The sequence below is a fragment of the Caballeronia sp. GAWG2-1 genome (assembly GCF_023631405.1).
GTDB lineage: Bacteria > Pseudomonadota > Gammaproteobacteria > Burkholderiales > Burkholderiaceae > Caballeronia.
This window is the reverse complement of record NZ_JALQDD010000040.1, coordinates 461,374-507,669: the sequence shown is the minus strand read 5'-3', so window position 1 is coordinate 507,669 and position 46,296 is coordinate 461,374. Positions and strand designations below refer to the sequence as shown.

44 protein-coding genes, 1 pseudogene and 1 riboswitch (1 of these 46 only partly in view) are annotated in these 46,296 nt (G+C 62.8%); of the genes and pseudogenes, 24 read left to right on the top strand and 21 right to left on the bottom strand.

Features of this window, described 5'->3' with window-relative positions:
* Positions 1 to 121: 121 nt before the first annotated feature.
* Both NCR98_RS29280 and NCR98_RS29275 read right to left on the bottom strand, forming a co-directional pair.
* Positions 122 to 403, bottom strand: a pseudogene (locus NCR98_RS29280) (alpha-hydroxy acid oxidase); the annotation flags it as partial.
* Between the two features lie 12 nt (positions 404 to 415).
* Positions 416 to 1,681, bottom strand: coding sequence for an MFS transporter (locus tag NCR98_RS29275; RefSeq protein ID WP_250469185.1), 1,266 nt, complete (start codon positions 1,679 to 1,681; stop codon positions 416 to 418).
* 263 nt (positions 1,682 to 1,944) lie between these two features.
* Here NCR98_RS29275 and NCR98_RS29270 point away from each other — a divergent pair, with 263 nt between their 5' ends.
* From NCR98_RS29270 to NCR98_RS29260, 3 genes are all read left to right on the top strand, one after another.
* Entirely contained in the window at positions 1,945 to 3,135 is a 1,191-nt protein-coding gene (locus tag NCR98_RS29270) for a GGDEF domain-containing protein (RefSeq protein ID WP_250469184.1), read from the top strand.
* A 421-nt stretch (positions 3,136 to 3,556) separates the two neighbouring features.
* Positions 3,557 to 6,016 carry a hybrid sensor histidine kinase/response regulator gene (locus NCR98_RS29265; RefSeq protein ID WP_250469183.1) on the top strand — a complete coding sequence of 820 codons (2,460 nt, stop codon included), beginning with the start codon at positions 3,557 to 3,559 and terminating at the stop codon, positions 6,014 to 6,016.
* Between the two features lie 197 nt (positions 6,017 to 6,213).
* Positions 6,214 to 7,590 (top strand): CoA transferase, encoded by a 1,377-nt coding sequence (locus NCR98_RS29260; protein WP_250528104.1) that lies wholly within the window; start codon positions 6,214 to 6,216, stop codon positions 7,588 to 7,590.
* A gap of 48 nt (positions 7,591 to 7,638) precedes the next feature.
* Here NCR98_RS29260 and mntP read toward each other — a convergent pair whose 3' ends face one another.
* Positions 7,639 to 8,208 carry a manganese efflux pump MntP gene (gene mntP / locus NCR98_RS29255; RefSeq protein ID WP_250528103.1) on the bottom strand — a complete coding sequence of 190 codons (570 nt, stop codon included), beginning with the start codon at positions 8,206 to 8,208 and terminating at the stop codon, positions 7,639 to 7,641.
* Between the two features lie 14 nt (positions 8,209 to 8,222).
* A riboswitch (yybP-ykoY riboswitch) is annotated at positions 8,223 to 8,390 on the bottom strand.
* Between the two features lie 85 nt (positions 8,391 to 8,475).
* Between mntP and NCR98_RS29250 the strand changes: the two genes are divergently transcribed.
* Both NCR98_RS29250 and NCR98_RS29245 read left to right on the top strand, forming a co-directional pair.
* Positions 8,476 to 8,922 carry an ester cyclase gene (locus NCR98_RS29250; RefSeq protein ID WP_250528102.1) on the top strand — a complete coding sequence of 149 codons (447 nt, stop codon included), beginning with the start codon at positions 8,476 to 8,478 and terminating at the stop codon, positions 8,920 to 8,922.
* A gap of 665 nt (positions 8,923 to 9,587) precedes the next feature.
* Positions 9,588 to 10,487 (top strand): glycoside hydrolase family protein, encoded by a 900-nt coding sequence (locus NCR98_RS29245; protein ID WP_250494453.1) that lies wholly within the window; start codon positions 9,588 to 9,590, stop codon positions 10,485 to 10,487.
* A gap of 6 nt (positions 10,488 to 10,493) precedes the next feature.
* Here NCR98_RS29245 and NCR98_RS29240 read toward each other — a convergent pair whose 3' ends face one another.
* Complete coding sequence (locus NCR98_RS29240) at positions 10,494 to 11,996, bottom strand: PQQ-binding-like beta-propeller repeat protein (protein WP_250510936.1); 1,503 nt, start codon at positions 11,994 to 11,996, stop codon at positions 10,494 to 10,496.
* Positions 11,997 to 12,532: 536 nt separating this feature from the next.
* On the opposite strand from NCR98_RS29240, the gene NCR98_RS29235 reads away from it, so the two are divergent.
* Positions 12,533 to 12,670 (top strand): hypothetical protein, encoded by a 138-nt coding sequence (locus NCR98_RS29235; RefSeq protein WP_244830975.1) that lies wholly within the window; start codon positions 12,533 to 12,535, stop codon positions 12,668 to 12,670.
* Positions 12,671 to 12,767: 97 nt separating this feature from the next.
* Here NCR98_RS29235 and NCR98_RS29230 read toward each other — a convergent pair whose 3' ends face one another.
* The 3 genes from NCR98_RS29230 to NCR98_RS29220 form a co-directional block, all read right to left on the bottom strand.
* A complete protein-coding gene (locus tag NCR98_RS29230; protein ID WP_250528101.1) occupies positions 12,768 to 15,341 on the bottom strand; it encodes a glucose/quinate/shikimate family membrane-bound PQQ-dependent dehydrogenase in 2,574 nt (857 codons plus the stop codon).
* A 117-nt stretch (positions 15,342 to 15,458) separates the two neighbouring features.
* On the bottom strand, positions 15,459 to 15,785 hold the full coding sequence (locus NCR98_RS29225) for a hypothetical protein (RefSeq protein ID WP_250528100.1): 327 nt from the start codon (positions 15,783 to 15,785) through the stop codon (positions 15,459 to 15,461).
* A gap of 50 nt (positions 15,786 to 15,835) precedes the next feature.
* Positions 15,836 to 16,084: a hypothetical protein gene (locus NCR98_RS29220; protein WP_244830978.1), complete on the bottom strand. Its 249-nt coding sequence runs from the start codon at positions 16,082 to 16,084 to the stop codon at positions 15,836 to 15,838.
* 117 nt (positions 16,085 to 16,201) lie between these two features.
* Here NCR98_RS29220 and NCR98_RS29215 point away from each other — a divergent pair, with 117 nt between their 5' ends.
* Positions 16,202 to 16,570 carry a hypothetical protein gene (locus tag NCR98_RS29215; protein ID WP_250528099.1) on the top strand — a complete coding sequence of 123 codons (369 nt, stop codon included), beginning with the start codon at positions 16,202 to 16,204 and terminating at the stop codon, positions 16,568 to 16,570.
* On the opposite strand, the gene NCR98_RS29210 is transcribed toward NCR98_RS29215, so the two are convergent.
* Both NCR98_RS29210 and NCR98_RS29205 read right to left on the bottom strand, forming a co-directional pair.
* Positions 16,571 to 17,767: an amino acid aminotransferase gene (locus NCR98_RS29210; RefSeq protein WP_250469171.1), complete on the bottom strand. Its 1,197-nt coding sequence runs from the start codon at positions 17,765 to 17,767 to the stop codon at positions 16,571 to 16,573.
* Between the two features lie 31 nt (positions 17,768 to 17,798).
* Positions 17,799 to 19,211 (bottom strand): amino acid permease, encoded by a 1,413-nt coding sequence (locus tag NCR98_RS29205; protein WP_250469169.1) that lies wholly within the window; start codon positions 19,209 to 19,211, stop codon positions 17,799 to 17,801.
* A gap of 308 nt (positions 19,212 to 19,519) precedes the next feature.
* Between NCR98_RS29205 and NCR98_RS29200 the strand changes: the two genes are divergently transcribed.
* Complete coding sequence (locus NCR98_RS29200; RefSeq protein WP_250469167.1) at positions 19,520 to 19,759, top strand: hypothetical protein; 240 nt, start codon at positions 19,520 to 19,522, stop codon at positions 19,757 to 19,759.
* An 88-nt stretch (positions 19,760 to 19,847) separates the two neighbouring features.
* Positions 19,848 to 20,009: a hypothetical protein gene (locus NCR98_RS29195; protein WP_250469165.1), complete on the top strand. Its 162-nt coding sequence runs from the start codon at positions 19,848 to 19,850 to the stop codon at positions 20,007 to 20,009.
* 75 nt (positions 20,010 to 20,084) lie between these two features.
* On the opposite strand, the gene aroQ is transcribed toward NCR98_RS29195, so the two are convergent.
* Positions 20,085 to 20,522 carry a type II 3-dehydroquinate dehydratase gene (aroQ, locus tag NCR98_RS29190; protein WP_244830984.1) on the bottom strand — a complete coding sequence of 146 codons (438 nt, stop codon included), beginning with the start codon at positions 20,520 to 20,522 and terminating at the stop codon, positions 20,085 to 20,087.
* 216 nt (positions 20,523 to 20,738) lie between these two features.
* On the opposite strand from aroQ, the gene NCR98_RS29185 reads away from it, so the two are divergent.
* Entirely contained in the window at positions 20,739 to 22,298 is a 1,560-nt protein-coding gene (locus NCR98_RS29185; RefSeq protein WP_244830985.1) for a sensor domain-containing diguanylate cyclase, read from the top strand.
* Positions 22,299 to 22,391: 93 nt separating this feature from the next.
* The gene (locus tag NCR98_RS29180) at positions 22,392 to 23,606 is read left to right on the top strand and encodes an MFS transporter (protein WP_250528098.1); all 1,215 of its coding nucleotides are present in this window, start codon (positions 22,392 to 22,394) and stop codon (positions 23,604 to 23,606) included.
* Positions 23,607 to 23,620: 14 nt separating this feature from the next.
* On the opposite strand, the gene pssA is transcribed toward NCR98_RS29180, so the two are convergent.
* Positions 23,621 to 24,250: a CDP-diacylglycerol--serine O-phosphatidyltransferase gene (gene pssA / locus NCR98_RS29175; protein WP_244830987.1), complete on the bottom strand. Its 630-nt coding sequence runs from the start codon at positions 24,248 to 24,250 to the stop codon at positions 23,621 to 23,623.
* A 278-nt stretch (positions 24,251 to 24,528) separates the two neighbouring features.
* On the opposite strand from pssA, the gene NCR98_RS29170 reads away from it, so the two are divergent.
* Both NCR98_RS29170 and NCR98_RS29165 read left to right on the top strand, forming a co-directional pair.
* Complete coding sequence (locus NCR98_RS29170; RefSeq protein WP_250469153.1) at positions 24,529 to 25,044, top strand: MerR family transcriptional regulator; 516 nt, start codon at positions 24,529 to 24,531, stop codon at positions 25,042 to 25,044.
* Positions 25,041 to 26,606 (top strand): MFS transporter, encoded by a 1,566-nt coding sequence (locus NCR98_RS29165; RefSeq protein WP_350029532.1) that lies wholly within the window; start codon positions 25,041 to 25,043, stop codon positions 26,604 to 26,606. Before NCR98_RS29170 ends, NCR98_RS29165 begins: the two co-directional genes overlap by 4 nt.
* 40 nt (positions 26,607 to 26,646) lie before the next feature.
* Here NCR98_RS29165 and NCR98_RS29160 read toward each other — a convergent pair whose 3' ends face one another.
* The 3 genes from NCR98_RS29160 to NCR98_RS29150 all read right to left on the bottom strand — a co-directional run bounded on the left by NCR98_RS29160 (position 26,647) and on the right by NCR98_RS29150 (position 29,631).
* Entirely contained in the window at positions 26,647 to 27,744 is a 1,098-nt protein-coding gene (locus NCR98_RS29160) for a catalase family protein (RefSeq protein ID WP_250528097.1), read from the bottom strand.
* 63 nt (positions 27,745 to 27,807) lie between these two features.
* Positions 27,808 to 28,251 carry a type II 3-dehydroquinate dehydratase gene (locus NCR98_RS29155; protein ID WP_244830991.1) on the bottom strand — a complete coding sequence of 148 codons (444 nt, stop codon included), beginning with the start codon at positions 28,249 to 28,251 and terminating at the stop codon, positions 27,808 to 27,810.
* A gap of 12 nt (positions 28,252 to 28,263) precedes the next feature.
* A complete protein-coding gene (locus NCR98_RS29150; RefSeq protein WP_250528096.1) occupies positions 28,264 to 29,631 on the bottom strand; it encodes an MFS transporter in 1,368 nt (455 codons plus the stop codon).
* A gap of 184 nt (positions 29,632 to 29,815) precedes the next feature.
* On the opposite strand from NCR98_RS29150, the gene NCR98_RS29145 reads away from it, so the two are divergent.
* From NCR98_RS29145 to NCR98_RS29130, 4 genes are all read left to right on the top strand, one after another.
* Entirely contained in the window at positions 29,816 to 30,598 is a 783-nt protein-coding gene (locus NCR98_RS29145; protein ID WP_250469139.1) for an IclR family transcriptional regulator, read from the top strand.
* Positions 30,599 to 30,658: 60 nt separating this feature from the next.
* Positions 30,659 to 31,396 (top strand): GntR family transcriptional regulator, encoded by a 738-nt coding sequence (locus tag NCR98_RS29140; RefSeq protein ID WP_250528095.1) that lies wholly within the window; start codon positions 30,659 to 30,661, stop codon positions 31,394 to 31,396.
* Between the two features lie 63 nt (positions 31,397 to 31,459).
* The gene (locus NCR98_RS29135; protein WP_250494440.1) at positions 31,460 to 32,851 is read left to right on the top strand and encodes an MFS transporter; all 1,392 of its coding nucleotides are present in this window, start codon (positions 31,460 to 31,462) and stop codon (positions 32,849 to 32,851) included.
* 34 nt (positions 32,852 to 32,885) lie between these two features.
* Positions 32,886 to 33,764, top strand: coding sequence for an isocitrate lyase/PEP mutase family protein (locus NCR98_RS29130; RefSeq protein ID WP_250469133.1), 879 nt, complete (start codon positions 32,886 to 32,888; stop codon positions 33,762 to 33,764).
* A 31-nt stretch (positions 33,765 to 33,795) separates the two neighbouring features.
* Here NCR98_RS29130 and NCR98_RS29125 read toward each other — a convergent pair whose 3' ends face one another.
* Both NCR98_RS29125 and NCR98_RS29120 read right to left on the bottom strand, forming a co-directional pair.
* Complete coding sequence (locus NCR98_RS29125) at positions 33,796 to 34,620, bottom strand: isocitrate lyase/PEP mutase family protein (RefSeq protein ID WP_250528094.1); 825 nt, start codon at positions 34,618 to 34,620, stop codon at positions 33,796 to 33,798.
* Positions 34,621 to 34,715: 95 nt separating this feature from the next.
* Positions 34,716 to 35,783, bottom strand: coding sequence for an AraC family transcriptional regulator (locus tag NCR98_RS29120; protein ID WP_250469503.1), 1,068 nt, complete (start codon positions 35,781 to 35,783; stop codon positions 34,716 to 34,718).
* Between the two features lie 161 nt (positions 35,784 to 35,944).
* Here NCR98_RS29120 and NCR98_RS29115 point away from each other — a divergent pair, with 161 nt between their 5' ends.
* The 3 genes from NCR98_RS29115 (at position 35,945) to NCR98_RS29105 (ending at position 38,152) form a co-directional block, all read left to right on the top strand.
* The gene (locus NCR98_RS29115) at positions 35,945 to 36,379 is read left to right on the top strand and encodes a GFA family protein (protein ID WP_250469130.1); all 435 of its coding nucleotides are present in this window, start codon (positions 35,945 to 35,947) and stop codon (positions 36,377 to 36,379) included.
* A gap of 115 nt (positions 36,380 to 36,494) precedes the next feature.
* Complete coding sequence (locus NCR98_RS29110; protein ID WP_250528093.1) at positions 36,495 to 37,328, top strand: class I SAM-dependent methyltransferase; 834 nt, start codon at positions 36,495 to 36,497, stop codon at positions 37,326 to 37,328.
* A gap of 275 nt (positions 37,329 to 37,603) precedes the next feature.
* The gene (locus NCR98_RS29105; protein ID WP_250528092.1) at positions 37,604 to 38,152 is read left to right on the top strand and encodes a DUF4142 domain-containing protein; all 549 of its coding nucleotides are present in this window, start codon (positions 37,604 to 37,606) and stop codon (positions 38,150 to 38,152) included.
* 60 nt (positions 38,153 to 38,212) lie between these two features.
* Here the strand turns inward: NCR98_RS29105 and katG are convergent, their stop codons facing one another.
* Positions 38,213 to 40,474, bottom strand: a complete 2,262-nt coding sequence (gene katG / locus NCR98_RS29100) for a catalase/peroxidase HPI (protein ID WP_250469126.1) — start codon at positions 40,472 to 40,474, stop codon at positions 38,213 to 38,215.
* Between the two features lie 414 nt (positions 40,475 to 40,888).
* Here katG and NCR98_RS29095 point away from each other — a divergent pair, with 414 nt between their 5' ends.
* The gene (locus tag NCR98_RS29095; RefSeq protein ID WP_250528091.1) at positions 40,889 to 41,191 is read left to right on the top strand and encodes a toxin-antitoxin system TumE family protein; all 303 of its coding nucleotides are present in this window, start codon (positions 40,889 to 40,891) and stop codon (positions 41,189 to 41,191) included.
* A complete protein-coding gene (locus tag NCR98_RS29090; RefSeq protein WP_250528090.1) occupies positions 41,188 to 41,697 on the top strand; it encodes an HVO_A0114 family putative DNA-binding protein in 510 nt (169 codons plus the stop codon). Before NCR98_RS29095 ends, NCR98_RS29090 begins: the two co-directional genes overlap by 4 nt.
* Positions 41,698 to 41,701: 4 nt before the next feature.
* Here NCR98_RS29090 and fae read toward each other — a convergent pair whose 3' ends face one another.
* The 3 genes from fae to NCR98_RS29075 form a co-directional block, all read right to left on the bottom strand.
* The gene (gene fae, locus NCR98_RS29085) at positions 41,702 to 42,235 is read right to left on the bottom strand and encodes a formaldehyde-activating enzyme (RefSeq protein ID WP_244829773.1); all 534 of its coding nucleotides are present in this window, start codon (positions 42,233 to 42,235) and stop codon (positions 41,702 to 41,704) included.
* 174 nt (positions 42,236 to 42,409) lie between these two features.
* Complete coding sequence (locus NCR98_RS29080) at positions 42,410 to 42,790, bottom strand: BON domain-containing protein (RefSeq protein ID WP_244829774.1); 381 nt, start codon at positions 42,788 to 42,790, stop codon at positions 42,410 to 42,412.
* A 31-nt stretch (positions 42,791 to 42,821) separates the two neighbouring features.
* Complete coding sequence (locus tag NCR98_RS29075) at positions 42,822 to 43,937, bottom strand: porin (RefSeq protein WP_250469118.1); 1,116 nt, start codon at positions 43,935 to 43,937, stop codon at positions 42,822 to 42,824.
* A gap of 251 nt (positions 43,938 to 44,188) precedes the next feature.
* Between NCR98_RS29075 and NCR98_RS29070 the strand changes: the two genes are divergently transcribed.
* Positions 44,189 to 45,442 carry an aconitase X gene (locus tag NCR98_RS29070; protein WP_250528089.1) on the top strand — a complete coding sequence of 418 codons (1,254 nt, stop codon included), beginning with the start codon at positions 44,189 to 44,191 and terminating at the stop codon, positions 45,440 to 45,442.
* The gene (locus NCR98_RS29065; protein ID WP_250528088.1) at positions 45,429 to 45,881 is read left to right on the top strand and encodes an aconitase X swivel domain-containing protein; all 453 of its coding nucleotides are present in this window, start codon (positions 45,429 to 45,431) and stop codon (positions 45,879 to 45,881) included. The genes NCR98_RS29070 and NCR98_RS29065 overlap by 14 nt, the downstream gene beginning before the upstream one ends.
* Here the strand turns inward: NCR98_RS29065 and NCR98_RS29060 are convergent.
* Positions 45,868 to 46,296, bottom strand: partial view of a GntR family transcriptional regulator gene (locus tag NCR98_RS29060; RefSeq protein ID WP_244831019.1) — the 3' portion only. 270 nt of this gene lie beyond the right edge of the window; only the last 429 of its 699 coding nucleotides appear in the window; the start codon falls outside the window, past its right edge; the stop codon is at positions 45,868 to 45,870. The genes NCR98_RS29065 and NCR98_RS29060 overlap by 14 nt on opposite strands.

Sequence of the window (46,296 nt, the reverse complement as noted above, 5' to 3'; positions counted from 1 at the left end):
CCCGCCCCCCCCCCCCCCCCCCCCCCCCCCCCCCCCCCCCCCCCCCCCCCCCCCCCCCCCCCCACCCCCCCCCCCCCCCCCCCCCCCCCCCCCCCCCCCCCCCCCCCCCCCCCCCCCCCCCCGCCGCGAGAATCTCGCCATCCGCGCGTTGCATGCCGGCGATGCCGGTCGGTGCAATGGCGACCGGCATCGAAACGGGGATACCAGCCATCGTCGTCGTGAGATTGCGCTCGCTGAAATCCACGGCGACACGCTGCCGGAACTGCAGTTGCGCGAAGTCGTCACTGTTCGCGCGATACGTCGATTCGGTCCACGAACCGGCATCGACATAGTCGTAGAACATGCGCGGCACGCGCTTCCTGGCGGCGATGCGCAGTTCGTCGATAGTCGCATAATGTCGCATGATTTTTCGCCGTTACGCGAGTTCGGGTTGAAGCTGCAATTGAGGCTTGGGCGGTCTTACGAACACCGCGACGAAGATCGCGCCGAGCGCGGCGATCGCGCCGGTCAGCAAGAACGCGCTCTTGAAGTTGCCGGACCATTGCACGAGAAAACCCGTCAAGGCCGGCGCGACGATCCCCGCCAGATTGGCGATGAAGTGCACGAAACCGCCGACCGCGCCGACGCGCCGCTTTTCCACGGTATCGAGCACGATCGCGAAGTAGGTGTTGTACGACGCGTACATGAAGAAGACGGCGATGGCCATCAACGTGACCGCGCTCGTCAGGTCCGTCACCGTGCCTGTCACGCCGATGCACACCGCGCCCGCGCCCAGGCTCGTGATCAGCACGATCTTGCGCGCGAAGATGGCGCGGCCGGTCTTCTTGTAGATCCAGTCGCAGACCAGGCCGCCGACCACGAGGCCCGTCGCGCCGACCGCCCACGGAATCACGCTCACCACGGCCATCTTCTGAATGCTGAGGTGATGCGCCATCGTCAGATAGCTCGGGAACCACGACAGGAAGAAGTACAGGATGTAGGCGTAGCCGAAGAAGGCGAACGCTGTCGAAAGGATCGCTGGGCGCAGCAGGTAAGTGGACAGCGGCGCGGGGGAGCCATCGGCGGCGAGGGCCGCGTCGTCTTGCGCGAGGGCTTCGGCGGATTCCTCGATGGGCGTCGACGGCTTGTCCTTCGCCAGCAGCAACCACGCGAGCACCCAGAGCGTGCCGACCGCGCCGATGATCACGAACGACGTGCGCCAGCTCGTCGCCAGCGCGAGAAAGCCGACCACGGGCCCCGCGATCGCCGCGCCGACCGACTGTCCGGAATTCGCGATACCGATCATGCTCGCCTGCTGCCTGCGCGGAAACCAGTTCGACACGAGCTTGTTGATGTTGGCGCAGAGCGGCCCTTCACCCATGCCAAAGACAATGCGCACGAGCAACAGACTGACGATGCCGACCGCCGTTGCCGTCAATCCGCAAAAGAGCGACCAGACGAGCATGGAGACGGCGAGCACGGCTTTCGGTCCCCATCGATCCGCCGAATAGCCGCCGACGAAACAGAAGATCGCGTAGCCCACAAAAAAGCTGGAGAACACGATGCCGAGTTGCGCGGGATCGAGGTTGAGCTCGCGGGAAATGAGCGGCGCGGTGATCGATAACGCCGCCCGGTCGAGATAACTGATCGCTCCACCTACGAACAACAGACTTACGAGAGTCCAGCGCGCACGCGTCTCCATCGATGTCTCCTGGTGAGGGCCTCGGTTTGCGCTGAAAACGTTCAGTGCATCCAATGTACATTCAGCGTAGTTGAGACAAGCGGGGCGTGTCAATGAAGGAGTTGCAGGGGTAAACCTTTACGGCTTCGATCGGTGGAGGCGGAACGCTTCGCGTCGAACGGCCATCATCGGCGCCCTAAAGCTCCCCGCGCCCCCGCCGTTAACCGTTGTGATGGATGGCTTTTCGCCACTCCGGCCTTTGCCGATCCGCGCATCGCACCGACATGGACCAACTGACTGAGGTGTACACGCTGCCCCGCTTGCGGGCAGCCAAGTGGTTACTGCACGCGGGGCCGGACATCCCCCGCGCGATTCGCGTCGCCCTGGTCGGCAGTCTGTTCGGCACGCTGCCCATTTTCGCGGGCGGCGTGCTCAACACGATTCTCGTCGCCTGGGTGCTCACGCGCCGTCATCCGACCATCGCGTTTCATGTGTGGCTCGCGCTCGAAATCGCCGTGTGTTTCGTGCGGCTCGTCGTGCTCGTCCTTGCACGCCGCCGCGCGCGCGAACGGCGCGCCACGTTCACCGATCTCTACGTGCTGCTCGCGCCCATGTGGGGCGCGACGGTCGGCTACGGCGCCCTCGTGAGCGTGCTCTCCGGCGACTGGGTCGCGGCCACGCTCTCGTTTTTGTCGGCGGCCGCGATGGTCGGCGGCATCTGTTTTCGCAACTTCGGCGCGCCGCGTCTGGTCGCCGTGATGATCTTCCTGTCGCTCGGGCCGTGCTGCGTGGGCGCACTCCTGTCGGGCGAGCCGACGCTCTGGGTCACGTGCCTGCAGATTCCGTTTTATCTCTTCGCGATGAGCGCCGCCGCGTACCGCCTGAACGGAATGCTCGTCACGACGATGAAGGCCGAGCAGGAAAACGACCGCCGCGCGCGATACGACGAGCTCACCGGCCTGCTCAATCGCGCCGGTCTGTTCCGGGCGTTGCGCTCGCGCGTGCCAGGCAAGCGTTATCAGAACGATGAAAGCGCGTTGCTCTATCTCGATCTCGACGGCTTCAAGGCGATCAACGACGATCACGGCCACGAAATTGGCGACACGCTGCTCTCGCTCGTCGCAAAACGCTTGCGCCTGGTATCGGGCGAAGGCGCGCTGGTCGCGCGCCTGGGCGGCGACGAATTCGTGATCGTGACGCCTCCCGAAGCCGACCCGCCGGCACTCGCCGACACGCTCGTGCGCGAACTGTCGAAGCCATTCATGGCGAACGACGGGATGGCGCTTGGGATCGGCGTGAGTATCGGCATTGCGAAGTTCAGCGACGACGACCGCGAACTCGACGGTGTGTTGCGCGACGCCGACAACGCGCTCTACGAAGCCAAGCGCGCGGGCAAGAATCGTTGGGTGGCGGCAGAACGCTGGTTCAAGGCGGCGCGGCCATCCGGCATTCGTCCGGCGGCGCGGACTGCATGAGCCCGAAGCCGGAAGCCGGAAGCCGGAAGCCGGAAGCCGGAAGCCGGAAGCCGGAAGCCGGAAGCCGGAAGCCAAAATTTACCGGCTTCTGACGAAGGCAAGTAAATCGGTATTCGAAGTTCGCTGTTTTTACCGCTGAAGCTACAAAGAATATTGTTTTTCAATCGGTCCGGCGTTTAAAAGGCATGCATGACTCGCATCCGAAAGGCGGGTTTCGCCGTATCGACTCCTAATCGATTCAGCTTCGCCTTACAAACGAAGTCAAAATTTCCTCTCCTCGCAAACGTTTGCGCAGGATTTTGTGTTTCAATACCAAAATAAAATATCGGCTGCGCTTTTCGATATTTCCGCGATTACAATTCGCGATCCGTCGATTGGAACAAGAGCTATGCACTCGCAATTCGAGGCTTCGACTCCGAACATGAAATCAAAGGCGGAACATAACCGTCAGGCGCACTTTCAGCGCTGGTTCGCTATTTTTGCAAGTCTCGCCCATTCCCGGCTGCCGCTTCCCGCTTATCTGCAAAGAGTCACGGATACCTTGAGGGAAGTTGCCGGCGTGGCGTCTGCGGTTGTCGAGTGGATCGAAGGCGATCAGCTCGTCTATTGCGCGGCGAGCGGAGTCGCCGCGAAAAGCGTCGGCACGCGTCTGCCGACCGCGGGCAGTCTTTCGGGCTTGTGCATCACGCGGCAGCAAGCGCTCATCAGCCGCAATACGGCGAATGATCATCGCGTGGATCGTGCTGCATGCGAAGCCGTCGGCGCTGTCTCCATGGTGGTCGCGCCGGTCATTTACGAAGGCCGGTCGGTCGCGGTGCTGAAACTCATTTCAAGCGAACCCGATTACTTCAGCCAAAGCGATATCTCCATTCTCAACGCGTTTTGCGCGTGCATTGCGGAAACCTTTGCACGCGAGGAAATCGCGCAGGAGAACCGCAAACTCCTGCAAGAGAATCAAAGCGTAAATGCGGACCTGACGGTCGAATTGTCGTTACGTATCGAATACGAAAAAAAGCTTGCCGATGCCATGCGTCGTCGCCGCACCGTGCTCGACAACGCGCATATTGCGTTCGTCGCCATGGACGAAGCCGGCATGGTCGTGGACTGGAACGAGGCCGCAACCAGCCTCTTCGGCTGGCGCGCGCAAGAGGCGCTCGACCGCGAACTCGCGCAGCTCATCGTGCCGGAGCGTTATCGCGATGCGCATCGCGCCGGTCTCACGCGCTATCTCGCCACCGGCGAGGCGCGCATGATGAACACGCGCGTGGAACTGCATGCGCTGCGCCGCGACGGCAGCGAATTCGCCGCCGAGCTGACCATCAGCGAAGTGTGGTTCGACGGGCAGCGGCAGTTCGCGTGCTTCATCCACGACATCACGGATCGCCGCCGCGCGACGGAAGCGGACGAACGCCTGCGGCTCCTCATCCATTCGGTGAGCGACTACGCCATCTGCATGCTCGACCACGACGGCATCATCCGTTCGTGGAACGACGGCGCGCGCGCGCTCTACGGCTTCACCGCGCAAGAAGCGATCGGCCGGCATTTCGCGCTCTTCTATCTGTCGGACGAACAGGGCCGCGACCGTCCTGGCGACGACTTGCGTCTCGCGGCGGAACGCGGCCGCACGGAACACGAGGACTGGCGCACGCGCAAGGATGGCTCGGAGTTCTGGGCGCACGTCATTCTGAGCGCGCTGCCCGCCGCCGATGGCCGCGAAAAAGGCTTCGTCGCCATCACGCGCGACATGACCGCGCGCAGGCGTTTGGAAGAACTCGAGGCGTCGAGCCGCCGCATGAACGAGTTTCTCGCGTTGCTCGGCCATGAACTGCGCAATCCGCTCGCGCCCATCCGCAACGCGGTGAGCATTCTCAAGCTAAAGGCTTCCGACGATGCCGATGTCATTCGCAGCCGCCATATCGTCGACCGGCAGCTCGCGCATCTGACCAAGCTGGTGGACGATCTGCTCGAAGCGGGCCGCGTGAGTTCCGGCAAGATCCGGCTCGCGACCGAGACCGTGGATATCGCCGATGTCGTGCACCTGAGTGTCGAAGCGAGTCAACCGCTTTTCGAGGCGCGCGGGCAGCGGCTCGACGTGGACGACAGCGGCCAGCGCCTCTTCGTCAATGGCGACCCGACGCGGCTCGTGCAAGCGCTCAATAACCTGCTCAACAACGCGGCGAAATTCAGTCCGCCCGAGTCGACCATCCGGCTGGAAATCGGTCCACGCGGCGGCGCGGCGCTTCTGCGCGTGACGGATCAGGGTCGCGGCATTTCCGCCGATGCGCTCGCCTCCGTGTTCGATCTTTTCGTGCAGGAGCATGCGCCGGGCGCGCATCCGGATGAAGGCGGGCTTGGCATCGGCCTCACGCTGGTTCGAGCGATCGCCGAATTGCATGGCGGCCACGTCGAGGCGAAGAGCGGCGGCACTGGCAAGGGCAGTGCGTTCAGTTTGTGGCTGCCGCTCGCGCAACCGCCCACGCAGGGCATCATGCCGCCTTCCGCGCCGAATGCGGTGGCGAGCCGTCAGCTCGACGTGCTCGTTGTCGACGACAATCGCGACTCAGCCGACAGCATGACCTTGCTCGTCGATATGCTCGGTCACGCGGCGCGCGCGGCGTATGACGGCCCGGAAGCGCTAGCATCGTTCGGGACGACGCGTCCGCAAGTCGTGCTGCTCGATCTATCGATGCCGGGCATGACGGGCTTCGACGTCATTCGTCAGATGCGCGATGAAGGCAAGCGTGTGATCGTCGCCGCAATGACGGGTCTTGGTTCCGACGAAGACATGGCGCGCACGCGGGCGGCCGGGTTCGACGCACATTTGGTCAAGCCGGTGGATTTGCCTGAGCTGGAGCGCGTGTTGGCGATGGCGGGGAAGTGAAGGTGTGCGGGCGGTTGGCGTTGGGCATCCTGCGGGCCTATGCCAAGCGTTGAGCCGTCGGCGTCAAGTCGCGACCGCCTGCGCCGCCTCGCGGACCACTTTTTCCGCTGATCCACGCGCTTTAGACAAGCGCAACGTGCGCGCTCAATCAATCGGCGCGACAATGCGTCATCGCTGACCCGCGCGCACTCATCGCCATGACTTCTTTCGCAACGCTTACGAATCTCTGGCAACTCGCCGGCCTTCCCGACGATGCCCTCCACCTCGTCGATCTACCCGGACACGACCCGGTGTTTCCGTCATCGTTCGCCGTGGGCGAAGCGGCGCAATCGACCATCGCGGCGGCAGCGCTCGCGGCCTCCGAGCTGGCTCATGCGCGCGGCGTCGACCGCCAGCGCGTGAGCGTCGACATGACGCACGCGGCCGTCGAATGCACCGACTGGTTCACGGTCGATGGCGCCGAACCCGAGACCTGGGGCGAGTTCTCGGGCCTCTACCGCACGGCCGATGGCTACGTGCGCATACACGCAAACTTCGAGCATCATCAGGATGGCGCGTTGCGCGTGCTGGGTCTCGACCCGCACAGCGCCACGCGCGCCGATGCCGAACGCGCGCTGCTCGAATGGCGCGCGAACGATTACGAAACCGCGTGCGCCGAACGCGGCCTCGTCGTGACGATGCTGCGCAGCTTCGAAGAATGGGATGCGACGCCGCAAGCCAAAGCCATCGCCGCGCAGCCGTTGCTGAAAATCACGCGTATCGGCGACGCCGCGCCTCTCGCGCTGCCCGCGCTCGACAATGACGCGCGCCCGCTGACCGATATCCGCGTGCTGGACGTCACGCGCATCCTTGCCGGTCCCACGGGCGGTCGAGCGCTCGCCTCGTTCGGCGCGGACGTGATGCTCGTGAATTCGCCGCATCTGCCGAACATTCCCGCTATCGCCGAGACGAGTCGCGGCAAGCGCTCCGCGCATCTCGACCTGCACACGGAGGACGGTCGCGCGACGCTGTGGCGGCTGATCGATGACGCGCATGTCTTCTCGCAAGGCTATCGGCCGGGCGGGATCGCCGAGCTTGGCTTCGGGCCCGAGGCGCTGGTGGCGCGGCGGCCGGGCATCGTGTACGTGTCCTTGTCGGCTTATGGCACGGAAGGTCCGTGGGCGGATCGGCGTGGCTTCGATTCGCTCGTGCAGACCGCGATAGGCTTCAACGCCGCCGAAGGCGAAGCGCAGGGCGATGGCAAACCGCGAGCGCTGCCCATGCAGATGCTCGACATGGCGAGCGGCTTTCTGATGGCATTCGGCGCGGCCGCCGCGCTATGGAAGCAACAAACGGAAGGCGGTAGCTGGCACGTGGAGGTTTCGCTCGCACAGACGGGACACTGGCTGCGCGGGCTTGGACGTATCGACGGAGGGTTGAAGACGGCGCGGCCGGACATCGCCGCATACACCGAGGAAAGCAAATCGGGTTTCGGCATGCTGCGCGCGGTCACGCCGAGCGCGCGCTTCGAGCGCACGCCGGCGGGTTACGCGAGGCCATCGGTGCCGCCGGGAACGGATGAGGCGAAGTGGTGAGTTCGTGGCTTGGGCGGCGCTTTCTAACGCGACACGCAGAACTTCGCATCAACTCAAGTAACCCAGATGCTCCGCAAGGATCACGCTGCCCACGCCGATGAGAATCAGCCCGCCCAAGATCTCCGCGCGCTTGCCGATAGTCGCGCCGACCAGCCGTCCGACCATCACGCCGATGGTCACCATGAGCATGGTTGCGAAGCCGATGGTCGCGGCGGTCGAGAAGATATCGACGTCGATGAACGCGAGGCCCGCGCCGACCGCCATCGCGTCGATGCTGGTGGCAAAGCCCGTGACGGCGAGCACCCAGAAGGAATGTGAATTGGGCTTCTCTTCTTCGTGAGCCGATTTGCTTAAGCCTTCGCGGATCATGCGCGCGCCGAGCACGAAAAGCAGGCCGAAAGCGATCCAGTGGTCCCACGCGGTGACGTATTGCGCGGCGGCGCGGCCGAGCGCCCAGCCGGCGAGCGGTGTGAGCGCCTCGATTACGCCGAAGATGACTCCCGCCTTGAGCGCCTCGCCGATGCGCGGTTTATGCAGGCTCGCGCCTTTGCCCACGGCGGCGGCGAAGGCGTCGGTGGACATGGCGAAAGCAAGGAATACGGTGGAAGCGAGGTTCATCGAGTAGCGCTCTGGTCTGGTCGGGCAAGCACAAGGACAGAAGGCGCGCCCGACCGGAAGCGCATTCTGTCGATGGTCTTGCCAACCTGTGACGGCTGCCCATGCCACGGTCGAAAGACCGAGCGTGTTGACATGGACGCTTTCCCGGGCGGGAAAGCCGGCTACTCCCCAACGAAGAAATGCGAGCTTAACACGACAGATCACCCGATCCGGACCATTGGGTTAAAGTGGGTTGCAACGCCGCATCCCTAACGCTCAGGAGGCACCATGGAGGCAGAACACATCACCCAGTCAGAAGCCCGCGCGGCCGTCGAGCGTCTTTACGCCGCCTTCGCGCAAAAGGACGTGAACCTGCTGCGCCAAGCCGTGACGTCGGACTGGGAATATCTGCCTGAGCCGGCCGGCTTCAAAGCCGGTCCCGACCAGATGATTCCCATCTTCGCGGAGATGGCGGCTGCGCTGCCTGACATGCGCATCGAGATTCTAGACATGCTCACGCAGGACAATCGCGTCGGCGTGCGCGCGGAAGTGAGCGGTACGCAGTCCGGTCCGTTGATGGGCATCGCGGCGACATCGAAGCCGGTTCGATTTGCCATTCACTCGTTCCATGAGATACGCGATGACCGTGTGTCGAAGACGTGGCATCTGGAAGACTGGTTGAGCGTGTTTCGGCAAATTGGCGAAGTGCCGCGCGGTATTGGATCGGATGCGTAATTCGAGAACGCGCGAAGTCGATTGAAACGAGAAAAGTCTGAAGCGTACGTCGTTTATCTTTCTTTCCAACACGTCGTGGGCGGCGCGTCGCGAATTTTCAATTTTCAAATGCGCCGCGCATTGCCCGCTGACTATTCAGCTTTAATTTTTCCGACCAAATAAATCTCGCAACACGCTTCCTTCTGAAGCCTGAATCGCTGTCGCCATTAAGATTACATCCTCCGCTCTTCGATTATCTCGCAAAGATAAGCGCGGCTCGTGAAAGTGACGCGATTAAGTCTTGATTATCCCGTCTGTCACCGTCTATATTTCTCGACGCACCGCGCCATTTCCATCGGCAAAAGACGCGGCCCCGCTTGCGCTTCGCGTTATCAGCATCGCGCTATTCACCTGTCTTCGCGTCCGCGAATGAATTTAATTTTCCGCGACATAAGCGAGCACACGTCATCGGCTTGTTTTGGATTATGCAAATCGCTCATCGCTTAATTAGTTTTTGCAGAAACACAAAACCGGTTTTGCCTGCGATCTTTTCAGCAAGTCTGTTATTAACCGCTTGCGGTGGTTCGGACAGCGCTAACGTGCCATCGAGCGTCGATAATTCACGCTATCGTCATCACGCCGCGTCCGCCGCCATAAATCCCGTCGCCAGCGATTTATTCTACGGAATGAACGGTCACAACAGTTATGGCGATGTCTATTATCTCGCTGGCGCCGCTAGACAATTAGCGCAGCTTCAGGATCTCGGCATCAAACTGTATCGCAACGAGGTGTATAGCAAATCAACCGCCATGCGTCTCGCCAATGTAGCCAACGCGCTGGCCGCCGGTGGGGTGACGGTGTACCCGGTGATCTTGATGGGCATCGATTTTGCCGATGAAGACTCCGCGTATCAATCGGCCTATGCGCTCGCGCGCGACGTCGTGAGTGTGCAGCGTTACGCCTACTACGAAGTGACCAACGAACTCGGCTCGGCAACGGTCGCCGGATGGGTGGACGGCGTGCGGCCCACGGACTTCGACAACCAAAAGTTCCAGATTGCGCGTGGCGTCATCCGAGGCATGATCGCCGGCATCAAGTCGATGGACCCGTCGGGCAAGATCGTCATGGGCGGCAATGCGTGGATGCAGTACGGCTTCGTGACGATGCTCGCGAACGGCACACAGCCGGACGGTTCGGGCGGGCATCCCATCGTGACGTGGGACATCACGGCATGGCACTGGTACTCCGACCAGGGCAACATCGAGCACGCGTGCGGCGGCACGGGTTGCTACAACGTCATCGGCGCGCTTGCCCGGTTCGGCAAGCCGGTATGGATCAATGAAATGGGCGTGCGGCCCGACTTCGGCACCGATCAGCAAGCGGCCGCCTTCCTTGCCAACGACATGCTCGGCGGCCTGAGAGCGATCGCGGTGCGCTACGACATCGAATCCTTGCAGATCTACCAGCTCTACGACGATCCGCCTGGCGGCGAAGGACCTTACGGTGTGATCCTCGACGACGGCCAGACGCCCAAGCCCGCCTACGCCGCCGTGAAGCAATTCATCGCCACCAATCCGCGTCCATGACAAGCATCACCGCAAACCGAACACGCCCACGCCGTTGCGCGTCCCCACATAGACCTTGCCGTTCGCGATCATCGGCGTAATGAACTTGTTGCCCTGCCCGAACTGATCGCGCGCGCCCGCCGCCTGATTGCTGTTGTAAAGCTCGCGCGCGAGATTGCTGGCGTCGTAGGCGTGCAGCACGGCGATGGTGCCATTCTCCACCGCCCACACGATGCCGTTCGCCGCGCCGTTCGCAGACACGCTCGGCGTGGCGCCCGGCGAGCCGAAACTGTTCGCGGTCTGGCTCGTCGGCGTCGTGGACAAGGCGGCGTTCGCGATGCCGAACGCCTTGATGCTGTCGCCAATCGAGCCGAAATAAACGGTGTTGTTGAAGTACGCGGGCATGGCGAACATCGGGCCGCGAATCTGCCCGACGATCTCCTGATAGATGTGATCCGCATTCGAATCGAACTTACCCATCGCGTCGCGATTGACCACGTAGATCGTCGATGTCTTGCCCGCGCCGAGCGCGAGATGATGCGTCGTGCCGCCCGCATCGACGAGATCGGGCAATACGAGCGCGCCGCCCGAACCCAGATCTTCATCGGCTGCCGATTCGTTCACCGTGTTCGACGGCTGGAAATAATCGGTGACGGCGAGGGCGGGCGAAGTCCCGAGTTTCAGAAAGCCGTTGCCGAAATTGCCATGAATCGGCATGCCGTTGCCGTCGAGCGTGGCGTCGAAAGTGCCGTTGGCATCGAGGAAATAGATTGACGTGCCGTCCGACGCGAGGCCCGCGCCGCTCATCCAGATCGCGCCCATCTGGCCGTTCGGCGTGAGATTGAGCACGTTTGCCTGCTGCAGCGTGCTGGCGTTATAGCCGATCACCCAACCGGTGTACGGCATGATGTCGCAATGCGATGTCCACGCGGTATAGACCACGCCGTTTTGCAGCAACAGCGAAGCGCGCTCGGCGTACTGGCCGGGATCGAAGCTCACGCGGCCATTCGCGCTGCCCGCGCCCGTGCCGGGATACGACGCGGCAATTTCGGTCGGACCGTTGAAAAGTTCCGCACCTGTCGTGATGTCGAGCGCGTGAATGCGCTGGTGATACTTGCCCGACGTGTCTTTCGACATGCCGACCACGTAGATCGCGCCATTCGGGCCGCGCGTGCGGTCGATGACCGGCGTCGCCGTAATGCCGATAGTCGGCGTGATCTGGCCGCAGCCATGGTCGTCGCTCGGTGTTTCGCCTGCGCCTAACGTCGACGATTTCCACAGGATCGCGCCGGTGTCGGCGTCGAACGCGTAGACACTGGCGTTTTCGGTGGCGACGTAGAGCACGTTGTGCGTGCCGCCCGCGATTGCCACGCTCGTCAGGAAGAGCGGTTCCGCGTCCACGGGTCCGTCCGCCGCAAGCACGTTGAGCTTGCCGAAGGTCGTCGAATTGACGTTCGCGGGCGTGAGCTTCGTTTCCGCGAGTTGCTGGCCCGTGCGGCCGATGTCGTTGTGATAGGTCGCAACGTCCATCGGATGGGCGACAGGGGCAACGACGGTGCCCCCGCCCGCTCCGCCCGAAGACCCCGAAGACCCCGAAGCGCCGGATGCGTCCGATGCGCCTGAAGGGCTCGAAGCGCCCGCGGGACTCGACGCGCCTGACGGAGTCGACGCCGCTGACGGACTTGAAGCCGTCGAAGGATTCGACGCCGGCGCGCTGCTGCCTGCCGCCGGAGTCGAACTGGAACCGCCTCCCCCGCTGCATCCGCCAATGATGGCCGACACGATTACTGCGCTACACAGCCACGGCAACGCGCCGGCACGGCTCGAGCGATCCCCTTTCATACATCCTCCCTTCTGGAAGAACGGCGTAATCAGTCGGTTTTGCCCTGCATTGGAGCAATTTGGATTCCACTTCCATCACATGCGGCCTATGCCCTTCAGCTTGCACGCAAACCACACTTTTGGAAATATCGAAAGCAACTTGTTGCACTGCGTCATAACATGCTAATATAGGGTTATTACCTAGTTAGTTACCCTAGGTCGTTCATTTTCAAGGGAGTTTAGTCATGGCCGTCATCGCCGTTACCTCAAGTTCGTTTGTTTTCGCCATTGCCAAGACCGTGCGCGCCGCTTTTCTGGACGCGCTCAAGACACGCGCGAAAGTCAGCAAGCTCATGGCCGATGCCTATCGGCGCGCGGCTTGAGTCGCTCTACTCGCGGCGGCGATCATGCTGTCGCGCAGGTTGAAAAAGGAACGGCGGGCAATTGCCCGCCGTTCCTTTTTTTCGCTTACCGTTTGCGTTACTGCAGCGTGTAGGCAATCACGTAGTCGCCGGCTTTCGTGCCGAGCGAACCGTGGCCGCCAGCCGTGACCAGCACGTATTGCTTGCCGCTGGCATCGGCGTAACTCATCGGCGTCGCCTGGCCGCCCGCGGGCAGACGCGCTTCCCACAGTTTGTGGCCATCGCGCACGTCGTAGGCGCGCACGTACTGGTCGAGCGTACCGGTGAGGAACGCCACGCCGCCTGCCGTGACCATCGTTCCGCCGAGGCTTGGCACGCCGAGCGGCATCGGAATGGGCAGCGGCGCGCTATCGCGGATCGTGCCGTTCTTGTGCTGCCACGCAATCCCGCCCGTGCGCAGATCCACGCCCGCCACGTAACCCCACGGCGGCGCCTGACACGGAATGCCGAGCGGCGAAAGAAACGCGCTGATTTCATAAGCGAACGGCGTGCCGCGCGCCTGCTTGATACCGCTCGTCTCGCTGCCCTTCTTTTCCCCTTGCTGCGCGTCGAGCTTCTCGCGCGGAATCAGTTTCGACACGAACGCCATGTAGTCCGGATTCGCGATGAGGATCTGCCGCACCGGATCGACCGACACGCCGCCCCAGTCGAACACGCCGAAGTTACCCGGAAACACGAGCGTGCCCTGCTCGGACGGCGGCGTGAACGGGCCTTCGTAACGCAGACTCTTGAACTTGATACGGCACCAGAGCTGATCGAACGGCGTCGTGCCCCACATGTCGGCCTCGCGCACGCGCGGCGGATTGAAGTTGAGCGCGGAAACCGCCTGCGTCGGCGCGGTGTGGTCGCCACGCGCAGCGCCTTGCGGCACCGGCGTCTCGGTAATGGGCACGATCGGCTTGCCGGTCTCGCGGTTCAGCACGTAAATGCTGCCCTGTTTCGTCGATGCAATCACCGCCGGTTGCGTGCCCTCCGCCGTCTGCAAATCGACGAGCGTCGGTTGACCGCCCACATCCATGTCCCACAGATCGTGGTGCGTGAACTGGTAGTTCCAGCGCAGCTTGCCCGTGAACGCATCCAGCGCGACCAGGCCTGCCGCGAAGCGCTCGGCTTGCGGCGTGCGCTGTCCGCCCCACTGATCGGGCGTTTGGTTGCCCATCGGCAGATAGATGAGCCCGCGCTTTTCGTCGACGCTGAACATCGACCACATGTTGGGCGAGTTGCGCACGTAGGTGCCGCCCGGCGCGATGGGTTCGGTGGCGTCCGGATTACCCGAGTCCCAGTTCCAGACCAGATGGCCGTCGTTCACGTCGAACGCGCGGATCACGCCAGAAGGTTCGTTGTTCGATTCGTTGTCCGTCACGTGACCGCCGACGATTACCAGATTGCGCACCACAGCGGGTGGCGAGGTGGAGTAATAGCCGCCGGGCGTGAACGGTCCGATGTTCAAACGCAGATCGATCGCGCCGTTCTTGCCGAAGTTCGTGCAGGGCTTGCCGGTATCGGCGTCGAGCGCAAAGAGCCGGGCGTCGGCGGTCGGCAGAAAGAGACGGCGCGAGCACTCTCCGGTGGCGGCGGTTTGAGCAACGGCTACGGGTGCGGCCGGTGCGCCGGGCGCGGATGCTTCGGCGGGCGCGGAGGCGCTGGCCGAAGCGGTGGCGTCGGAAGCCGTCGTATCCGTCGAAGCCGCGGGCGCGGATGCGCTCGCGTCGAGCGCTGGCGCGGAAGCGGAAGCGGAAGCAGCCGCATCGGCGGCGGAGGGCGGACCCACGTGCATTGCCGCATCGTAATAAGCGACGCCCCGGCAAGTCATGTGCTCCCAGTGTTTGAAGCCGATGGGACTTTGAATCTGCGGATCGAAGCGCCAGCGTTCCGCACCCGTCGCGGCATCGAGCGCGATCACCTTGCTATGCGGCGTGCACAGAAAAATGGTGTTGCCGACCTTGATCGGCGTGTTCTCGTCCGTCGTCTCCGTGGGATCGTCGGGGCCGGGCATGTCGCCGGTACGAAACGTCCACGCCACTTTCAGCTGATGCGCGTTCTCGGGCGTGATCTGCGCGATCGGCACATACCGTTGCGCCAGCGGCGAGCCGCCGTAATCGGTCCAGTCGCTTGCCGCGCGTCCGGTGCCGGCGTTCAGATCGGCCTGATTCGGATCGGCGGCTACGTTGACATCGATACGTCCCGGACGGTCATGGAAGTCCTGAAAGTACGTGCCTGCACCGAGCAACAGCGTGAGGATGACGGCAGCGGCCAGCGGCACGCGGGCGGCGCGTGCAGTCGAAGGCGGCCCGAACAGCGCGCCGCGATGCACGAACGGAATTAGCAGCCACAGTGCGAGCAGCAGCCAAATCCAGAGACGCGGCATGAGTTGCCAGAAATCGAACTTGACTTCGAAGACGGCCCAGATCGTCGAGGCAAACAGGAAAATTGCAAACAGCAAGAGCGCGGAGCGCCGCCGTATCAACAGCAAAAGGCCGGTCAGTACGATGGCCGCGCCCGCGATTACGTAGTACCACGATCCTTGCAAGGTCACGAGGTAAGCACCACCGGCCGCAAGCACCGCGCCGATGATGATGAACCCGACGGCCGTGACGAACGTGAGCGGATGAAGTCTTCCGGTGCCAGCCATACTGCTACCCTCCGTGATGATGAATGGCGGAACACAGCCGTCCTGCGGCCGTGGTTCGGACATGGTGAACCGGGGGAGGGTAGCAATTCGCGTGCCGTGACGACACCTTGCAACGGCTCAAGCCAGAGCGCGCGGCCAGCGTCCGAGAAGAACGTTGGCCATGGGGAGATCGGCGAGTAATGCAGCTTTCAGATCGCTTCGTTCGGAGAAGCGCGGCGCGTCGAGCCACGCGAGGAACTCGTCGCACCACACGCCCCACGCGTTCTCGTCGAAATCGAAGTCTTCGTCGATACGCCCGTTATCGCGCAGGTACGCGCCCATCACTTGCTTGCCGTTCCAGTAAGCCACGGCCACGTCGTTGAAATCAGCGGTCATGCCGCGCGGCAGGTCGCGCAACAACATGGCGACATGCGCTTTGAACGAGGCAAAATCGGTCGGTCTCATCGCGTGCTCCGCTTCAAGGATGTCATCGTGCCCGATATCGCGTGCCCGCCTCAGCCGAACACGCGCTTGTTCAGATCCTTCTCGAAGGCAACGGTCCAGTGGGAGCCATGCCCGATGCGATATTCGCGTTCCTTCGAAGTGGATCGCCGCACGATCGTTACATAGCCCTGCAATGGATAGACGTCGTCGACGACATCCGACGCGCCTGCTTCGGTCACGAGGAAATCGCCCTCGGTGAAACGGTGGCGCGCGAGAATCGCAAGAAACTCCGCTTTCTCGTCCGGTGCGATCACTGACATGGCGGCCCTCCGGGACTGAACGCTGCTTCATTCAAGGTAGCACACGCGCGCGGGAACGTCGGGCAAAACGCGCGCGGAGTGTGGGGCGCAGCCCTTTATCGAACGAGGCCGATACTAATGAACATTCGTGTGATTTCGCTATGCGCGATGGCGTTGATGCTTCGCGCTGTCGCGGCTAGCAGCGCCGAAGCCGCGCCATGCGGCACACTCGAAGGCGCGGCGGGCAGCTCATTCGCGCTGCGCGAAGGCGAAAGCGGGAATCTGAAACGCGGCGACGAGACGATACACGGCGCGCTGCACGTCTATCGAGACGATGCGGTGTATCGCGTGTACTGGCAGCCCGATGGACGTCCCGAGCAGTACGTGCTCTCGAATGCGGGAGAGAACAGCGTGCGGCTCGTTGCGACGCCGCCGCGCGGTTCGAAGGTGGATGCGGGACCGGGCACGCTGCCTTCGCAGAGCGTGCTCTCGTGTCCCGCTTTATGACTAGCGCGCCAGCACCTTGCCGATGGAGTCCGCCACCACCTGCACGTTGCTGTCGTTCAGGCCCGCGACGCACATGCGGCCGGAGCGCAAGATATATACGCCGAACTCCTCGCGCAGACGGTCCACTTGCTCCGCCTGCAAGCCGGTGTACGTGAACATGCCGCGTTGCTTGATATAACGCGCAAGCGCCTCGCCGCGTACATGCTCGCGCAGGCCGTCGTGAATCGCGTGCCGCATACGCGCGATGCGCTGACACATCGCCGCCAGTTCCTCGCGCCACGATTGCGCGAGTTCCGGCGTGTTCAGCACCTTGGTCACGATCTTCGCGCCGTGCGTCGGCGGATTACTGTAGTTCGCGCGCACCGCGCTCGTCAATTGACCGAGCACGCGATCGGCTTCGGCGGCATCGTCGCACACGACATGCAGACCGCCACAGCGCTCGCCGTACAGCGAGAAATTCTTCGAGAACGAGTTGGCGACGAACGCCGGCACGCCGCGCCGCGCAATCTCGCGCACCGCGAAGGCATCGGCGTCGAGCCCTGCGCCGAAGCCCTGATACGCCATGTCGACGAAGGGCAGCAAGTCGCGCTTTTGCAGTACGTCGATGACCTTCACCCACTGCGCTTCGTCTAGATCGACGCCTGTCGGGTTATGACAGCACGCATGCAGCAGCACGACGCTCTTTGCAGGCAGCTTGTCGATGGCGTCCAGCATGGCATCGAACAACAGCCCGCCGGTTGCTTCGTCGTAGTAGGGATATGTGTTCACTTCGAAGCCCGCGCGCTCGAAGATGAAACGGTGGTTCTCCCACGTCGGATCGCTTACCCACACCTTCGTGTCCGGAAAGTAACGACGGATGAAATCCGCGCCCACTTTCAACGCGCCCGAACCACCGAGCGTCTGCACGCTCGCAATGCGTCCGTCGGCACGCGGTGCGCTCTCGGCGCCAAAAACGAGCGTCTGCACGGCATCGCGATAATGCGCGAAACCGGCCATCGGCAGATACGGCTTCGGGCCGAGTTCCTGCAAGAGCGAAAGCTCGGCTTCGCGCACGGCTTGCATCACGGGAAGGCGGCCGGCATCGTCGAAATAGATGCCGATACTCAGATTGACCTTGTCGGTGCGCGGGTCCTTCTGAAAGTTTTCGTTCAGCGTGAGAATCGGGTCGCCGGGGTAGGCATCGATATGTTCGAACATGGTGGTGGTTTCAGGACTTCGGGACGGGAGTTCAGCGAGTCGGCGCGCGGCGCGATTGGCCCGCGCTGCCGTTCCTTTTTCCGAGATAGTAGCCGATTCCGAGAACGGCCAGCCAGATCGGGATCAGCCAGACGGAGAGCCGCAAGCCCGGCGTCTCGAACATCACCCAGACTATGCCCGCGACGAATGCAAGACACAGATAGTTCGTGAGCGGATAGCCGAGGCTCGGGAACGCCGTCACCGAGCCGCTCGCGCGCTTCCTAGCGCGGAACTTCAGATGGATGATGCTGATCATCGCCCAGTTGATGACGAGCGCGGATACCGCGAGACCCATCAGCAATTCGAAGGCGCGTCCCGGAATGAAGTAATTGATGAGCACGCAAGCCGCCGTGACGAGCGCCGACACGCCGAGCGCAACGAGCGGAATGCCGCGCGCGCTCACCCGCAACAGGGCGCGCGGCGCATTGCCTTGCTGCGCGAGACCGTAAAGCATGCGGCTGTTGGCATAGACGCCGCTGTTATAGACCGAGAGCGCGGCCGTCAGCACGATCACATTGAGCACGTTCGCGACGAGGCCGCTGTTCATCTCGCGGAAGATCAACACGAACGGACTGCCGCCCGTCACGACCTTGTCCCACGGATACAGCGAAAGCAGCACGCCAAGCGCGCCGATATAGAAGATGAGAATGCGATAGATGACCTGATTGGTCGCGCGCGGAATGCTGCGCGACGGGTCTTCCGCTTCCGCTGCCGTGATGCCGACGAGTTCGAGCCCGCCGAACGAAAACATGATGACGGCCATGGACATGACGAGCCCGCTCACGCCATAGGGAAAAAAGCCGCCGAGCTTCCACAGGTTGGTGACGCTCGCTTGCGGCCCCGCGTGACCCGAGATCAGCAGATACGCGCCAAACAGGATCATGCCGACGATGGCCGCGACCTTCACGATGGCGAACCAAAACTCCATCTCGCCGTATGACTTCACGCTCGTCAGATTGATGGCGTTGACGAGCGCGAAGCACACGAGCGCCGACACCCACGCGGGCAGCATCGGCCACCAATACTGCATGTAGATGCCGATGGCCGACAGCTCCGCCATGCTCACGAGAATGTAGACCGCCCAATAGTTCCAGCCGGAGATGAAGCCCGCCGCGTTGCCCCAATAACGTGCAGCGAAATGGCTGAACGAGCCGGCCACCGGTTCATCGACGACCATCTCGCCCAACTGCCGCATGATGAAAAACGCCGCCAGCCCGGCGATGGCATAGCCGAGCAGCACGGACGGCCCCGCGAGCCGGATGGTCTGCGCGACACCCAAAAAGAGCCCGGTGCCAATTGCGCCGCCAAGCGCGATCAACTGGATATGCCGGCTCTTGAGTCCTCGGCGGAGTGTCGTCTGCGATGCCTGTACTGCCTGTTCTGTCTGTGAAGTGCCTGAAGCCATGTCGATGCCTGCCTGAACTGCGCGAAAACCCCTAGGGTTCTTTTGAGCCGCAAAGCGGCCCACTGTTGTTTTTTTGTCCGAATGACACGCAAACGTTGCTTTTATCGTTTTGACCAGCGAAGCGGACGAAACGCGATTCTACCGCCTGGCCGCCGCGGAGCCTTATCGGGCGGACCTTGCTCGCCGTTCCCGGCAACTTTAGGCCTACCGCGCAAACGATTTGAGGCCGGAATCAGGGCTTGTTCGGAGGATTGATTCGGCATCCGCGACCGCAAAATTCATCTCATGCACTCAACGGGGAAGTCGACATGTTTCAGACGATGGAAGGCAACGCGGCACCGCATCGCGTAATCGGTTCGAAAGCGGATTCGGAAGCGGAACTCTTGAGCACGCTGCAGGCGGCGTCGGAAAACATCATGCGCCTCGCGGGCAAGCTGCTCGCCGGACGCGACGCCTCGGCGCAAGACGCGGTCTCCATCACCGAACAGAAAGAACTGGCGCAACTGACCATCGGCCGATTGCTCGCGCTACCGGCATCGAAAATTTAAGCACCAAAGAGAAGCGCGGCGGCTCCATGTGGAAGCCGTCCGCGATCAGGGAATTAGACGCGCAAGCCCAAAGAATCTGGAAGAGAACATGAACTACCTGACGATCATCGCAACTGTGTGGGCGATTTGCGCGATCTGCGCGGTGCTGTTCATCCGCGGCTCGGCGGCGCAGCAAATGAAGCCGGCGCGCGTGCGTCGTGACCAACGCACGCTTGCCGAGCGCATCAAGGATTTCAGCCACACGGCCTGAAGTAGCGCGGTCCCGAAGTACCGCGTCCGAATACGGCAGGCCGTTGTCGCCCGACAAACGGCCGCTGCCGATGAATTATTTGATTGCCGCCACCGCCGCGCGCAAGCCGAGCAGATAGCTGTCCACGCCGAAGCCGGAAATCTGCCCCTTCGCGACTTCCGCGAATACCGACTTGTGACGGAACTCCTCGCGTGCATGCACATGCGACATGTGCACTTCGACGATAGGCACGGTGAGAATGGCGAGTGCATCGCGAATACCGTAGCTGTAATGCGTCCACGCGCCCGCGTTGATGATGATCGCATCCACCTTGTCTTCGAACGCCTTGTGGATGCGCGCGCACATCTCCCCTTCGATATTGGTCTGGTAACTTTCCACCTCGACGCCCAGTTCCTTGCCGAGCGCTTGCAACTGTTCGTCGATCTGCGCGAGCGTGGCCGTGCCGTACTGCTTGGGGTCGCGCTTGCCGAACATGTTGAGATTGACGCCATGCAGCGTGAGGATCTTTGCCATAACGAATTCCTTTCGGTGGATGAATGAAGCGTGGAAAGCTCGAACCTCGCTTTCGACGATGCGCAGATTCTGCAACCCGCGGCGCGCACTGACAATAGCCATGCGTCGCGCGTTGCACGCTAAAGCTCGTTACCGGGCAGCCGATAACGCGTATACCGGCGCTAACGGCGATTCATCCGCTCTCCCGCGCAACTACAACGTTTAGCCGGTCTCAGTATGTCAGCCACTTCGTCTTTGCGCGATTCCATTCTGGCCACGCCCTCGACCACGGACGGACCGATCACGGCAGCCATTCGCGCGTCGCTACTATCCACCCTCGTCGAGGACATTCGGCCGCTTCTGCTCTCCGGTCTTTCCAGCGCTTTCGTCGCGACGATCGCGCTCTTGCGTCTGCATGCGCTCTGGACCGTGCTCTGGCTCGGCGCCGATGTGCTGTTGCTCGCGGCGCGCGTCGGTATCGTGTGCCGGTATCGCGCGTTGAGCCGCCCGGACGCGCCGCATCCCGAGCCCTGGGCCGCGCGCTATGCGCCCTTCGCGCTCCTTGCGTGTCTCGCGCTGGGACTCGGCGCGATGGCCTGCGTCATCTCCGGCGATACCGTGCTGGCCGCGCTCGCGATCATGGTGACGGCGGGATTGCTCGGCGGCATCGCATCGCGCAATGCGGGCACGCCGTATCTCGTCAGCGCGCAGATTTGCCTCGGCGCGGCGCCTATCGGTTTTGGCGCGCTGCTCGCGGGCGGAAGTTTCTGGATGCTCGTGCCGCCGCTTTTCCTATATATCGGCGCGATGGGCTCGGTCGTGCGCCGCCACTATCGCACGCTCGTCGCGCTGATGATCGCGGAGCAGCGTCACGCCGAACTCGCCGCGCGCTTCGACGCCGCCCTCGCCCACATGCCGCACGGCCTTTGCACCGTCGATGCGGAAGGCAAGGTGATCATCGCCAATCGACGGGCGGCGGAACTGTTCGGCTCGACCGTCGAGATGTTGCGGCTGAACATATCGTTGCCGGATTTCATCGGCCATGCGGGACTCGCGAAGTTCGGCGAGACCTTGCGTGCGCAACTGGTCGAACGTTGCGCGCTGTGGCTGAAAGACGGGCAAGGCGCGCTCGAACTGAATCTCGCCGATGGCCGGCAACTCGAACTTTGCCGCAACGCGGTGCCGGACGGCAGCGCGGTGATCATCATCGAGGACGTGACGGAGCGGCGCCGCTCGGAAGCGCGGCTTCTGCATTGGGCGCATCACGATTCGCTCACGGGACTGCCCAACCGCCGCTATCTCGGCGATCACGCCGAACGGCTGATGGCGAACGGCGCGGGCCGCGAGAAGGTCATGGTGATGTATGTCGATCTCGACGGCTTCAAGCGCGTCAACGACACGCACGGCCACAATGCGGGCGACGAGCTGCTGACCCAGGCCGCCGACCGCCTGCGTAACGCGATGCGGCGCGGCGAGCTGGTCGCGCGGCTCGGCGGCGACGAGTTCGCCATCGTGGCGACTTACATTGCGCGAACGTCGGGTGCGGCATTCGCACGGCGCATCATCGGCGATCTGTCGGCGCCTTACGAACTCGACGATGGCGGTATTGCGCGCGTGGGCGTGAGCGTCGGTATCGCGCTGGCGCGACGCGGCGAGTTGTTCGAGAGCGCCCTGAAACGCGCGGATGCGGCGCTCTACGAGGCGAAGCGCGAGCAACGCGGCACATACCGGTTCGCGGCAGGCGACGAGGATCTGTTTCAGGTCGATGCGCACGCGGAAGCGCATCGCGAAGGTTGATCGAACGTGCATCGGCATGCGCCTTTCAAAACGCCGCGCCCTGCAAGCCGCTTCGCGAACACGTATCCTTGCGGCTTCACACAGGGATCATCCATGTCGACACCAGCATCGTCCGGGCTCGATGGCGCGCGGCGCATCGAACTCACGCGCGGCCTGATCGCGCTTTTTGCGTTTTGTTGCGGCGCCATCGTCGCGAATCTGTATTACGCGCAGCCGATCACCGAACTCATCGCGCCCGATCTGCACATGAAAGGCGGCACCGCGAGTCTGATCGTCTCGTTGACGCAGATAGGCTATGCGCTCGGCCTCTTCTTCATCGTGCCGCTCGGCGATCTGCTCGAAAACCGTAAGCTCATGATCGTGACCGCGCTCGTTTCCATCGCGAGCTTGACGGCCGCCGCGTTCTCGCACGATCCCGTCTGGTTCCTCTGCATCTCGCTTCTCGTGGGGTTTTCATCCGTCGCGGTGCAGATCCTGATTCCGCTCGCCGCGCATCTCGCGCCCGACGAGTCGCGCGGCAAGGTCGTCGGCACGATCATGAGCGGTTTGCTACTCGGCATCCTGCTTTCGCGGCCGATTTCCAGTGTGGTCGCGGGCCACTTCGGCTGGCGCGCCATGTTCGGCGCGGCCGCCGTGCTGATGGTCGTCGTGACCAGCGTGCTCGCCTTCACCATTCCGCGCCGTCAGCCGAGCCATCAGGCGACTTACTTCGAACTGATCGCCTCGCTCGGCCATCTCGTGCGCACGATGCCCGTGCTGCGTCATCGCTCGCTGTATCAAGGGCTGATGTTCGCTTCGTTCAGTCTCTTTTGGACCGCCATACCCGTCGAGCTCACGCGCGGCTTCGGGTTGACGCAGACGCAGATCGGCTTGTTCGCATTGATCGGCGCGATGGGCGCCACTTCCGCGCCGATCGCCGGCCGCCTCGCCGATGCCGGTCACACCGTGCGCGCCACCTTCATCGCGCTGGCCCTTGCGGCGCTCGCGTATCTTCCGGCGTTGATTCATCCGGCATGGGGCGTGGGCGCGCTCGTCGTCACGGGCGTGGTGCTCGACTTCGCGGTGCAAATGAACATGGTGCTCGGCCAGCGCGAAATCTACGCGCTGCATGCGACGAGCCGGAACCGGCTGAATGCCGTGTATATGACGAGTATCTTCGTGGGCGGCGCGTGCGGCTCGGCACTGGCGGGCCCGCTCTACGAGCACGGCGGCTGGACGCTGGTGGGATGGGTCGCCACGGCGTTCCCGCTCGTGGCGTTGGTGCATTACCTCGCGCTCGGCCGACACACCGCCGCGCGCGGTCACTGATCTGGGCTCGCCACTCAGGGCTTCGGAATGCGGATACGGCTGATCATCAACGAGCCGGAGACGGCATAAACGAGCGTCAAGGGATGCAGCGTGAAGCCCGCGAATTCCCACGCGCCGAACCAGAGATTCGCGCCGACCGCGTTGTACCAGCCCGCGATGCCGAGCATCAACACGATGGCAAACGACGTCGGAATGGGCGTGCCTTCGAAGTGCGTGACCTTGCCGCTGCCGGCCGACATTTCCTCGGTGGTCACGTTATAACGCGCAAGCCGCGAGACGCCGCACGCGACGAAATACGCGAGCATCACGCGGTCATAGAGGCCGCGCATGCCGCACGCATAACCGATGACCGCCGGCGCCACGCCGAACGAGATCACATCGGCGAGCGAGTCGAGCTCCTTCCCCAAGAGCGACGCCTTCTGGCGCCAGCGCGCGATACGGCCATCGAGTACGTCGAAGACGAGCGCGGCGAATACCAACGCGCACGCAAGATAGATATGGAGGACGTCGTTGTCGTCGAGATAGGACATTGACGAGAACAGCGCGCCCGTGCCGCAGACCGCGTTGCCCAGCGTGAACCAGTCGGCCAGATGAAACTCGCGGATCATCGAGAAACGTTTCTTGCCGGTGTTGTTGGTATTCATGGCGAACTCGTGAGGGCGCGACGTCCCTGATGGTTTGAAAAACTGCTCAAGTCTATCATTCAAAGAGACCACGGCTTGCGCATAAAGCGTCGGAAATCGAAAGATCTTCGCCGATTATTTCCACTTTGGCCGTTTCACGAAATTTTTTACAGAAACGATTGAACTTCGCCCGAGGCTGGCTATGCTCGATAGCAAGACGCGCGGCCGCTTCAACCTGAACGTGAACGTACACGTTGATTTATAATCCGGCTCGTTTACGTATCCGCGAGTGCATTCACATGACGACGAAGCCCGCGCTTCTGACTATTCGCGACGCCGCCGAGCGTCTTCAGGTCACGCCGCGCACGCTGAAGTATTACGAGGAGCGCGGTCTCGTCACGCCGGACCGCAGCGAGGGACGTTACCGGCTGTACAGCGAACAGGATCTGGAGAAGTTCGCGCGCGTTCTGCGGCTGCGTTCGCTTGGCTTTTCCTTGCAAGGCATTACCGAGATCCTCAAGCGCCCGCTGGAAACGCTCGGCGCGGGACGCACGGGTTTTTCGCCGGATTCGCTGCGCGAGATCGAACAGGCGTTGTCGCAACAAATCGATTCGCTCGATGCGCGGATTGCCAGCGTGCGTCGTGAGCTCAAGGAAGCGCAAGCCGTGCGCGGCGAGCTCAACGCGGACCTTGATTACTTGCGGCGGAGAATCGCCGGAGAAAGCAAGGAAGACTTGTTTCAGGAGCGCATGGCCGCGCAGAAAAAGACGAAGCGAGGCAACCAGCCAGGCAGTCAAGAGGTCGATGGCGAATGACCGCAGCACGCTTACCACGCTTACCCGCACCAAAGCTTGGCGCCGCCACGCTTCGCGACGTCATGTTTCCGTGGGCCATCGCGCTTGCCACCGGACTCGATTACTTCGACAACTCGATCTTCTCGTTCTTCACGAGCTATATCGCGGGCGGCATCAACTCATCGACCGACGAACTCGTGTGGGCGTCGAGTGCCTACGCGGTTGCGTCCGTGCTTGGCATCCTGCAACAGCAATGGTGGATCGAGCGGCTTGGCAACCGGCGGTATATCGGCGGAAGTCTCTTTCTGTTTGCCGCCGGCGCGATAGCCGCGACACTGTGCGAATCGTCGTTCGAACTGGCGCTCGCGCGCGGCTTTCAAGGCTACTTCATCGGCCCCATGATGAGCGCGTGCCGCATCCTCATTCAGATGCGCTTCACGCCGCAGCAACGTCCGCGAGCGACGCGCGCGTTTCTCAACATGATCTTGCTCGGCAGCGCCCTTGCGCCGCTCATCGGCGGATATCTGGTCGCGTCGTTTGGCTGGCGTGCGCTATTCACGAGCACGGCGATAGCGGGAGCCGCGTGCGGCCTCTTCGTGCTGCTCGCCGTGCCGTCGAGCGGACGCGTGCAACCCGAAGCGCGCGGCGAGGCGCATTTCTGGCCGTACATCATGTTCGCGTTTGCGCAAGGCGCGTTGCAGATCGTCATGCAGCAAGTGCGCTTTCAACTCTTCAGCAGCTCGCCGCTGCTCATCATGCTCACGGCGGCGGGACTTTTTGCGCTCGGCTGGTTCGTGTGGCATCAGTGGCATCATCCGCGGCCGCTCATCCGCTTGCATGCGTTGCGCGAGAAGCCGTTTCGCGTGGGCATCATGTTGTATATCGCGTTCTATTACGTGAACACCACGCTCAGTTTTCTCGTCTCGCGCTTTCTCGAAGGCGGGCTGCACTATCCGGTGGAGAATGCGGGCAGGCTCACAGGCTGCACGTCGCTCGTCGCGCTTGCCGCGGCTTATTTGTACTTTCGCTACTCGGCGCGCGTCGCGCACAAGAAATGGCTGATCGGCACGGGCTTTCTAATCTCCGCGTTCGTCAGCGTGTGGATGGTGAACATGCCGCCCGATGTCAGCATGCCATGGCTCATCGCGCCGCTCACGCTGCGCGGCATGGTGCTGCTGTTCATCGCGCTGCCGGTGGCGAATATCACGTTCCGCATCTTCGCGATCGAGGAATTCAACCACGGTTATCGCTTCAAGAACATCGTCAAGCAACTGACGGTGTCGTTTTCCACGGCGACCGTGATCATTCTCGAACAGCATCGCGCGGCCGTGCATCAGACGCGGCTCGTGGAGCGGGTCAATCCATTCGATCCGGTGTTTCAGGAGACGTATGCACGGCTGATAGGCGGCTTCGAGGCCCTGGGACGAAACGCCGCCGATGCAAAAGGACTTGCGCTCGCGGAAATAGGCCGCGCGGTGACGCAGCAAGCGAGCTTTCTGAGTTCGCTGGACGGCTTCTGGTTCGTGATGGGTGTGGCGCTTTGCGGCGCCGCGCTGGCGTTCTGGCAAAAGCAGATCAATTGACGAAGCGCGCGACACTCGCCGCGCGCGTCAATCTCAGCCTTCATGCTTCAACCGATCCCTTCGGCTCATGCATCGGGCAGCCGTTGCGCTCACCACGAAAGCGCGACGACATCTCGTAAGCCGGCTTGCGCGAGCGCATCACGCCGCCCAACGGTCGATGCGCCTGCACCCCATGCCAAGGACTGAACGCCATGCCATCGTCGATAGCGGCCGCGCGACTATCGCTCCACGAAGTCTGCGGCGCCACGCGAATCCGCGCCACAGTTACGTATGGACTTTCATCTTCCGGCCAGCGCTTCGATGCATCTTCGATCGGCATCTTCTCGATATCCGTTGCAAGCTGCACGCGCACTTCCCATTCGCCGCTATTGGCCGCGAAGAAATTGCTGACGGCTTCGCGCAGGCCGTTGGGTTTATCGTCGAGATCGACGGGTGCATCCGTCAAGGCGGTCAGTTCCGGCGATACCGGCGCCACGCTGATCTTCCCGAAGTACTGACCATAGAGGTGCGGCACGGCCGTATAGAACGTTTCGCCAAGAATATGCGTCTCGGGATGTCCGCCAAGACTCTTGATCGTGCCGCTCTCGCCGCCGAGTTTTTCGATCACCGCTTCCGTGCCGCGCAACACAGCCGAAAGCGCCTGCTTGGTGCCGGGCATTTTGTCGGTGGTCTTGGCGAGCAACTTCAGGTTACCGAGGAAGGCTTTAGGCGTCGCCGCCGTGAACGCGGGCGCATTGATCATCACCAAGTCTTGCGTGACATCGCCTTCGCTCCCGGGCAAGCGCGCGCCTTCCACGCCGATCACCTTCAGCGCGAGGCCGCGCGGTGTCGAGACTTTGTCATCGAGAATATCGCCGGGATTCGTCGATAAACGCAGCACCACCGGATACGTGCCGCCGTGCGCGAAGATGCCTTGTGCGAGCTCAGGCGCCAAGCCATCGACCACTTGCAGCTCGCCGGTTAGAAGCCCGTGACTCTTCGCGTGCACGCTGCGAATTGCGTGACCGCTATCGGCGTAAGTCTTCTCCGTGATGCTACGCATGGCTTCGGCGAGTTGCTGCGTGGTCTCGGCTTCGTCGTCGGGGATTTGTTCGAACGAGGGATCGAAAGGCAACGGTTGATAGGCGCGCGTATCCATTTGAACTCCGGGGACGTTGGTATGTTTGGCTATTCAGCAACGCCCGTACCCACGCCCTAAAGCTCACCCCTCACGCAGCATTTCGTCCACCGCGCGGATCGCCAGCACGTATCCTTGCACGCCCAGACCGCAGATCACGCCACGCGCCGCAAGCGAGATCAGCGAGTGCCGATACTGCTCGTCACGCCGATGAATATTCGTCACGTGAACCTCGACGAGCGGCTTCGAAATAAGCTTCACGGCGTCGAGCACGGGTATCGACGAGAATGAAAATCCGGCCGGGTTGATGACCACCGATGCGTCCTTTTCAAACGCTTCCTGCAGCCAGTCGACCATCACGCCTTCATGGTTGGTCTGACGAAAATCGCATTGCAGACCGAGTTCGTCGGCGAGCGCTTCGCAACGCGATTGCACTTGCGCGAGCGTCGTCGTGCCATACAAATGCGGCTCGCGCTTGCCAAGCAAGTTCAGATTCGAGCCGTTCAAAACATAGACGAGAGGTTTCATGTTGTCGATGAGTCAATGAGTGTTCGATTGCATCGGCGCCTGCGTCGTCGCGCCGATCACTTCAGCGGTGGAATCGGTACGGTTCAGGTCGATGCCGAGTGTTTCGGGCGCGGTGAGGATCATCGCGAGCGAGATGACGTTGAAGATCACGCACACCGCCACGACGCCCCACGGCGAACCGTTGCACAGCGCGAAGAGCCAGACCGCGACGACCGGCATCGGGCCGCCCGCGATCAGGTTCGCGCCGGTATAGGCGAGCGCCGAGCCAGAGTAGCGCACGTTGGTCGGAAACGCTTCGGCGAACGCGACCGGTTGTATGCCGCTCTGGAACTGCGTGAAGCCGAGGAAGAAGCCCATCGCGAGGAGCATCGGCAGGAAGCTTTTCGTGTCGAGAATCTGGAAGTAGACGAAAAGCATCAGCAAGGTCGCCGTCGAACCGATTGCCAGCGCCTTCCTTCTTCCGATGCGGTCACTCAGCATGCCGCCCGCCAGCGCGCCCACGATGGCGCAGACATTCGCGCCCATCAGCAGCAAAAAGCCGGTTTGCTTCGGCACGCCGAGCGTCTTCGTCACATAGCTCAGCGAGAACACGACGATCAGATAGAAAATCGCCGCCGGTCCGCAGAAGAAGAGCATCCAGCGCAGCACGGTGCGCCAGTGAAGACGCAGGGCGTCGCGCAAGGGACTGCCGACGTCCGCGACTTCGGTTTTCGACAAGGCGACGAACGCGGGCGTCTCCGCCACGCGCAAGCGGATATACACGCCGACCATCACGAGCACGAAGCTCAGGACGAAGGGAATGCGCCAGCCGTAGGCATCGAAGGATTCGGCCGACATGGCCGATGAAAGCGTCAGCAGCACGCCGTTCGCCATGATCTGCGAGAGCGGCGAGCACAGACCGAGCAGGCCCGAATATTTGCCACGCGCGCCGGCGCTCGCGTGCTCGATCGCCATCAATTGCGCGCCGGTCGATTCGCCGCCGAGCGCAAAGCCTTGCAGGATACGCAGGATCACGAGCAGCGTGGGCGCCCATACGCCGATGCTCGCGTAAGTCGGCAAGAAGCCCATCAGCATGGACGCGAGGCCCATCACGGTGACGGTGCCGAGCATGAGATTGCGGCGGCCGAGCTTGTCGCCGAGATGCCCGCAGATGATCGCGCCGAGCGGCCGCGCCGCGAGCCCGACGCCGAAGGTGGCAAGCGAGGCGAGCAGCGCGGAGGTCGAATCCATCGCGGGGAAAAAGAGCTTGGGCAGCACGGTCGCGGCGAGTGCGCCGTACAGGGTGAAGTCGAACCATTCCAGCGCCGTGCCGATGGCGGCGGCCGTGACGGCTCGGGTGCGCATCGACTGATGCGCGGTGTCTTCCATGTGCGATTGCATCTTGTCTCCTCTTCGGGCGTGTCTCTGTGTACGTTCATTCGCTTACCCGGGAATCGTCGTATCCCGATAAAACGATGTGGCGCACAGATTAACAGCGCCGGGTGGGATACCGTTCCAGCGTGGAATCTCTTCCCGCAATATGCAATCATGCGCGAATCATCGACTCGAACGATAGGTAAAACCCATGCCCGGCGTCACCGAACGAACGCTTTCCGTCCTCGAATTCCTCGCGACGCAAATGGAAGGCACGCCGCTCGCGATGATCTCCGATCAACTCGAAATTCCACGTAGCGCGTGCCATCGGCTGCTAGTCGATCTCAAGCAGTGCGGCTACGTGCGGCAATTGCGCGAACACGGCGACTACGTGCTCACGACCAAGCTCGTCGGGCTCGGCCTCAGCTATCTGGCAACGTCGGGCATCGTCGATATCGCGCAGAGCATGCTCGACCGGCTCGCGGAAAGCTCGGGCGAACTGGTGCGGCTCGCAATCGTCGATGGCGACCGGCTGACGTGGGTCGCGAAGTCGCAAGGCGCGCTCAAGGGCCTGCGCTACGACCCGGACATGGGCATGGACACGGTCTTGTCTTGCAGCGCCACCGGCCACGCCTGGATGATGACCATGAGCGACGAACGCGCGCTCGAACTCGTGACGCGGCAAGGCTTCGGCGCGCCGAAGCAATACGGCCCGCGCGCGCCGACCACGGTGACGGGTTTGCTCGAATTCGTGCACGCCGCCCGCATGCGCGGCTACGCGACCATCTACGAAGTCTTCGCGCCCGGCATGACGGCCATGGCGGCGCCCGTACAGCGGCGTGGTTATCCGGCTATCGGCGTCATCAGCATCGCCGGGCCGGCCGTGCGGCTCACCGAGAAGCGCATGGCCGCGCTCGGCTCGACGCTGCTTGCGGCCGCCGGCGAACTGGCAGCGGCGAGTCTCGCGTCACCGCTTTTCGGGCGCGTTCGGTAACGTTCGGCCGCGTGATGCTGCGGGAAATCCCCACGTTTCATTTGCGGCACATTGCATACAATGAATCCCGCTCACTCCCATAACGGGACCTCGAGGGCTGTCATAAGCGCCGCTTTGCATACAATCACGCCCGAAACGTCTCGTCCTGGCGATGACGTCTATCTCGCCATCAAGCGCGCGCTTGCCGGCAACGAGTATGGCGCGGGCCAATATCTGCGCGAGGAACAACTCGCCAAGAGTTTGGGCGTGAGCCGCACGCCGGTGCGCGAAGCGTTGCGAAGACTCGACGCCGAAGGCTGGGTCGAAACGCGCCCGAACTACGGTGTGCGCGTCAAGGCGTGGACCCTGCAGGACGCGCGCGAAATTTTCGAGTCGCGTCTCTTGATCGAGCCGTATCTCGCGGGGCGCGCCGCACTCAAGATCGAGCCTGCCGATATCGAGCGCCTTCGCACGCTGGCGGACGCCATGCTCGCCATTACGCATCGTCCGTCCACGGCCGAATCGTGCGAGGCATGGTTCACCGCGAACGGCGAATTCCACGCCATCGTCACCGCCGCCGCGAACAACGCGCGGCTCGACCGGTCGCTCAAGTCGATGAAGGAAACGCCGCTCATCAAATGGACCTTCGACGCCTACAGCGACGAAGACCGCGAACGCAGCGCGCGTCAGCACTTCGAGATCGTGCTCGCGCTCGAACAGCGCAATGCGGCGTGGGCGGAAGCCATCACGCGCTGTCACATCATGGCCGCTGAAAAGGCCGTGCTGGACCGCCACGAGCGGGAGCATCTCAGTCCGTAGCGTTGTTGCCCCTTGCACCGTCGATAAAAAACCGTCGCACACGAAAGACATCGGAGACACGACATGCAGCCAAGTACGGTGAACGCCGGTCCGCGTCTGGACCGCCTGCCCATTTCCGGGTTCCACAAGCGCGTGCTCTGGCTGATCGGTGCGGGCATGTTCCTCGATTCCTTCGATATCTATCTCGCGGGCGGCGTGCTCGGCGCACTCTCGAAGACCGGCTGGTCGTCCATGCATCTGAACGCGGCGTTTTTATCGTCGACGTTCATCGGCATGTTGCTCGGCGCGTTCACCGCGGGCGTGCTCGGCGACGCCAAGGGCCGCAAGTTCACTTATCAGTTCAATCTCGCGGTCTTCGGGCTCGCGTCGATTGCGGGCGCGTTTGCCCCGAACATGACCTGGCTCATCGTCTGCCGGTTCTTCATGGGCCTGGGACTTGGCGCGGAGATCGTCGTCGGTTATGGATCGGTCGGCGAATTCATGCCGCCCGCCGTGCGCGGTAAATGGTCGGCGTATCTGTCGCTCATCACCAATTCGGCGCTGTTCTTTTCGACCTTCCTCGGCTATTTGATCATTCCGACCATCGGTTGGCGCGCCATGTTCGCTATCGTCGGCGTGGGCGCGATGATCGTCTGGGTCATCCGCAAGAAGATGCCCGAGTCGCCGCGCTGGCTCGAATCGAAAGGCCGTTACGACGAGGCCGAAGCAATCCTGCGCGCCGCCGAGGAAGAGTCGGCGCGCGTGCGTCCCTTGCCGCCGATTGCCGACCTACCGCGCGCCATCACCAAGAAAACCACGCTCATCGAGCTGTTTTCGGGCGCACTGATTCGCCGCACGTTCGTGTCGATTGTCGTGCAGGTCGCGGTGAACATGGTGATCTACGGCTTCATCGTGTGGGTGCCCACGTTCCTGATGAAGCAAGGCATCGGCATGGCTTCGTCGCTCGGATACACCACGCTGATGTCGCTCGGCGGCCCGGCGGGCGCGCTCGTGGGCGTGCTGATCGCGGACAGGATCGGCCGCAAGAACGGTTTGATCGCGGTGGCCGCGCTCGCCGCGGTCATCGGCTGGTTGTACAGCCATTCGACCAGTGTCGAGATGGCGACGCTTCTCGGCTTCATCCTCTTCACGCTGACGTATCTCATGGTCGCGCTCGGCATTGCCACGTATATCCCCGAACTCTTCGCGACCGAAAACCGCATGCGCGCAAATGGCATAGCCGGATGCGCGGGCCGCATCACCGGCATTTTCGCGCCGCAGCTCGTCGTAGTGATGTACGCGACGGGCGGCATCAAGGACGTGTTGTCGATGATCATCGGCGCGTGCGTGGTGATGGCCGTCGTGCTCGCGGTCTTCGGCATCGAAACGAACAAGCGCTCGCTCGAAGAGATCGCGCCGACGCTCGATACGGACGCCGACGCCGCGCTGGCGTTATCGCGCGAATCGCATCATTGACTCTGCAACGTCGAACTTCACACAAGGACACGCTATGAACACCACCAGTCAGGCTAAACGGCAGGCATTAAAGGCACGTTTCGCGCAGAAGGAAATTGTGACGGCGCCCGGCATCTTCGACATGATCTCCGCGAAGATGGCCGATTCAATGGGCTTCGATTGTCTCTACATGACGGGCTTCGGCACGGTCGCGTCCTATCTGGGCTTGCCCGATGCGGGACTCGCGACCTATACGGACATGGTGAATCGCGTCGCGGCGTTTTGCGGCGGCACGAACACGCCGATGATCTGCGATGGCGACACCGGCTACGGCGGCTTGCTGAACGTCGCGCATACGGTGCGCGGTTACGAACAGGCGGGCGCGGCGGGCATTCAGCTCGAAGATCAGGAATTCCCGAAAAAGTGCGGCCACACGCCGGGACGCCGCGTGATTCCGCTCGAAGACATGGTGCGCAAGATCAAGGTGGCCGTCGAGAGCCGTACCGATGACGGGTTTCAGATCGTCGCGCGCACGGATGCGCGTACGTCGCTCGGACTCGACGAAGCGTTGCGCCGTGGCGAAGCCTATGCGAAGGCAGGCGCCGATGTATTGTTCATCGAGTCGCCGGAAAGCGTGGAGGAGCTGGAAAAGATCGGCCGCGCCTTCGATATGCCCTTGCTCGTGAACGTAGTGGAAGGCGGACGCACGCCGCAACTCGCGCCCGATGAATTGCAGAAGCTCGGCTTCTCGCTGGCGATTTATCCGGCGTCCGGCTTCCTCACGGTCGCGAAGGCTCTCAAGGATGTGTACGGCCAGATCCTCGCGAAGAAGAGCACCGAAGGCGCGAAGGACGCGATGTATCCGTTCTCGGACATGTGCGAGTTGATGGGCTTCGCGCAAGTGTGGGCGTTCGATCGCGAGCACGCGGATTGATTCGTCCGCGCACTCGAACGCGTCATGCGCCTCATGCGCGCGGCTTGAAGATGCCGTTGAGCTTGTCGCCGGGCGCGGCATCCGCGAAGCCGTCGAAGCGCCCTTCCGCGAGGCCTTCCGCCGCGCGCATGACGCCGCCCCAGGCCGCGCGTGCCAGCGCGCCGCCGACGCTCACGCGCCGTACGCCCAGCGCGGCGACATCGGCGAGCGTGAATTCGGATGCCGAGCCAATCAGCAGATTGACGGGCTTCGGCGCGACGGCCGCAACCACCGCCGCAATCTGCTCGCGCGTCTTGATGCCGGGCGCGTAGAGGCAATCGGCGCCGGCTTCGGCGTAGGCCTTCAGACGCGCGATGGCATCGTCGAGGTCCGGTTTGCCCGCGAAAAAATTCTCGGCGCGGCCAATCAGCAACGTGTCGCCGCCGTTCTCGTCGATGGCGCGGCGTGCGGCCTTCATGCGCTCCACCGCGACATCGATGGCGAACAAAGGCGCGGATTCATCGCCGGTGGAATCTTCGATCGATAGTCCCGCCACGCCGGTCGCTATCGCCAGCTTCACGCTCGCTGCAATCTCTTGCGGCGTCTTGCCAAAGCCGCTTTCGAAGTCCGCGTTGACGGGAAGGTCGGTGGCATCGACCAGTTCTTTCAGATGCGCGAGAACGGCGTCGCGCTCGACCGTATTGTCGGCGTGACCCTTGGACCAAGCGAAGCCGGAACTCGTCGTTGCGATAGCCTTGAAGCCCAGTGTTTCGAGGTATCGCGCGCTGCCGATGTCCCATGGATTGGGCAAGACGAAGCAGCCGGAATCATGAAGTGCGCGGAAGGCCGAGCGTTTTTCGGCGACGGTGCGAGGCATGAGCGTGTCTCCCTGGTTGGTCGCCCATGATCTTGCGGTTGGAGATGAAGCGCAAGGGCAAGGCCCAAGCAATGCGCTCGCTTCTCGCGCAACCGCTACGCGATCTGGCCTTCGGCCGAACCGCCCGCGGCTCTGACGGCGAGCGCGTCGCCGACATCTTCCATATCGGCCAGCGAATCGCTTGCATCCGCCAGGCCGAGATTGCGTCGCCAACTCGCCGGCGGCGTGCCGAACTCGCGCTTGAACGCGCGATTGAACGCCGCCTCGGATTCATAACCCACTTGCTCGGCGACGGCCGCAAGCGAGCTGGTCCCGTTGCGCAATTCCTGCGCGGCAATCTGCAGACGCCAGCGCGCAAGATATTGCATAGGCGGCTGGCCGAGCAGTTGGGTGAAGCGCTGCGCCAGCGCGGAACGCGAGAGGCCTGCCTTGCGCGCGAGTTCATCGACGGTCCAGCCGTGTGCCGGCTGCGCGTGCAGCAACGCGAGCGCGCGTCCCACGAAACGATCGCTCACGCCCGCGAGCCAGCCTTTGCGATCGTCCGGCAATGCGTCGATGCAGCGCCGCACCGCTTCCACGAAAAGCAGTTCCGACAATCGCGCCAGCACGATCGCGCTGCCGACGCGACATTCGGCGGCCTCGACAGCCGCGAGTTTGAGCGATGTTTCGAGCCACGCCGATTGCGGGTCGTTGCGCATGTCGACCTTGAACAAGCGCGGCAGTGCCGCGAGCACGGGATTGGTCAGAGTATCGTCGCAAGCGAGAAAGCCGCAGATCAGGCGCGTGTGCGCGCCGCCTCCGCCATAACTCAGCTTCATCACTTCGCCCGGCGACGTTTCCAGATACTTCGAAAGCATGGCGCTTGCCGACGCGGGCGTGAGTTCGAGCGAACTGCCCATCAGATGCGCTTCGCCTTGAGGCACGACAAGCAATTCACCCGCGCTCACGTGAATGGCGGAAGCGGGGTCGCCTGTAAGCGAGGCCCAGCAACTGCCTTCCGTGATGAGGTGATACGAGACGATGCGCTCGGTGCGCGGCAGAAACGTCGCGCACAAGTCGGGCGTGGCGTGGCCGAAGACGCACCAGGGCGCTGTGAATTCGCCATTTAGATAAACCGCCCCGCCGAGACGCACGAGGCGAAGCACGTCGGAAAGCGCATCCATGTAGGCGCCCATCAGTTTCGGCGTCCTGCGCAAAATATCTGGACGCGTGGTCATTCCATAAGCCGGCTCGCGTGCTGATACTAGCACTCATGCGACCTTGCAACAACGAACGCGAAACGGTTCGTCGGACGAGACGCGCATCCACGAAACAGGAGGACGGCATGAGTCAGGCAGAGGAATATCGCGGTCAATGTTTTTGCGGTGCAGTGCAATTCACGGTACATGGAAAACCAGAAGGCATGGGCTACTGCCATTGCGCGTCGTGCCGAAGCTGGTCGGCAAGCCCGCTCAACGCCTTCACGCTCTGGCAGCCCGAGGCATTGGAAGTGACGCGCGGCGCGGATGATATCGGCACTTACAACAAGACCGAGAACAGCTATCGCAAATGGTGCAGGAACTGCGGCGGTCATCTCTTCACGGAACATCCGGGGCTCGGGCTCGTCGATGTCTTCGCCGCCAACCTGACGGACTTTCCCTACGAAGCGGGCGTGCACGTCAATTACGCCGAAACGGTGTTGCGCATGAAAGACGGCTTGCCCAAACTGAAGGACTTTCCAGCCGAATTGGGCGGCTCGGGCGTGAGCGTGGCCGAATGATCGCCGGATTGCCCGTTGCCGCGCGGGCAGTCTCGATTGCGATATCGCGGCGCCATCGGAACAGCAGCACATCATGCATGTCGCATCGCTGCCCTTGCCTTTTTAGGAGTTCGTCATGACCGCAGCCGATCCCGCTTTCTCGCCCGCCGCCGACCTCGCCGCCGTCAAGGTTCGTCAACAAGCCGCCTGGTCGACCGGCAACTACGCCGTCGTCGGCACCACGCTGCAGATCGTCGGCGAGAATCTTTGCGAAGCGCTCGACTTGCGCGCGGGCAGCCGCGTGCTCGACGTCGCCGCCGGCAACGGCAACGCGACCCTCGCCGCCGCGCGCCGCTGGTGCGATGTCACGTCGACCGATTACGTCGCCGCGTTGCTCGATGCAGGCCGCGCCCGCGCCACGGCTGAAGGGCTCGCCGTGCAGTTTCAGGAGGCGGACGCGGAAGCGCTACCCTACGCCGACGCATCGTTCGATATCGTGATGTCCACGTTCGGCGTAATGTTCACGCCCGATCAAGCCAAGGCGGCCCGCGAACTTGCGCGCGTGTGCAAACCAGGCGGCAAGATCGGGCTCGCGAACTGGACGCCGGAGAGTTTCATCGGACAAGTGTTCAAGACGATCGGCAAATACATTGCGCCGCCAGCCGGCGTGATGTCGCCTGCACTCTGGGGCACGAAGACGCGGCTCGACGCGCTGTTCGACGGCAGCACGCACGAAATCGTCGCGACGAGTCGTGATTTCACGTTTCGGTATCGCTCGGCCGCGCATTTCATGGACGTGTTCCGCACGTATTACGGGCCGATGAACAAGGCTATCGGCGCACTCGAAGGCGAGCGTCAGGCGGCGTTTCTAGGTGAGATGATGGCGCTGATCGAGAGCCGCAATCGTTCGGGCGACGCGACGCTCGTGCTGCCAAGCGAGTATCTCGAAGTCGTGGTGACGCGGCTGTGAAAGGCTCGAAACGCCGCCGGCTTTCCGACTGCGGCTCGCGCCTGTGGTCGTCCGTCTGCCTGTTCGGCCTTCGATACGGCCACGTGCTTCTGGCGCTGCCGCTCTGCTCGTCGGTATGTTTCTTCGGATGGCGGTTCGCGTTATCGACTTTAGGGCTGGGCGTTTAGACCTGTTTCGCCGCGCTCGCGTGCGCGGCGAAACAGGTGCGGTCATCGTGTGTTATTCCGTCAGGTGCTACCCTGCGAGGCGCGAATGCCGCAAAGGGCCCGATATCCATGAGACAGGCGATCACCATCAGAACCGTTGCGAGCACGCTCTTGCTGTTGCTCGCTTCGCTTCACGCGTTCGCTCAATCCTCGCGTCCGTCCGATGCGCAGATGCTCGGCATTCTGCTCGTTGCGAATCAGGCCGAGATTGCGACCGGTCAGCTTGCGTTGCGCCGGACGCAATCGCGCAGCGTGCAGAGCTTCGCGAGCCGGATGGTCTCGGAACACGGACAGGTTTATCAGGAAGGCTTGGCGCTGTTGCAAAGACTCGGCGCAGAGGCGCAGCCAAGCGGCGTAAGCGATGACCTGACACGACAAACGCGCGATGACCTGCAAACCCTCGACAACGCCGATGCCCGCGATTTCGACCTTACATATCTGAACCGCGAAGTCTTCTTCCTGCAACAGCTCGTGAAGTCCGTGGATGGCTTCATCCGTTCGACTGCGAGCGCCGATCTCAAGACGTTGCTCGTGCGCTCGCGTCCGTCCTTCATCCTGCAACTGGATCAGGCGCACAGGCTGCAACTGGCGCTCGATCGTCCAGGCTTTTCGCATTGACGAAAAAAACGCGGCGGCCCGGAAAGGCCACCGCGTTCGTCGAACAACGCTTTGCAGCGATTACTTCAGGTCGAAGCGGTCTGCATTCATCACCTTCGTCCACGCCGCCACGAAGTCGCGCACGAACTTCTCCTTGCCGTCTTCGCTTGCATAGACTTCGGCGAGCGCGCGCAGTTGCGCATGCGAACCGAAGATCAGGTCGACGCGCGTTCCCGTCCACTTCACCGCGCCGGTCTTGCGATCGGCGCCTTCGAACGCGTCACGCGCTTCCGTGATCGGCGTCCACTCCGTTTCCATATCAAGCAAGTTGCGGAAGAAGTCGTTGGTCAGCGTCTCCGGCTTGTCCGTGAACACGCCGTGCGTCTCGGTCCCGGCGCGCACGTTCAAGACGCGCAAGCCACCGACGAGCGCGGTCATTTCAGGCGCGGTCAGGTTCAGCAACTGCGCCTTGTCGATCAGCAACGCTTCCGCCGGCACGCCGTACTTCTGCTTGAGATAGTTGCGAAAGCCATCGGCGGCGGGTTCGAGCATGCCGACCGATTCCAGGTCCGTCTGATCCTGCGACGCATCCATGCGGCCCGGCTTGAACGGCACGCTCACCTTGTGCCCCGCCTTGTCCGCGGCCTGCTCGATACCCACGCCGCCCGCAAGCACGATCAGATCGGCAATCGACACTTTCTTGCCGCCCGACTGCGCGCCGTTGAACTCGCCCTGAATGCCTTCGAGCGCCTTCAGCACCTTCGCCAGTTGCGCCGGCTGATTGACTGCCCAGTCTTTTTGCGGCGCGAGACGAATACGCGCACCGTTCGCGCCGCCGCGCTTGTCCGAGCCACGGAACGTCGAAGCCGATGCCCACGCGGTCGTCACCAGTTCCCCGACCGATAGCCCTGCGGACGCGATTTTCTGCTTCAACGCGGCCACATCCTGCTCGTCGATCACGGGATGATCGAGCGCGGGAATCGGGTCCTGCCAGACGAACTCTTCCTGCGGCACTTCCGGCCCGAGATAGCGCGCACGCGGTCCCATGTCGCGGTGCGTGAGCTTGAACCACGCCTGCGCGAAGGCATCGGCGAACTCTTGCGGGTTGTCCTTGAAGCGGCGCGAGATCTTCTCGTAAGCCGGATCGAAGCGCAGCGACAAGTCCGTGGTCAGCATGGTCGGCCGCAGCTTCTTCGACGCATCGTGCGCGTGCGGAATGGTCTCCGCCGAATCTTTGGCGATCCACTGATTCGCGCCCGCCGGGCTCTTGGTGAGTTCCCATTCGTGGCCGAAAAGGTTCTCGAAGAAGCCGTTGCCCCATTGCGTCGGCGTCGAGGTCCAGGTGACTTCGAGACCGCTCGTGATGGTGTCCGCGCCACGGCCCGTGCCGAACGTGCTGTTCCAGCCGAGGCCCATGGTTTCAAGTTCGGCGCCTTCCGGCTCCGCGCCCACGTTATCCGACGGACCCGCGCCGTGCGTCTTTCCGAAGGTGTGGCCACCCGCGATCAGCGCGACGGTTTCTTCGTCGTTCATGGCCATGCGGCCGAAGGTATCGCGAATATCGTGCGCTGCCGCAAGCGGATCGGGGTTGCCATCCGGGCCTTCCGGGTTGACGTAGATCAGGCCCATCTGCACCGCGCCAAGCGGATTTTCCAGATCGCGCCCGCCATCCGTGCGGCTTTGTTCGATGCCGTGCATTTGCGCATCGGCGGTGATCACGCCTTCATCGTCGTCCTTGCCGGCCGCGCCCTTGCCGTAGCGGACATCGCCGCCGAGCCAGGTTTTTTCATTGCCCCAGTAGACGTCCTGGTCCGGCTCCCACGTATCTTCGCGACCGCCCGCGAAACCGAGCGTCTTGAAGCCCATGGTTTCGAGCGCGACGTTGCCGGTGAGAATCAGCAGGTCAGCCCACGAGATTTTCTGACCGTATTTCTGCTTGATCGGCCAAAGAAGGCGTCGTGCCTTGTCGAGACTGACATTGTCCGGCCAGCTATTGAGCGGCGCGAAACGTTGCTGACCGCGCCCGCCGCCTCCGCGTCCATCGCCGGTGCGATACGTGCCCGCGCTATGCCATGCCATGCGGATGAAAAGCGGACCGTAGTGGCCGAAGTCGGCGGGCCACCACTCCTGCGAGTCGGTCATGAGCGCGGCGAGATCTTGCTTGACTGCCGCGAGATCGAGACTCTTGAAAGCTTCCGCGTAATTGAAGTTGCTGTCGAGCGGATTGGACTTGTTCGAATGCTGACTGAGCAGGTCCACGCGCAACTGTTTTGGCCACCAGTCACGGTTCGTCGTGCCACCGCCAGCGGTGTGATTGAACGGACACTTCGATTCGTTTGACATGCGTTACCTCCTTGGGGGACTTGCCTCTGCTTGCTTGTTTTACATGGCGCCGACGCGTGGTCCCGTGTGGACGAAGAAAGCGCCGGCTGTGTCGATGGGTCCGACCTTGGATTCAGGTTGCCGCCGATCATTCGTTGGCGTCACGCGTCTGACATGGTGCGTCGCACAAGCATCGTGTCGATGACAGCCGGCGGCATCCAACAATATATGTGAGAGCCGTCGGCAGATGAAATGCATTTGTGGCAATGCCGCCGATAGAACGCCCCTATAAGAATAGCGAGGCTCGCGAGAATTTGCAGGTGGAGTGTGAGCGACGGTCCGACGCCCTGGCGTTACGTCAAGTCGTCCATTCGGGAAATAGGCAGCAAGTCGGCGATGTTGGACCATTTGACAACACACTTAGGCGTTGTCAAAATGTCCAACACCAAAGCGGTTTTGATTGAGGATGAGCGGCTCGAATTCGCGGGATCGGGGTTCGCGGAAATCGTCTTGTGGCACGTTCCCGTGCGCGTGCAAGGGTGTACTCATTTCTATAAATATCGGTTCGCTTATGTGGCGGCAAGCACATGCGTTCTTCGCTATGACAACGAACGCGGCAAGGGCGATCATCGGCACTTTGCCGGCGTCGAGTCGCCCTATGAATTTTCTACGCCTCAGCAGTTGTATGCAGACTTCTGGGCCGATGTAGCAGTCTGGAACAGATGGAGGGCAAGATGAAGAAAACCGCAACTATCCGCATTTCTTCACTCGAAGAACTCACCGAGCGCTTCAATGCGGCAGTAGAGAATGGCAAACCCCTCCACGGCCGCAACTTCTCCTACGCCACGCCCGAGCTCCTCTTTCGCACCTTCACCACGCCGCGCTGGCGCATCATTCGCGTGATGACGGGCGCGGGGCCGATGTCCATCCGCGAGCTCGCCCGCCGGCTCGAGCGCGATGTGAAGGGCGTGCATCGCGATGTACAAGCGCTTTTGCAAGCCGGCCTCATGGAAAACGATGCGAACGGCGCGATTGTCTTTCCCTACGACACCGTGCACGTGAATTTCAAACTGAAGGCGGCCGACTTATCGCCGTTGGCGAGCGAGCGCGAGTCGGCAGCCGCGCCTGTTGTCGAAAACCGCGCGGCCTTGCCTCAACGTCCGCCACGTACGCCACGCACATCACCCGCACCACGCGTATCACGCAAGCGCGCCACAAGCGCACGACCGGCGGGCAATCGCTAGCCGGCTAACTCCAGTCGTCCATGTCGTGCTTGATGCTGTGCCGATTTGCAATGAGCGTCTCAACGCTGGGCTCGTTATTCATCGCACGCTGAATGGCGAGCTTGGTCGCTTCGTAGTTCGTGCGATACATGTCTTTCTTGTCGAGGTTCGCGTCGGTGGCGCAGCGCGGGTCGATCCACACGAGGCTGATGATGCACAGATCGTTGGCCTGATCCTTCGGCAAGATGCCTTCGATCAAGCAATCGACCACTGCGTCCGCCGTCGCGGATTGCACCACGCCGCCGAACAGGTCGATATTCGCCATGTCCTTGAGCGTGACCTTCGGGACGATGATCGTCGCGGGACGCACCAACTGGTTGCACGCGCGGATGGCGAACATGGCGGTATGCCCTTTCGACTGCGCCATCATGTTGGCGAAGGCGTGACCGACCGGCCCATCCACGCGGCCGATCAGGATTTCGGGCATTGCATCGGTGGCTTGTCCGGGGGCGGCAAAAACGGTGGCCTCGCCGGCGCGAAACGTCAGGTCCAGACTCATGGTGTCTCCTTGCAGGGCTCGAAGTGGTCGAAGGAGAACAGCCAACGCAAGGACGATGCCAGAACAGATCCGGAGCCCGAGGCGCTTTACCGATCGACGATCACGCGCTGGCTGTACCAAAACAGTAACCGCTCAGCGTGACACTCTGTCCATCTCGCGACAAGCGCGACCTGCTCAGAACGTCGACAACGTCAACGTGTTCTGCACGGACTTCACGCCCGGCACGCCTTCCGCGATATGCGTCGCCAGGTCGACCTGCGCCGTCTCCGGCACCCATCCTTCCAGCACTACGGCGCCGTTATTCGCTCGCACGGTGATGCCGCTCGCGCGCAAGCCTTTCGCTTTCTCGAGCGCATTGAGCACTCGCCGCACGAGCGCGCGGTCCGCAGCTTTCGACGATGACGCCGCCGCGCCCGTTACCGCCGAAGCCATTGTCACGCTTGCGGGCGACGCAAATTTCGCGGCGCCGCCCTGCGCGAACGCACACACCGATGCCATGCCGACACATGCAAGCGCCGCTGCCGTCGCGCGCACTCCAATTCGAATCAGAACCATAACCACCTCTCATGTGAAAACCAGCGCTTACTCAGAACCGATGCGTCATGCCAGCCGCGACCAGCGTTTCCGTTGCATTGAGCCCGTTCGGCGAGATACCCGGCCAGCCCGCCGTCGACGTGCCGTTGTTCTTGAGAAAGCCCGCGCGCCCGTAGAACGCCGTGCGCTTGGAAATGCTGTGATCGAAGCCCGCTTGCACGAGCCACGCGTTGTCGTGCACGCCACGCGCGACGCGCTGCATGGCCGCGATCTCGATGGTGTCGGCGGGCGTTGCCTGGATCGTCGCGCCTGCCTCCATCGTGCTGAACGGATGCCCGGCGTTCAGACGCGCGGCAAGCGAACCCGCGGGCGTATCCTTCGGGCGGTGATAGGCGTAGTTGAACTGGAAGTTCACCGGCCCGACGCGATAGGCAAGCGCGCCCGTGAAGTGCTCCGTGCCGAGCGTCGGCAGCGTGGCGGGCAGGCCCGGCATGGTCTTCGAACCCGGATGCTGATTCTGATAAGCGACGCCCGCGTAGAGGCCGTGCCCCGTGTAACTCGCGGCGATGTCGAGCATGTTGCCGGTGGTCAGCGGGTACGGCTGCGCGACACTCGCCGCGAGCGCGTACATGCCCCGCAGCTCGACACCTCCCATGTTCTGGGTCTTGTAGACGATGGCGTTGCTCGAACGCCCGCCAGCCGTTTGCGTGGCGAGCGTATTGCGATCGACAGTCGTCGAGGCGGCGGCGAGCGGCGAGAGCGCTTCGTTGGCACGGAACGGGTCCGACGGATAGAGCAGCCAGAAGGTCGGCTGGTACTGACGCCCGACTTGCAGCGAACCGTACTTTTCGTGCGTCAGGGCAACCCAGGCCTGTCGATAAAACATGGCGGACGAGTCCACCTGCGACGTGCCGTTGTTGACGTTGAAGCCGCCTTCGAGCGTGAATACCGCCTTCAATCCGCCGCCCAGATCTTCGCTGCCTTTGAAGCCGAGCAGCGAGGCGCTATTGCCGCCGCTTCTGAGCGACCACGATTGCTGCCCGCCATTGGCGAGAAACTGGAAAAACGTGTCCGCCACGCCATACAACGTGACGCTGGACTGCGCGGCCGCGCTTCCTGCTGTCAGCCCGAGTATGGCGGCGCATAGCCCTTTGCTGCTGAAGCGCATGCATGTCTCCTGGTTATATCCTGCCGATTCGCGGCGAAACATCGCGATCGGGCGATGACCGCCATTGCAGCCACGTCATCGCCCTTCGCAGCCAGTGTTGCAGCGGCGCGCGGCAAGGCGACCCCCCTTGCAGGGTGGGGGATGGGATAACCCCGATTATTCAGCATGTCTTATTATCGAGATGCATCGCGATTTGAGCGCAACGCGCGATTCCGCTATCCTGTTGCAACCGATACCAAGACGCCCCGCCGATGCTCACCCTCGACTCCCGCGACACCGCCATGCTGCAGGGCGCTTTCGGCGCCGGCCCCGCGCTTGCCATGCGCATCGTCGCTGCGACGGCGCGTGTCATGGACGCCAGCGCGCTCATCGACGTCACCTGCGCGCATATCGACGGCTGTCTGTATCACGGCGCGGCGAGTCTCGACTTCGTGGAACGTTTCGTCGCGAGCGGCGCGAAAATCGCGGTGCCGACCACGCTCAATGTCGGCTCGCTCGATCTGATTCACCCGGAGCTGTATCGCGGAGATTCGGCAACGGCCAACGCGGCGAAGCGCCTGATGAACGCGCATCTCGAACTCGGCTGCGAGGCGAGCTTCACGTGCGCGCCGTATCAGTTGAAGCGTCGGCCGCGGCTCGGCGATCAGATCGCGTGGGCGGAATCGAATGCCATCGTGTTCGCCAATTCCGTGCTCGGCGCGCGCACCAGCCGTTACGGCGACTTTCTGGATCTCGCGGCGGCCATTACCGGCCGCGTGCCGCATGCGGGCTTGCATGTCACGGAGAATCGCGCGGCGCGGGTGGTGATCGAAGCGCCGGACTTGAACGCGTCGTCACATCGCGACGCCGACTTCGCCACGCTCGGTTTTCTGCTGGGCGGCGAAGCGGGCGCCACGGTCGCGGCCATCACCGGTTTGCCCGGCGACACCAGCGAAGACGAACTCAAGGCGCTCGGCGCGGCGGCGGCATCGAGCGGTTCGGTGGCGCTTTTTCATGCGGTCGGCATCACGCCCGAAGCGCCGACGCTCGATGCCGCGCTGCAAGGCCGCAGGCCCGAACGGACCATCCGCGTGAGCGCCGCCGATCTCGCCGCCATCCGCCGCCGCTGGAATCAGGCCCGACCCGGCGCTCCGCTCGCCGCCGTGAGCCTCGGCACGCCGCATTTTTCCGTCGATGAATTCCGCGCGCTCTCGTCGCTCTTCGACCGCTACGAAGGCGCCATGCGTTGCGACTTCTACGTGAATACGAGCCGCTACGTGCTCTGGCAACTGGAAGACGACGGCACGGCGGAGCGGCTGGCCGCGCGCGGCGTGCAGATCGTCGTGGACACCTGCACGTACATCACGCCGGTAATGAAGCAGATCACCGGTCTCGTCATGACCAATTCGGGCAAGTGGGCGCATTACGCGCCCGCGAATATCGGCGTGACGGTGGCCTTTGGCAGCATGAACGAATGCGTACGCTCGGCGTTCGAAGGAAAGGTGTGTATCGATGAAGCCAACTGATTCCTTGAGCGCCACCGTGCTCGTTCCGGGCCGGGCGCGTGGCTTTTCCATAGCCCTTGCGCCGCTCAGTTTCTGGGGCGGCTACGACGCAGAACGCGGCGTCATCGTCGACAAGACGCATGCGGGTTGCGGCCGAAGTCTCGCCGCGCGCGTGCTGGTCATGCCGCGTGCGCGCGGGTCGAGTTCGAGCAGCAGCGTGCTTGCCGAGGCCTTGCGCAATGGCATGGGGCCGTGCGGCATCGTGCTTGGCGAGCGCGATCTGATTTTGTCCATTGGCGCAATCACGGCCAACGAGCTGTACGGGCTGAACGTGCCCGTCGTCATGGTCGATGAAACCGCGCTCGCCACGCTAGGCAAAGGCGAATTCATGCTCGAGATCGACGCACCGGATCACGAAGACCCAACGCGCGAGGCATGCATTCGCGTCACCGCGCCATGATCGCCTCGACCACCGCGACAATCTGCTGCGCCGCGATCTTCACATGCTGTTCGAGCAGCTTCGCGCCGAGTTTCGCATCGCGCTTGCGGCATGCGGCGACCATCGCCATGTGCTCGTCGTGCGACTGCTGACGGATCGGCACCTGCTTCACCTGAAACCGGAAATAGCGGTCGCTGCGGTCGTGCAGCACGCGCAACATCTGCAGCGTGATATCGCGGTGCGCAGGCACGTAGAGCGTTTCGTGAAAGCGCCAGTTGAGTTGCCCCCACATGCCGGATTCCGCGCCGTCCATCTCCGTGACGAGATTTTCGGCCCGGGCAATTTCGCCTTCGGTGATATGCGGAATGGCTTGCGAAAACAGCCACGGCTCCAGACGCAAGCGAATCTCGAACGTCTCCTGCACTTCCTCGATCGA

Coding starts and splice junctions, on each gene's coding strand:
- NCR98_RS29275 (WP_250469185.1), bottom strand. CDS start 1,681: ATGGAGACGCGTGCGCGCTGGACTCTCGTAAGTCTGTTGTTCGTAGGT.
- NCR98_RS29270 (WP_250469184.1), top strand. CDS start 1,945: ATGGACCAACTGACTGAGGTGTACACGCTGCCCCGCTTGCGGGCAGCC.
- NCR98_RS29265 (WP_250469183.1), top strand. CDS start 3,557: ATGAAATCAAAGGCGGAACATAACCGTCAGGCGCACTTTCAGCGCTGG.
- NCR98_RS29260 (WP_250528104.1), top strand. CDS start 6,214: ATGACTTCTTTCGCAACGCTTACGAATCTCTGGCAACTCGCCGGCCTT.
- mntP (WP_250528103.1), bottom strand. CDS start 8,208: ATGAACCTCGCTTCCACCGTATTCCTTGCTTTCGCCATGTCCACCGAC.
- NCR98_RS29250 (WP_250528102.1), top strand. CDS start 8,476: ATGGAGGCAGAACACATCACCCAGTCAGAAGCCCGCGCGGCCGTCGAG.
- NCR98_RS29245 (WP_250494453.1), top strand. CDS start 9,588: ATGAACGGTCACAACAGTTATGGCGATGTCTATTATCTCGCTGGCGCC.
- NCR98_RS29240 (WP_250510936.1), bottom strand. CDS start 11,996: ATGGACGTTGCGACCTATCACAACGACATCGGCCGCACGGGCCAGCAA.
- NCR98_RS29235 (WP_244830975.1), top strand. CDS start 12,533: ATGGCCGTCATCGCCGTTACCTCAAGTTCGTTTGTTTTCGCCATTGCC.
- NCR98_RS29230 (WP_250528101.1), bottom strand. CDS start 15,341: ATGGCTGGCACCGGAAGACTTCATCCGCTCACGTTCGTCACGGCCGTC.
- NCR98_RS29225 (WP_250528100.1), bottom strand. CDS start 15,785: ATGAGACCGACCGATTTTGCCTCGTTCAAAGCGCATGTCGCCATGTTG.
- NCR98_RS29220 (WP_244830978.1), bottom strand. CDS start 16,084: ATGTCAGTGATCGCACCGGACGAGAAAGCGGAGTTTCTTGCGATTCTC.
- NCR98_RS29215 (WP_250528099.1), top strand. CDS start 16,202: ATGAACATTCGTGTGATTTCGCTATGCGCGATGGCGTTGATGCTTCGC.
- NCR98_RS29210 (WP_250469171.1), bottom strand. CDS start 17,767: ATGTTCGAACATATCGATGCCTACCCCGGCGACCCGATTCTCACGCTG.
- NCR98_RS29205 (WP_250469169.1), bottom strand. CDS start 19,211: ATGGCTTCAGGCACTTCACAGACAGAACAGGCAGTACAGGCATCGCAG.
- NCR98_RS29200 (WP_250469167.1), top strand. CDS start 19,520: ATGTTTCAGACGATGGAAGGCAACGCGGCACCGCATCGCGTAATCGGT.
- NCR98_RS29195 (WP_250469165.1), top strand. CDS start 19,848: ATGAACTACCTGACGATCATCGCAACTGTGTGGGCGATTTGCGCGATC.
- aroQ (WP_244830984.1), bottom strand. CDS start 20,522: ATGGCAAAGATCCTCACGCTGCATGGCGTCAATCTCAACATGTTCGGC.
- NCR98_RS29185 (WP_244830985.1), top strand. CDS start 20,739: ATGTCAGCCACTTCGTCTTTGCGCGATTCCATTCTGGCCACGCCCTCG.
- NCR98_RS29180 (WP_250528098.1), top strand. CDS start 22,392: ATGTCGACACCAGCATCGTCCGGGCTCGATGGCGCGCGGCGCATCGAA.
- pssA (WP_244830987.1), bottom strand. CDS start 24,250: ATGAATACCAACAACACCGGCAAGAAACGTTTCTCGATGATCCGCGAG.
- NCR98_RS29170 (WP_250469153.1), top strand. CDS start 24,529: ATGACGACGAAGCCCGCGCTTCTGACTATTCGCGACGCCGCCGAGCGT.
- NCR98_RS29165 (WP_350029532.1), top strand. CDS start 25,041: ATGACCGCAGCACGCTTACCACGCTTACCCGCACCAAAGCTTGGCGCC.
- NCR98_RS29160 (WP_250528097.1), bottom strand. CDS start 27,744: ATGGATACGCGCGCCTATCAACCGTTGCCTTTCGATCCCTCGTTCGAA.
- NCR98_RS29155 (WP_244830991.1), bottom strand. CDS start 28,251: ATGAAACCTCTCGTCTATGTTTTGAACGGCTCGAATCTGAACTTGCTT.
- NCR98_RS29150 (WP_250528096.1), bottom strand. CDS start 29,631: ATGCAATCGCACATGGAAGACACCGCGCATCAGTCGATGCGCACCCGA.
- NCR98_RS29145 (WP_250469139.1), top strand. CDS start 29,816: ATGCCCGGCGTCACCGAACGAACGCTTTCCGTCCTCGAATTCCTCGCG.
- NCR98_RS29140 (WP_250528095.1), top strand. CDS start 30,659: ATGAATCCCGCTCACTCCCATAACGGGACCTCGAGGGCTGTCATAAGC.
- NCR98_RS29135 (WP_250494440.1), top strand. CDS start 31,460: ATGCAGCCAAGTACGGTGAACGCCGGTCCGCGTCTGGACCGCCTGCCC.
- NCR98_RS29130 (WP_250469133.1), top strand. CDS start 32,886: ATGAACACCACCAGTCAGGCTAAACGGCAGGCATTAAAGGCACGTTTC.
- NCR98_RS29125 (WP_250528094.1), bottom strand. CDS start 34,620: ATGCCTCGCACCGTCGCCGAAAAACGCTCGGCCTTCCGCGCACTTCAT.
- NCR98_RS29120 (WP_250469503.1), bottom strand. CDS start 35,783: ATGGATGCGCTTTCCGACGTGCTTCGCCTCGTGCGTCTCGGCGGGGCG.
- NCR98_RS29115 (WP_250469130.1), top strand. CDS start 35,945: ATGAGTCAGGCAGAGGAATATCGCGGTCAATGTTTTTGCGGTGCAGTG.
- NCR98_RS29110 (WP_250528093.1), top strand. CDS start 36,495: ATGACCGCAGCCGATCCCGCTTTCTCGCCCGCCGCCGACCTCGCCGCC.
- NCR98_RS29105 (WP_250528092.1), top strand. CDS start 37,604: ATGAGACAGGCGATCACCATCAGAACCGTTGCGAGCACGCTCTTGCTG.
- katG (WP_250469126.1), bottom strand. CDS start 40,474: ATGTCAAACGAATCGAAGTGTCCGTTCAATCACACCGCTGGCGGTGGC.
- NCR98_RS29095 (WP_250528091.1), top strand. CDS start 40,889: ATGTCCAACACCAAAGCGGTTTTGATTGAGGATGAGCGGCTCGAATTC.
- NCR98_RS29090 (WP_250528090.1), top strand. CDS start 41,188: ATGAAGAAAACCGCAACTATCCGCATTTCTTCACTCGAAGAACTCACC.
- fae (WP_244829773.1), bottom strand. CDS start 42,235: ATGAGTCTGGACCTGACGTTTCGCGCCGGCGAGGCCACCGTTTTTGCC.
- NCR98_RS29080 (WP_244829774.1), bottom strand. CDS start 42,790: ATGGTTCTGATTCGAATTGGAGTGCGCGCGACGGCAGCGGCGCTTGCA.
- NCR98_RS29075 (WP_250469118.1), bottom strand. CDS start 43,937: ATGCGCTTCAGCAGCAAAGGGCTATGCGCCGCCATACTCGGGCTGACA.
- NCR98_RS29070 (WP_250528089.1), top strand. CDS start 44,189: ATGCTCACCCTCGACTCCCGCGACACCGCCATGCTGCAGGGCGCTTTC.
- NCR98_RS29065 (WP_250528088.1), top strand. CDS start 45,429: ATGAAGCCAACTGATTCCTTGAGCGCCACCGTGCTCGTTCCGGGCCGG.